This window comes from Pseudohalioglobus lutimaris (genome assembly GCF_002866825.1).
GTDB classification, from domain to species: Bacteria; Pseudomonadota; Gammaproteobacteria; order Pseudomonadales; family Halieaceae; genus Halioglobus; species Halioglobus lutimaris.
This window is the reverse complement of the sequence record NZ_PKUS01000001.1, coordinates 115,343-173,013: the sequence shown is the minus strand read 5'-3', so window position 1 is coordinate 173,013 and position 57,671 is coordinate 115,343. Positions and strand designations below refer to the sequence as shown.

Sequence of the window (57,671 nt, the reverse complement as noted above, 5' to 3'; positions counted from 1 at the left end):
TTGCCGCTGGAGATCTGCAGTGAAACGTTGACCAATTGACCGGCGATAACTGTCCCGCTGCCGGAAGAGTCAATGTCTGCACGCACCTCGAAAGTCTGCGAGTTACTGTCTGCTGCGGGAATAATCGTACGCACTGTTGATTGTTGTGTCGGTGGCGTCTCGCCCAGCAGTTGCCCGCCTTGTGCAGCGAAGGCGACCTGTTGGTTTACCTGCAGCCGACCCAGATAACTGACGGGCACCTGAAAACGTAATTCCAGTTGCTCCAGGTCAACCAGTCGCGCAATCGGCTCGCCCGGATTGACGTATTCGCCACCGCGTTTAAGGCGTTGAGCGATCACACCGGAAAAGGGTGCGACCAGGCGCGAGCGTCGCAGTTCGTCGTCGAGCTGGGCTATACGCGCCTGCAGGGAGCGTAACTCCAGCCGGGAAATATCCCGCTGCGACTCACTCTCGTCCACCAGCCGCTCGGACGCATTATTGGCTTCCATGAGTCGCTTCAGTCGCACCAGCTCTTTATCCAGATAGGCGCCATTAACCTGTTCACGCTGCGCCAGGTGCGAGAGCTCTGCCTTGCGTAGCAGAATGGGTTGTTGGTCCAGCTGGCCGATCACCTCGCCCTTTCTGACCAGGGTGCCCGGTTCCAGTACCCATTCCAGCTGTCCTGACAGCGTCAGGCTCAGACTGGCGTCATGGCGGCTATGTACCCTTCCGTTAAGTGGCAAACTGCGCTCAACCGCTTGCTCGCGCACCTGCTCTACCAGCACCGGAACAGGGCTCTGCTGGGCGAGTGCGGCGGATGTGAAGCAGGTGGCCAGTACCACTGAGCTGAAGAGTTGACGCGTAGCGTTCACACTTGCTCCTTGAACGGTTTTACTTTGCCGAAGCGTAGCAGGCTGGGTAGCAGTAACAAGGTAAACATTGCGCAAATGACCATGCCGCCGACGATCACGGTGGCGAGGCCGCGGTAAATCTCGGAGCCTACGCCGGGAATCAGCATTAGCGGCAACATACCGAAGATGCTGGTAAGTGTGCTCATGAAAATGGGCCGGGCGCGAAACAGGACCGCCTGGTGTACGGCCTCCGCGTCTGTCATGCCGCTTTTCTGTGCGCTGCGTGTCTGGTCTACCAGCAGGATGGCGTTGTTGACGACCAGCCCCAGCAGGATGATAAACCCGATCATGGTGAGCAGGTCCAGCGACTGATACGTCACCAGGTTGAGCAGCTTCAATGCCGCGAGCCCACCGGCGATGGCCATGGGCATCACCAACAGTACCAGGATCGCATCCCGTCCGGATTTGAACAGTGCCGCCATAATGAGGTAGAGAATCAAGATTGCCAGCAGGAAGTTAACGCCCACTGTACGCAAGGCTTCAGACAGGCGGTCGGCGCTGCCGCGGTAACCCAGTCGTGCCCCCTGTGGCAGCAGCGGTTTGACCTTCGGTTCCACCTCGTCGCGCAGGCGCTGCAAAGCCTCTTCCATGGTGACGTTGTCCGGCGGGATCAGGAAAATGGTGACGGTGCGCTGGCCGTCCACACGTTGCAGTTCAGCTGGGCCCACTCCCCGGCGTATTTCCGCCAGTTCGCCAATCGTCTGGATGCCGGCAAGCGGTGTCGCCAACGGCATGGCAGCCAGCTGCTCTGGCGAGTTCCAGGTCTCGCCACGCAGTATCAGGTCATAGCGGTTGTTGCCGTCGAAGTATTCACCCGCCCACAGTCCATCAGTATAGGTACGCACCACATCGCCCACCGCGCGTCGATCCAGCCCGGCCAGGCTCAGGCGCTGCTCACGGGGGTACACGCGCAGTTCCGCCTCGCCAGCGCTCAGGTCGGGGGCGGAAAATACCACGCCGTCTTCCCACAGTGCCTGGGTAAGCTCCATGGTGGCGGCGGCAACCGTTTTCAGCTGCTCCAGGTCCGAACCCTGCAGGTCAATGTTGATTGCATCCGGCCCGTCGTTATTGAGGTTGAGCATGGATGAATGGCTGACATAGGCCACGGTGTCGGTGAGCCCCGTGTACAGCTCGTTGCGCAACAGCTCGATCAGGGCGGGGATGTCTTCGGATTTTTCCGGATAAATGAAATTCATGGTGTCTGTAGCGCCCCAACTGGCGAGATTGTAGCCGCGAATATGTGGCTCCTTTTCGCCGTCGTAGTAGGGCTTCAGACGCGCGATAATATCGCTGATTAATTCCTGCTCCAGGGTGTCGAGATTCACTCCCGGCGGTGCCGCAAAATAGGTTTGCACGGAGTCGATGCGCGCTTTGGGGAGGAAATCGATCTTGGGCAGGAATATCCAGCTCAGCAACAGCGATCCGCCCAGGATGGCAACGATCCACGCTGAGCGGGCCGCGGGGTTGTCGGTTATGCGGATCACCAGGTCGGCAAGCTGGCGCCAGCGCTGCGCCAAACGATCCGGTCTTGGTTCGGCCGTCGACAGCTTCAGCCCGGCGGCCGGGAGAATCGTCATCGCGGTGATCAGTGAAAAGCTGACGGCCGTGGTGAGCGTAATCGCGAGGTCCTTGAACAGCTGGCCCTCAACCCCCACCATGAACAGAATGGGCAGGAAGATTGCCACGCTGGTCAGTGTGGATGAGAACAGTGCGCCACTGACTTCCCTGCATCCCTGTATGGTCGCATCGTAGGCGGCCATGCCCGAGGCGCGCAGGCGCACTATGTTTTCCTGCACGATGATCGCCGCATCCATGACCAGGCCGACGGCAAACGCAAGTCCCGCCAGGGAGATAACGTTCAGTGTCTTGCCGGTGAGCTTTAACACCACGAACGCTACCAGCAACGACAGCGGAATCGTGGCGGCGATCAGCAGCGTTGCGCGTACATTGCGCAGGAAGTACCACAACACGAGACTGGCAAGTACCAGGCCCAGTAACAAATTCTGCTGAACCAGAGCGATGGCCCGGCGTATATGCAGGGAGGCGTCGAAGCTCAACTCAATGGTCAGGCCCTCCGCCTCCAGCACCTCCTCGTTGATTTCCTTGATGGTGCTGTTGAGTGCATCCAACAGTTCCACGGTGTTGGCGTCATAGCTGGGTATCATGCTGATGTAGTAGGCGGGGAAGCCGTTGCGGAATGACAGGTTCACCCGCTTGCGCAGGCCGCGTTCGACGGTTGCCACATCTGTCAGCCGCACGGGTTCGCCATTCTGCCAGGCAACGACCAGGTCGCCCAGTTCCTCAATGGAGCGCTGACCGAGGTAGCGCACGGTATAGCGGCGGCGACCGACGTCGGCAAAACCACCGGATACATCCACTGCCCGTCGCAAGGTATCAGCCACTTCCGGAATCTGGATGTTGCGCGCGGCCAGCCGTTGGGTGTCGAGAGTGACGTGTATCTCTGGTTCGCGTTCGCTGGCGAGTCCAACCCTGGCGACGCCGGGCACCTGGGCCAGGCGCGGCTCGACCTCCCGGTCGATCAATTCCTGATAGGTCGCCACGTCACGGTTCTCATTGCCGGGCAGTGTATAGATCAATAGCGACGCCGCTTGACCGCGGCCGCTGCTGCCGCCGGAGCGAATCTGCGGCTCACCCGCATCTGCGGGCAGGTCCGCCGCCTGATTGAGCTGCGTAATTACATCAATCAGCGCTCTTTGCATGTCCCAGCCGACCCGGAAGTCGAGTCGGATCCGACCGCTGCCGCGGCGGATTTCACTGACCATGTTTTCCAGCCCTTCGATATTGCGCAGTACTTGTTCCTGCGGCTGCACGATGGACTCCTCGACTTCTTCGGGAGCGGCCGCGCGCCAGTCTGTCTCGATGGAGATGGCCGGTCTGTCGACATCAGGTAAAAGCTGTATGGGCAGACCGCGTACCGCAATCAGTCCAAAAATGATGATCAGAACCACTATCACCGCGATCGCCGCAGGATTGTTTATGGAGAGCCGGGTCATTCTATTATTTTTGCCCCTGTTGCTATCGGATGCTTAGATTCACGCGATCGTGGCGAGCAGTTTAGCCTATTTGCGGTTGCGCGTTTTGTACACGCACGACTTGCAGGGTCTTCTTTCGGGCGCCTCAGGATAATCTCCTGTCAACAGATACGGCGACTCGCCGGGTAGCGAGTTGCGGTCGGCCAGGCTGTCTGTGATCACTGCCCGGTGATCAGTGGGTGGTCTGCGGGCAATTGCCGTTTGATCCACAGCGCAAGCTTGTGCTCCATGTTGGGTACGCTGATATCCTGCTTGGCGAGCGGCTGGATCAGCTTGTCCTCCACCAGGGCGCGATAGATATACTCGACCTTGAGTTTGTGGGAGTCGGTCTCTTCGAACTCGCCATAGCCGCGTTTTTTGACATACACTCCGCCCACCGCGAGTGCCTTCTTTACCAACTCAGCTTCGGTTTTATTCTTTGCCATGTTCGCCTCCGGCGTTATTCAGTATGCGCGTATAAGCGGTCTGTTTCCTATGCCTGCGTGCGCAGTGCGTCACCCGTTCAACGGACCCGGCTGCAGACCCAATTTACTGCGCAGTACCCGCGCGCGTTTGTCCTCGCCATCGTGGCTCCAGCCTGGCGCCAACAGCAGGTAGCGGCAGCGATCAACCCAGTTTGTTGCTCTCTTGCAGTCTCGCCAGATTGACTGGTACTCGTGGGTCGCCACGTCTATTGGACGGTAAGAGGTAATATTGACGGTAAGTCCGTAAGTGGGCTTCTCCCCCGGCATCTCCCGGGAAAATGAACCAAACAGGCGATCCCAGATAATAAAAATCCCGCCGTGATTACAGTCAAGGTAGCGAATATTGGACGCATGGTGTACCCGGTGGTGTGAAGGAGTGTTAAACCAGTATTCGATGGGGGCCGGGAGCTTGTCCACCAGTTCACTGTGTATCCAGAACTGGTAGAAGAGGTTGATCGTCATCACGGTGAATATCATCAGCGGGTCGAACCCCAGCAATGGCAGTGGCACCCAGAAAAGGAATTTGTGCAAGCGCTCACCCACCCCCTGACGCAGTGCGGTGGCGAAATTCATTTTCAGCGCGGAGTGATGGGTAACATGGCCCGCCCAGAACAGCCGTATCTCGTGATTCATGCGGTGGAACCAGTAGTAGACGAAATCGTCCAGCACCAGCAGCAGGCACCAGGCCCACCACTGCCGCTGGACAATATCCTTCAGTGGGCTCATCTCGTGCAGGTAGTAAAAGAGTATGAAGGCGCCGAGTTTGGGTAGAAACTCGACTATCGGTGTGAACAGCAGCATCCAGAAAGAGGCCCTGGTGTCACGTGGTTCGTACAGGTCGAGGCTGTGCCGGCGGCTGTAACCATACTCAAGTGCCACCGACAGCAGAAAGATCGGTACGAAAAAGTACAGCAGCCTGTCATTGGAAAACTCGTTGAACAATTGCTGGAATGTCACGCCGGAGTTTCCGCTTGATTGTTGGATTGCATGGGCTACAGGTTAGTCAACCCTTGGCCGGGGCGCCAGACCCCTGTGCATGGAATTAAGCGACTCCGGTTCCAGGTGTGGAATGTATTCCCGGTGGGCGCAGGGGCCTGCCCGGTGAACTGCTCAGGCACCTGCGCTGCCTTTTGCCCCAGACCTTTGAACTGCCCGCACATGTGCTATGGTTCGTGGCCAGACCATGCCTAGCGGAAAACAATCATGAGTGCACCAGAACAGTCTCGCCAGATCCAGTCATTGATAAGCAAAGAGGGCCAACTGCAGCTGTCTATCGCCGCGGTGGAACTACCCAAGCCGGGTCCCGATGACATCATCGTGCGCATCGAGGCAGCCCCGATTAACCCCTCTGATCTGGCGCTGCTTACCGGCCCTGCTGACCTGGGCACAGCCGTGGCTGGGGGTACCGCGGAGTCACCGGTGGTGACCGCAGATATTCCTTCCAGGCTCATGGGTATGGTGGCTGGCCGGGTCGGTGAACCTATGGCCGTGGGCAACGAAGCAGCGGGGGTGGTCGTCGCCGCGGGCTCCTCTGATGCGGCCCAGAGTCTGTTAGGCAAAACCGTGGGCATAGCCGGCGGTGAAATGTTCGCCGAGTATCGCTGCGTGAATGCCATGATGGCGCTGCCCATGCCGGCTGCTGTGTCGCCCGCGCAAGCCGCCTCCAGCTTCGTCAACCCGATGACTGCGCTGGGCATGGTTGAGACCATGCGTGACGAGGGCTTCACTGCGCTGGTGCATACCGCTGCTGCCTCCAACCTGGGCCAGATGCTGAACAGGGTCTGCCTGGCCGATGGTATCGATCTGGTGAACATTGTGCGCAAGCCGGAACAGGAAGAGATTCTGCGTGAGATCGGGGCCAAATACGTGGTCAACTCCAGTTCGGACAGTTTTGCCGACGACCTGACCGCCGCAATCGAGGCCACCGGCGCCTACCTGGCCTTTGATGCTACCGGCGGTGGCAACATGGCCAACACTATCCTCACCTGCATGGAACGCGCTGCGACGAAAGGGATGGAGTACAACCGTTACGGTTCCGATACCATGAAGAAGGTCTATGTTTACGGTCGGCTGGACCTGTCACCCATACAGCTCACAGCCGCCTATGGGTTCTCGTTCAGTGTGAGTGGCTGGCTGCTGACACCCTTCCTGCAGCGTATAGGCATTCCACGCATGATAGAGCTGAGGCAGCGTGTGGCTGCGGAGATAAGCACCACGTTCGCCAGTCATTACACTGCGGAAATCTCCATGGAAGAGGCCCTTTCCCTGGATACCCTGCGTCTCTACAGTCAGCGCCAGACCGGCCAGAAGTACCTTATCAACCCGCATAAGCAGGCTTAGCTCAGTCTTCCCGACGCGGCTCAGCGAGAAAGACCGGAATCTTGCGACTGGTTTTAGCCTGATAGTCCTCGTAGGGCGGATAGGCGGCAACGCCGGCCGCCCAGAGGCGGGCTCGTTCCTCGTCATCTGCGACTTCGCGGGCTCGCATCGGGAATACGTCCGTCTTGTCTCGTATCTCGATGTCCGGATGTGCCCGCAAATTGTAGACCCACACCGGGTTGTTGGGTTGCCCGCCCATTGAGCCAATCAACACATAGTTGCCGTCCACGTTAACCCGCATCAGCGGGATTTTGCGAATGGCGCCAGTCTTGTTGCCGGTATGTGTAACCAGAATGCAGGGCATACCGGTATCCAGCAGTGTGTTGCCCTGCGTGCCGCCGCTACTTTCGTACAGCTCAACCTGTTCCCTTACCCAGTCGAGCGCGGGTGGAATGTAATCTGCCATCTTTGGTGCTCCTGTTCAGGTCTGATGCGTTCACCAACAGCATAGCCCACAGGGCTAAAAGCGCGATCCCTGCGCCCACTGCCCGGGGGCTACACCAGCTTGACCGCCATGTAGATCAGGCAGCCCAGCGAGCCCACCCACACCAGTGATCGCATATGATGAACGCCGAACAGGTAGCAGGGTATGTAGACAATACGCAGTACCAGCCAGCTCAGGGCTACCGTACTGAGGTCTACGCCCTGAATCATGGCCAGCAGGCACAGGGCCAGGTAGGCCGGCAGGCTCTCCTGCAGGTTGGCGCCGGCGCGGGTGACACGCTGCTGCAACTGCGATTGCGGAGGCGGGTTGTCGCGACTGGAGGCAAGGTAATCGGTGTGTTTGAGGAGCAGGCTGGCCGGCAACAACCAGAGTTGGAATAGCACCAGCACCAGTGCGGCAACGATAAGTAGCGACATAATGAGTCCCTGTTGATTATGAGTGAATGATCCACTATACATTACGGCCGCAGATGGCAGGCAAGGGCGGCGATTTTTACGGGCGTCCTGTGCGGTATAGCGTTCCATCGGTGCAAGGCATTGCTACCTGGGCGGCAGGGATGTAACCTCTCGCTAACTGTCACCTCACGTTCATAATCAACATTACATATCACCGGGATACGTAGCCAATGACATCTGCCCGCGCTGTGTGCGCCACATTGGGCCTCACTGCCCTGATGCTACTGGGCGGTTGTGGCGAAGGCCCCTGGAATAATCCGAATCCGCCCTCGCCAGAGGGACAACTGGTCTACCAGTCGGTGATGTCGCCTGCCCCCCCCAAGCATCTTGATCCCGCTATCTCCTACGCATCCGACGAGTCCCTGTTTATTTTTCAGATCTACGAGCCGCCCATGGGATATCACTTTCTCAAGCGGCCCTATGAACTGGAGCCGCAGGGGGTGGAAGACTTCCCTGTAGAGACTTACCTGGATGAATCGGGAAATGAAGTAACCGCCGACAGCGATCAGATTGCCTTTACCCGGTACACCCTCAAGGTGCGGGAAGACGCGCACTACCAGCCGCACCCGGCTTTCGCCACCAAGGAGAACGGAGAGCCACTCTATCTTTTCAGTACTGCAGAAGAGGGAGCGGGTTACAAACAGGTGCCGGACTTTCCTGAAACCGCCAGTCGCCCGGTACACGCCAATGATTATGCATACCAGATAAAGCGGCTGGCGGACCCCGCCCTGGGGTCGCCGATGCTGGGTTTCATGGCGCAGTATATTGTCGGCATGGCAGAGTTCACCGCCGGGTTGGAAGCGCTGGATCGCGACGGTTGGCTGAACCTGGACGACTATCCCATGGAAGGCCTTGAAGTTGTCGACGAGAGAACCTTGAGTATCACCATCAAGGGGCGGTACCCGCAGTTCGTCTACTGGCTGGCGATGCACTTCTTCGTTCCCGTGCCGCCCGAGGCCGACAGGTTTTATGCCAACCCCGGATTTCTTGATCGTAACCTGACCCTGGACTGGTGGCCGATTGGGTCCGGGCCTTTCATGATGGTCAAGAACGACCCCAACAGTGAGATCGTGCTGGAACGCAACCCCAACTATCGCGAGGATTACTTTCCCACGGAAGGCGAGCCAGGAGACCTTGAAGCAGGAAATCTGGTCGACGCAGGAAAGCGCGTTCCGTTTGTTGACCGGGCAGTCTATCGCCTGGAAAAAGAAGTGCTGCCGCTGTGGACCAAGTTCCTGCAGGGCTACTACGACCGTTCCGGAGAAACCCATGGCAACACCAATTCGGTCTATGACCAGGCATTCGTAGTCGGTCCGGATGGCGTGGAGATGTCCGCAGACGTGGCGGACCATGGGATTCGTATGGACCCCGACGTAAAGCCGGGCATTTATTATTACGGCTTCAATATGCGTGACCCGGTGGTAGGCGGCTACACCGAAGAGAAGCGCAAGTTGCGCCGGGCTCTGCAGATTGTGTTCAACGTTGAGGAATACCTCGCTATCTTCCGCAAGGGTAACGGAATTGTTGCTCACAACGTGATTCCACCGGGTATCGCCGGCCACCTTGAAGGGGAGGCCGGGATCAATCCGTATACCCACGTGTGGAAGGATGACCAGGCCGTGCGTCGATCTATCGATGAAGCCAAACAACTGTTAGTTGAGGCAGGTTATCCCAACGGGCGTGACGCCCGTACCGGCGAACCGCTGAAGATATTCATTGATGTACAGTCGCAGGCCGTGGGCAAGACCCAGATGAACTGGATGGATCGCTCCTTTAGCCAGATCGGTATACAGGTGGAGTTCAGGCCCGCCGACTGGAACCGCACCCGGGAGAAGCTGCTGACCGGGAACAGCCAGATTTATTCCTACGGCTGGCTGGCCGACTACCCTGACCCGGAGAACTTCCTTTTCCTGCTGTACAGCCCCGAGAGCCCCCTGGTCTGCAAATGCGATGGCACCAACAACTCCAATTTCGAGAACGCAGAGTACGACGAACTGTTTCGCAAGGTGCGGGTAACACCGCCGGGGCCGGAGCGGGATGTGATGGTTGCGCGTATGGTCGAGATCTTCCGCGAGGAAGCAGTCTGGCTCTATGCGTACTACCCGAAGGATATATATCTCGCCAACGCCTGGGTTACCAATACCAAGCGCCATGGCATTACCAAGGCCACGCTTAAATACATAAACCTGGACGCCGGGATGCGCGAGCAGAAACGCGCCGAGTGGAACCAGCCCGTCACCTGGCCACTCTATGCCGGGGCAATGATGCTGGTGGTGCTGATTCTGCCCGGGGTTATCGCCTACCGTCGACGCCAGAACGCGACGGCCCGCCGCAACCACAACGGATAAGCCCATGCTTGCCTATATCATCAGACGTTTGATCTACGCTATCCCTATCCTGGTGGGCGTGAACCTGCTGACCTTTACGCTGTTCTTTGTCGTCAACTCGCCTGACGATATGGCGGCCTCGCAGCTGGGTGACAAGTATGTGACGCCCGAGGCCATCCAGGCCTGGAAGGTCAAGAATGGCTACGACAAGCCGCTCTTTATCAACAGCGAGTCCGAGGGCCTCCAGAGTGTCACCGACACCATATTCTTCAACAAGTCACTGCGCCTGTTCGCATTCGATTTCGGTCGATCGGAAAGTGGCCGCGACATTACCACGGACGTCTCGACGCGTATGTGGCCCAGCCTGGCGGTGGCCCTGCCTTCCTTTGTGATTGGTATCTGGGTGAATATCTGTGTGGCGCTGATGGTGGTAATGTTCCACGCCACGCGACTGGACCGGTGGGCGGTGTTTCTTTTCGTGTCCCTGATGTCTATCTCCTACCTTTTCTACATCATAGGCGGGCAGTACCTTGTCGCGAAGACCTGGAAGCTGGTGCCGGTCTCCGGCTTTCATTCAGAAGGGGATGTCTGGCGTTTCCTTATACTGCCCGTACTGGTGGGTGTAATTGCAGGTATTGGTTCGGGGGCTCGCTGGTACCGCACGCTTTTCCTCGAGGAAGCCAACCAGGATTATGTGCGCACGGCGCGTGCCAAGGGCGCCAGTGAGATGAAGATTCTGTTCGGGCACATTCTGCCCAATGCGATGATCCCCATACTTACCGGCGTGGTGGTGCTCATTCCCTCCCTGTTCATGGGTAGTCTGTTGATAGAGTCCTTCTTCGGTATCCCAGGCCTTGGCAGCTATATGCTGGACGCCATCAAGTCCCAGGATTTTGCGATTGTGCGCAGCATGGTATTTATCGGCTCTATTTTGTATATCTTCGGCCTGATCCTGACTGACATTTCCTATACCTGGGCCGACCCCCGGGTTCGACTGAACTGAGGGTCGCGAGAGAATGAAGCCTGTCCTGCTTTGGTCCGATGCGCTCATCTTCCTGTTGGTGGTGGTGCTGGTTATATTCTTTTATCGCCTGCGCAGGGATCCGCAGACGCGCGAGCGCTGGGGAGACGTGTTTTCCTCGCGCCTGGGAATGGTCACCTTTACTGTCATCATGACTTACGTGGGTATCGCCCTGGCGGATTCCGTGCACTTCAGGAAGGCGCTGGAAAACCCGGAGGGATTGCAAACCGAGGAAGTCTTTTACGACAACAAGGTCACCAGTCTGCTGGACGTGATGCTGCGCGGCATGGGGGAGCGCTTCGAGCGTACCTACTCGGCGCCTTTTGCCCTCAACTCTTTCGAAAAGGAAAACATGAAAGACGCCAACGGCAACGCCGTGCGCGACTTTCCGCCGCTAATGCACGCCGGGCAACACCTCACGGACCCGTCCGGGCAGTTCGGTGACATTGTCAGCAAGAGCCTGCAGGCCCTGCTCTGGGGCTTATTGATTTCAGCGCTGTTGCTTGCACCGCAGTGGTTGCTGCTGCGCCACAGCCAATATCCGTGGCACGCCTCCTGGGTGGTGCAGGTCGGGGTGATCTGTTTCTTTACCTGGCTGGTGATGATCAGTGAGTACTATCACGTGCTGGGCACAGACCAGGGTGGGGCAGACGTGGCCTACCAGAGCATCAAGGGGGTGCGCACCGGTGTGCTGCTTGGCACCTTGTCCACGCTGATCATGCTGCCCATTGCCGTGACGTTGGGAGTCAGTGCTGGTTATTTCAAGGGCTGGGTAGACGACGTGGTGCAGTACCTCTACACCACCCTGAGCTCTATTCCAGGCATTTTGCTGATTGCTGCTTCGGTGCTGTTGTTCCAGGTATATATAGACCTCAACCCCGACTTCTTCTCCATCGGCATGGAAAAGGCAGATGCCCGGTTTATCGCGCTATGCTTTATCCTGGGGGTAACCAGTTGGTCCTCCCTGTGCAGGTTGATTCGTGCGGAGACCCTGAAAATCTCCCAGTTGGGTTACGTGCAGGCGGCCCACGCATTTGGTGTGAGCCATGTCAGGATTCTCAGTCGCCATATCCTGCCCAATGTTGTGCACATTATCCTCATCACGTTCGTGCTCGACTTTTCATCGCTGATTCTTGCTGAGGCGGTGCTGTCCTATATCGGCGTTGGCATCGATCCCTCCATGGGTAGCTGGGGCAACATGATTAACGGTGCCCGCTCCGAGCTGTCGCGGGAGCCGGTTATCTGGTGGACCCTGTCCGGTGCGTTATTCTTCATGTTCGTGCTGGTGCTGGCGGCCAATCTGTTCTCCGATCTGGTGCGCGATGCCTTTGATCCGCGAACGGCTTCGAGGAGGTCAGAGGCATGAGTGCAGCGAGAGATATTCGCATGCAGGTCGAAAACCTGCGAGTGGTGCTGGCGGATTCCGGCGACGAGATCCTCAAGGGTGTGTCGCTGGAGCTGGAGGCGGGCAAAATCTTCGCACTGGTGGGCGAATCCGGCAGCGGCAAATCGGTCACCTCCATGGCGGCAATGCGCTTGCTGCCTGATGCGTTGGAGATTACCGAAGGTGCCGTGCATGTCGGCGAGCAGGATTTGTTCAGTCTGTCCGAGTCACAGATGCAGACCGTGCGTGGTCGCAGGGTCGCGATGATTTTCCAGAATGCCATGACCGCGCTCAACCCGGTACAAACCGTGGGTAAGCAGGTTGCGGAAACGTTGAAGCTGCATACCACGCTGCGCGGGGACGCGCTGCGTCAACGCGTGGTGCAGTTGTTTGACGAGGTCGGCATTCCTGACCCCGCACAGCGATTTACGTTCTTCCCACACCAGCTATCCGGCGGGCAGCAGCAGCGGGTGATGATTGCCATGGCGCTCGCCTGTGAACCGGAGATACTGATTGCCGACGAGCCCACGACAGCACTGGATGTGACTATCCAGGAGCAGGTGCTGGAACTGATCCGCGAATTGACCCGGTCACGAAAACTGGCGGTGCTGCTGATCACTCACGATATGGGCGTGGTGCGCAATACCGCCGATGAGGTCGCGGTGATGTACCGCGGTGAAATTATCGAGCGTGCAGATGTGGAGACGTTCTTCCACAATCCCAAGCAGGCATATAGCCAGCGCCTGATTGATGCCCTGCCGGATCTCACTCATTTCCAGAGCGCTGCGGTAGAGGAGGCGCTGCTGCAGCTGGACGACGTGAAGGTGCACTTTCCTGTTCGCAAGGGCGTTCTGCAACGGGTTGTCGACGTCACTCGTGCAGTAGATGGCGTGTCACTGAAGATCGGGCGTGGCGAAACCTATGCGCTGGTGGGTGAATCCGGCAGCGGCAAGTCGACGCTGGGACGGGCTATTCTCAACCTGGAGCCTGTTGCTGGTGGCACAGTACGATTTAACGGTGAGCTTATACAGCAATTGGGGCGTAAGGAAATGCTCCCCTACCGCAAGCAGATACAGGTGATATTCCAGAACCCGTTCTCGTCCATGAACCCGCGCATGACCGTGGGTGAGATTATCGCCGAGGGCATGGTGAGCCTGGGGCTTGGACTGAGCCCACAACAGCGCCAGGCCAGAATCGGTGAGTTGCTGACCCGGGTACAACTGGGCCCGGAGTTTGCGACGCGCTATCCCCATGAGTTCTCGGGTGGCCAGCTACAGCGCATTGCCGTTGCCCGCGCACTGGCGGTGAACCCTGACTTGATCATTTGCGACGAACCCACCAGTGCCCTGGATGTGAGCATCCGTGCTGAAGTACTGGACCTGCTGCGCGAGCTACAGCAGGAGTTCGGTGTATCCTACCTGTTCATTACCCACGACCTGTCTATCATCCCCAGCATTGCCCATCACGTGGGCGTAATGCAGTACGGCAAGATAGTGGAGCAGGGCAGTGCGCAGCAGATCCTCACCCGGCCGCAGCACCCTTACACGCAGGCGTTGCTGAATTCTGTGCCGAGGATTGACCCCTAGCATCGATACCGACAATACAGCGAGCACCCGCACGGGGCCCCCATAGAGGGTTATGCTACCCGGTGTAATGCACAGATCTTGTTGCCGGCAGGGTCGCGCAAGTAGGCGAGGTACAGCGTGCCGGAAACGCCTGAACGCTCACCGGGTGGCTCCTCACATGCGGTTCCACCGCTGGCCAGGCCTGCCTCATGCCAGGCGTCGGCTTCTTCAGGGCTGTTTGCTGCGAAGCCTATGGTGCTGCCATTACCGTGGGTGGCCGGCTGCCCATCTATGGGTATGCTGATAGAAAAAATGCCGGTTGGCGTGAAATAGAAGCAGCGTCCCTTGTCATCCATTACACCCGGCTCGTATCCCAACGCCCCCAGTACTGCGTCGTAAAACGCTTTTGACTGTTCCATGTCGTTGGCGCCAATCATAATGTGGCTAAACATAATCTTTCCTGCCCGTGCGTGAGTAAGCCAAACAGTTTAGGTGAGAGGGTGGTGCATTGCCAGCATGAGGTATGACCAGCCGCACATTGAGCGGGTGTAGTGAGTAAGCGCGGTTACATTGCAGAGAATGCGGGAAATAAAAAGCTGACGATTCAGCTGTCTTCCCGCAGTGCCTTCAGCTCGGCTTTCACCTTTTCCAGGGATTGAGCCAGCGATGCCTGGCCGTCCGTGTCCGCTTCTTTTGTGGCGCTCAATTCACTGAGTTGCAGTTCCAGTTCTGCACTGAGTGCACCAAGGCGTTCTATCTCTCTCGCCTTGTCGAAAACAATTTCTTCTGCCTTGACCCTTGTCGCGTCGGCCTCAGCTTCCGCCATCGGCGCCGCACGCGAAGGGATCATGCGCACATCGTCCGCCTGGTTGATATGCCGGGTAATTGACGGGGACGCAATCTCAACATCGGCCGCGTGCAGGGTGTTCAGCAGCTGGCGATTCAGCTCTGAGCGTGCGGTGAGAGCGCTTTCAACATCGACCAGCAGGCCGCATACTTTATAGGTGATCGCAAAGTCCCCGAGTTCCATGACATGCACATAGGGGTCCATCAGGCCTGCCTTTTCGGCGGCCTCAAGCATCAGCGGCTCGACGGTGCTGTGACCCAGGTCGTAGCCCAGAGACACTTTCGTCCAGACGATCACGCCGGAGCTGCGCACGACGGTCACTGACTGGGAAATGAAGGTCGCATTGGGGATGGCGACCAGTTCGCGGTTTTCAGTTTGTATTTCGGTGTCGAAGATCCCGCGTTCAGAAACTTTTCCGTACAGATCGCCGACCCGTATGAAGTTGCCAACCCCGAATGGCTTGGTCACGCGCAGCATCACCGCCGCCATGAAATTGGTGACGAAAGGCGCAGCCGAAAGTGCCGCGACGCCTGACAGGACGATGCCCAGCAAACCCAGTATCTGGTTGCGGGTAGACTCCTGGATGGGTGCAACCACAATAAGCAGGATGACCGACAGGATAGTTAACACCAGCAGTACCAGCTGCCTGGGTAAACGGGCCTCGCTGCCCAGTTCCTTGTTTCGAGCCAGCAGAACATAATGCGCGACCCCCAGCCCGAGCAGGACCAGAGGCAGCACGATAAAAACGGGGAGGTAGGACCAGATCACAGTATTGGGCATTGTTTGTTGCTCCCTGACGGTGGATCGCTGCGAGTAGACGCGCGGTGGGCGAGACTCACTGACTGAATTCACTCATGGGTACGATAAGCAGGCGATCGCCTAAAAATGAGCCAAGGTACACCTTGTCGTCATGGGCGGTGGCAACGGTGGCTGCGCCCATCGGAGGACCCTGATGCTGGAAAATGATCCGCGTTTCCATGGTATCAGGGTTCAGTGCGACGACCTCAAAGGCCATGCCGCAGGTGCGAAGATGCTCCTTGGTGCAGGCCAGGTAAACAGCGGGCTCCATCTTGTGACTGGTCAGCCACAGTTCACCGCCTGGGCCCCAGGCGCTGTTGTCTACATGGGCGACTGCGGCTTTTGCGACCCGTTGTTCGGCCTGCAGATCGTATTTGTGAACCTCCTTGTTCATGTACTGATTGATGAAGATATAGCGTTCATCTGCGCTGATCTCGATACCATTGGTGAGTGCGCCATTGGTGCCCGGTAGCAGTTTCAGTCCGTTGCTGCGGCTCCAGCGCCAGACATCGCCTGAATCCAGGCCCACTATCCCGCGCATTTCCCCGAGAAAGTCATCGGGTCGGAACATCCGCGTGTAGATCACATCCCCGTTGGCGAGTCCTGCCACGTCATTGATCATGGTGTTGTCGGCGGGAAATACACAACCACGCCACGCGAGTGCGGGCTCTCCCAGCTGCGTCAGTTCCAGTGAAAACAGCTCTACTGCTTCGCGGCCCCCATGATTGACCACAAGGTAACGCCAGCTATTGTCTTCAAGTTGCACCAAATGTGTGCCATGTGGGCTCAATTCCCGGCCGGGGGGGCGGGTGCATGTCGGGTCGCCCAGCAATGCCGCCGGTGTGGGGCTATCATCTTCCAGGGGATAAACGGGTTTCCAGCTCTCGTCGCTCACCTTGAAGGCAACAATACGTCCCGGATATGCGCCCATGTTGCCCAGTTCGCTGAGCAGGAGATACTCTCCACCGGGGACGATGGCAATGTCTTCGGGGCTTTGCATGCCGCACACGGGGTGAAGTGCGCCCTTGTCTACACAGTCGGTAATAAGGGTACCTTCGGGTACGCTGCAGGCAGACAATCCAAGGCTGGCTGCGGCCATAACGCAGCAGGCGATTCGTTTGATCATTTCTGTACGGTGTCCATGTTATCGGCGACAACCTCGCGCCGCGTTGAAATTACCAGCTCACCTGGCTCCGGCGCACGCAGCTGCTGCCAGAATTCCCCATGTGTCCCCGGCCAGTTTTGCGTGACACGGCCTTTGCTGTTCTTGTACCAGCTGGATACCACCGGTGCACCCCAGGCCCGCTGACTGTTGAGTTCGTCGATTCGGGCGTTATAGGCATCGGTCAAATCCCTGCGGCACTCCAGGGTGCGGGCTCCTTGTTCGATTTGCAGCTTGATGCACCCGCTGATATAGCGCATTTGGCACTCGACGAAGAAAACGATGCTGGAGCCGACCACGATGTTGGTGTTGGGCCCGTACAGCGTATAAAAGTTGGGGAAGTCCGGAACCATGACCCCCTTATACGCATGGGCATCGCCATCCCAGCTACTGACCAGTTCGCGGCCCTCGCGACCATAGACTTGCAGCGTCGACAAAAACTGGTCGGCGGCAAAGCCGGTTCCATAAATAAGCACATCAATCTCGTGCAGGGTACCATCCGCGGTGACGATACCCTGTTCGACGATTCTGTCTATGGGGTCAGTGTGCACGCTGACCTCTTCGCGCTTCAATGCGGTGATATAGCTACCGTCATCAAGCACCGGGCGCTTGCCACCGGGAGGGTAGTCGGGAATCAGCTTTTCCAGTAAGTCGGCATCGTCACCGACCTGTTCCGCCAGTGACTCGATCAGTGCATCGCGCAGCATCTGGTTACTTGCGCTGACGGTATTGGCGGGGCCGTCCCAGCCCGGCTCCGTGAACAGAAAGGGCAGCTCACCGTCTATCGCCCTGGCCCTGAACAGGAAAAAACGATACCAGCGCGCATAGAAGGGCAGTTCGCGCAGCAGCCACAATTCCTCTTCGGTCATGGCTGCGTGGTACTCAGGTACTGGCAGCAGCCACGGCGCAGAGCGTTGGAAAACGTCGACGTTTGCGCAGGCCCCGGCGATTTCAGGCACGAACTGAACTGCGCTGCAGCCTGTGCCGATCACTGCCACCCGCTTACCGGCCAGGTCGTGTTGGTGTTCCCAGCGCGCAGAGTGAAAGCTGATACCCTGGAAGTTCCCGGCACCTGCGATATCCGGATATCTGGGGATATTCAGTTGTCCAACGGCGCTGATCACGGCATTGGCTGACAGCTTCTCGACCCCGTGCTCGCCGTCCACGGTGACTGTCCATTTACCACTCACTTCGTCATAGTCTGCGCGCTGTACGGGGCAATTCAGTCGTACGTGTTCACGCAGCTGGTACTTCGCGACGACCTGATTGAAGTACTTGAGCAGCTCACCCTGGCCCGAGAAGTGGTTTGGCCACTGCGTGTTCGGCTCGAAAATATAGTTGTAGAGATGGTTCGCGGAATCGACCTGGCACCCCGGGTAGGTGTTTTCGAACCAGGTACCGCCTATTTCTGGATTCTTTTCCAGGATAAGAAACGGAATTCCCTCCTGCTGCAGGCGTATTGCGGCAACGATTCCGGACATGCCTGAACCGATGATCACCACGCGAAAATCAGTAGCCATAGAGGTCGTGTCGATGTGCACCCTTCGTGCATCTTCGCCAAACAGGTTGAGCTCCTCGCGCAGCATGGGCATCAGGTCAGCCGGTATGTCTTCCCCGGTTATCCTGTGCATGGTTGTTTCAATGTCAGCTGCTGTCGGTTGCGCCAGCTCTGCGCCGTTGCGATATCGCTGTAGCGCCGCAAAGGCCAGTTCTCTTGCGATGGCCCTCTGCGCTTCGGTCAAACCGTCGGGGTCTTCGGCCATCAGTTCGAATCGGGGTTGGACCTGATCGAAGTGAGCTGTGTTGCCGGTCAGGTGGAGCATGGATGCCAGTAGAGCAGGTATAGCGGCCTGCTCGAGCGCGGCACACAATTGCTTGTCGTCGACTTCTGACAGGGTTTTATGCCAGTCGTAAGCCACATTTCCATCCTCTTATTAGCGTTTATCCAAACCAGTATGGTCTATAGACTGTATCCGGACAAATCCTCTATCTCCCCGTAAGGGAGCGCTAAACAAGTCCCCGCGGTTACGCTACTATTTGGCCAGAGCCCGAATAGGCAAGATCAGGTTCCCCCCCACCCAAGCCGAAAGGAAAAACAGCCAGTGGAAGCGCGTTGCCTCATCCTGGACCAGGACGTTGTTCATGCCCGAATGCTCGTTGATATCGCCGGCGAACTCGGTTTCGCCGCGACAGTCGGTGATCTTGATGAGGCTGGCAGCTACCAGTCCCTTACACAATACGATCTCGTCTTTGTGGATTTGCCCGAAGGCCGTGAAGATCAGGTGATGTCACTCATGGAGGCAGGGCTGGAAGAGGGTACCGAGGTCTTTGCGATGAGTGAGACAGACACCCCGGAGGCTGCCGACAACGCCATCCGTCGCGGCGCCAGCTACTTCTTCTGTAAGCCTGCCCAGACTGAAAATCTGCGTCACCTGCTCGAGGATATTGCTACCGAGGCCATATCGACAGCACCCTCCCAGGGTGATCAGGATGCCGCCTCGATCGACCAGTTCGGGATGTTGCGTGGCAGTTGCCGCGCCATGCGCAAGTTATACAGGCAGATCCGCAAGGTGGCACAGACGGACGTCAGCGTGATCGTGGTGGGAGAGAGTGGGACGGGCAAGGAACTGGTCTCACACACCATGCATCTGCTCTCTTCACGCCGGGATGGTCCCTACATGGCATTTAATTGCGCCGCGATGCCTGAGAGTCTGGCTGAAAGTGAGTTGTTTGGGCACGAGAAGGGCGCTTTCAGCGGGGCGACCCACAGGCACCTGGGGCATTTTGAGCGTGCTTCGGGGGGCACCCTGCTGCTTGACGAGATCACCGAGATGGATATCGACCTGCAGGCAAAGCTGTTGCGCGTTCTGGAGACGCGCAAACTAAGGCGTTTGGGATCTGAGCAGGACATCGAGGTCGATGTGCGGGTGGTTTCCGCCTGCAACCGTCCGCCTGATCAGGCGGTGCAGGACGGTCTGCTGCGGGAGGATCTCTATTATCGGCTCGCGCAATTTCCACTACGCCTGCCGCCCTTGCGTCGACGCGGTGAGGATGTCTTCGGGCTTGCCCAGTTCTTCCTGCGCGAATTGAATCAGCGGCACAACACCGGGCTAACGCTTTCCGATGATATAAAGGACACGCTGGCGAGTTACGCGTGGCCCGGGAATGTGAGGGAGCTCAAGAGCCTTGTTGAGCGCGCTTACATCATGTCTGAATCGCTGATCGATGCGGAGTTTATTCAGGCTATAGGCGAGCAGGCGAATGCCGCAGAAGCCGGCGATCAGGAGGGGGTGAGAGTGTCTATCGGTACCAGCATCGCCGAAATGGAGCGCAAGTTAATCCTTGCGACGCTGCGGCATACCGGAGACGATCGTAGTGCGGCGGCAGATATGCTTGGCATCAGTGTAAAGACGCTTTACAACCGTTTGAAAGATTATGCTGAAACCAGCTGATGTTTCAATTGTAGCCGGCATCCCCCAGTAGCCGAAAAGCGCCGCTGGGTTCATCAATCCCGACTCTGCACCAGGCGATCCTGATATTCTGGCCCGGGGTGGTGAGCTCAATGTACTTCACCTCTCCGCTTCGCAGGTCTATCCCGCAACATTCCACATCGCCTAGCTGCCGGCCTCGCAGGCCCAGCAGCTTGCGCTTCTGCGGAAAGCGCGCCCTCGTTATTGACGTCACTACAGGTTGCTGTTTCTTCATCAAATACATTGCCCTTGCTGCCTACAACAGACCGGCTGCACGTCATTAGTGCATATGAGATGGAGCCCGGTCTGGCTTGAGTCGACGCAATTTGTGTGCCAGCGACGACTGGCGACAACCCCGGGTATTCCTGCTGGATCGAGACCTCAGCTTGGCAAAGTTTACCGGTTGATCTGTAAATTATGCCGAAGCGTTGGAAGAAGTATCTGTGAAGCCCGTCTCTGTGTGCGATTTCGGAGCTGGCACAGTGATTGCAGTATCCCTTGTGAGGCGGGAATTCCGCTCCGCGCTGAAAAGCGCGTCATATACCAAACTGTATCAGGAGTAATGATATGAAAAACGAGCAAGACAACCACGATAGCTACGCATTGATCATGGGTGCGCTCGATGTTTTCAACGCCGCGATGGACAAGTATCGCGAGAAGCCGGTCATCAAGAATATTGTTTCATTGGTGGACGAGCAGGCAGAAGGTCGCAAGCTCGGAGTAGCCGTTTACGCCGATGACCCGGACAGCCCTTTTGATTACTTCACCCTGCGTCTGCACAACAAGCGCCTTGAGTTTGATTCGCGCGGTAAGGACGCGCCGGATGTCGACTGGAAGGTATCCACCGATTATCTGGAGTCGATTAACGCCGATCCGGAGAAATACATCGATAACCCGTTGAAACTTGATTTCGACTGGCTGAAGAACCGACTGCAGGATGCCGCCTGAGCAAGCGGTGATGAACTTTATGCCTGTTGAAACCAGCCACAATGCCAGCGCCGTTCTAGCGGCGCTGGCTTTCCTGTTGCTAACTGCGTTCTCGTCAATTGAGGTGGTTGCGCAGACGGGTTCCGCGTCTACCGATGCCGTATCCACAGCCGGGGAAAGCCTGGACGAGCTGGTTCAACTGCTCGAGGATCCGGAGAGGAGGTCGGTCTTTCTGGAGAGAGTCAGGACTTTGGAAAGTGCGAACATTACTACGTCTGAGGAGGATGGGTCACTGGAGATAAGCACGGCCATCAACCTGGACCAGAGGGTTGGGCTGTTTCTCAAGAATTATCTTTCCCTGATCGACCAGTCAGATATGCGAGCGAGCAATGTGGGCAAGATCGCGGCAATCAGCGTGATCACCCTGTTGCTTATGATGTTGGCGTGGGTCAACACCTTGCTTTCGCGATACATCGACCGAAAGCTGGGTGCGTTTCGCAGTACTGCACAGCTCAGTGGCGCAAGGTTCGGCACCATGTTCACCTGGCAGCGCACCGCAGGGTGTATCATTTGTTTCTTCGCCTGGTTGTACGCGCTTGTTATCGTCGTCTTCGACCAGACGCTTGCCTCGCCCTATGTCGAAGCGCTCACCACCGGGGCGCAGACAGCATTTGCCGTTCTGTTCGTGGCCCTGCTTTTTCTGGTGATATGGGAAGTGACGAACGCTGCCATGGAGTCACTGGTAAAGCGTAAAAGTGAGCTCGATAACGGTCGTGTTAAAACGCTGCTTCCGGTGGCGCGCAATGTGTTTACGTTCGTGCTTATCCTGCTTTCAACGCTGGTCATCCTGTCAGAGCTGGGTATTGATGTAGTGCCACTGCTGGCGGGTGCTGGCGTGGTGGGTATCGCCATCGGGTTTGGGGCGCAGACGCTGGTGAAGGATTTTCTGACCGGGTTCACCATCATTATCGAGGACCTGCTGCAGATCGGTGACGTTGTCGGCGTCGCAGGAAGACAGGGGCGGGTGACGCACATCTCTATGCGCAAGATTGAGCTCAGGTCGCTGGACGGAACGGTCCACACGGTGCCATTCAGTGCGATCGATATCGTCGACAATCTGACCAAGGATTTCAGCTACTATATGTTGGAAGTCGGAGTAGCGTATCGGGAGAATACGGACGAGGTCGTACAGTGTCTCCTCGAGATCGATGAGGAGCTGCGCAACCAGCCGGACTTCGGCGAATCAATTCTTGAACCCCTGGAAGTGCTTGGCGTTGACCAGCTCGCAGACAGCGCCGTTATCATCAAGGCAAGAACAAAGACCAGCCCACGCGAAAAGTGGCGTATAGGCAGAGAGTTCAATCGCCGGATTAAGCTTGCTTTTGACGAGCGCGACATCGAGATTCCTTTCCCGCACCAGACGCTCTACTTTGGTGTGGACAAGGATGGTAAAGCGCCGCCACTGGTTATAGAAAGTGAGAAGGACGACCTGCCGGCAGGCAATGAGCAAAAATCCAATCAAGACAAGAAGGAGAGCAAAGCATGAATATTGAAGTGACAGGTATTGTCGGCTTCCTGGTTCTTATTCTCGATATCTGGGCTATTCTGAATATCGTCAATGCGGGCGCCAGCATGGGTAGCAAGCTCGTCTGGATTCTGGTCATACTGCTGCTGCCGGTGATCGGAGTGATTCTATGGCTGTTGTTCGGGCCGCGCGCCGGGAGGGCCTGATGGCGGGTGTGACCACTTGAAGGGTACGGGCACGCCGGCTTTGCACCCGGCGTATTCACGATGAAGAATTATGCTGATGATATCGGACGGTTAGCGTGACGAATAACAGCGCCATGCACTTCGCGGTGAGGCCCGGCGTGATAATGCGCCTGCTCTCCGACATGTATGGCGTAGTGGCAGTGCTTACCGCTATTCCCACGGTCTTTGCCCTGGCCTGCAACAGCGAGGCGTTGACAGGCTATCTGGTCGTACTGGGTTTGCTCGGCGTGGTCTGGGCAGCAGGGCGGTTATTTCCGCGGCCTGTGCGCGTGCAGAAGAACGAATCCCTGTCGATGGTGGCTCTGCTGTTTATATCAGTATCATTGCTCTACAGCATTCCCATCATGGCCTATGGTATCCCCTTTGCCGACGCCTGGTTTGAGGCGGTGTCAGGCGTCACCACCACCGGGCTATCAACACTTGAACTGGATCAACCATCTCCTGCATTCTTGTTCGCCCGGGGCTGGATGCAGTGGGTCGGTGGATTGGGTGTGGTGGTGCTTGCGCTGGCCCTTTTTATCGCACCGGGCCAGACCGCGAGAAGTCTCGGCTTCAGTAACCAGGAAATGGATGATGTGGTGGGCGGTACCCGGGCGCACGCTCGACGGGTCACGGTCGTCTATGTGCTGATTACGGCTGTGGGCGTACTGGCTTTGCTGCTAACGGGCTCAGCGCCACTGGATGCAGTTGTACATACCATGGCCGCAATCTCCACAGGTGGATTTGCCAACTACGGGGATAGCCTTGCCTCGCTGCCATCAGTACAAATCTGGACTATCAATATGCTGTGTATAGCCGGTGCCGTCTCCTTTCATGTCTATTACCGGTCGCTGTTATTGTCTGGTCGCGGTGGCTTCGCCGACAACCAGCTATATTCATTACTGCTGGCGATAGGTCTGGCGTGTATGGTGGGTTTCGGGCTGGTGTGGCAGGGTGGCCTGGATATCGGTTTCACTGAGCTGGCGACCCTGGTGGTCTCCGCACAGACGACGGCGGGCTTCAGTGCCGGGGATATCAGTGTCTTGTCACCGAGCCTGCTGCTGTTGCTTGTTGTATGTATGGCGATAGGGGGTGGTGTCGGCTCTACTTCGGGCGGTATCAAGCTGGGCCGGGTACAGGTCATGTTCCGGCTTGCCCGGTCAACCCTGGGTCGAACCGGCCTCTCTGATCACGTCTTTACCGGAGAGGGCAAGAACGGGGGTGCCGGTCGCGAGCAGGAAGCGTTGGCGCTGTTGTTGCTGTTTCTCTTTTCGATCAGCTTATCCTGGCTGGTGTTTTTGTCATATGGCTACCCTGTCATGCCGTCGCTTTTCGAAGTTGTTTCAGCGGCGACAACATCGGGACTTTCCAGTGGACTAACCCAGGCGGGCATGCCGCTGGCACTCAAGGTCTTGCTTTGCTGTCTGATGCTGCTTGGCAGGCTGGAATTTATTGCCCTGCTGGTGCTGTTGTCGCCACGCAGCTGGCTGGGACGCAGGCGAAGAATACGTAGGGAGTGATTATGAGAGCAGTATTGATTGGTGCCAGCAGGCTGGCCATGGCAACCGTTACCGAAATGCTCGAGGCTGGGCACGAGGTTGTTGTCATTGACAAGGATGAACGCGTTATTGAGGACCTGGAAGCTGATTTTGACTGCAGCTTCTATTGTGGCGACGGCGCCAAGCCAAGTGTGCTGGAGGACGTGGACCCGTCAAATACAGATTTATTGCTTTGCCTCTCAGACGACGACACCTCAAACGTGCTGGCGGCGGTGGTAGCGAAGTCACTGGAGTTTGATCGCGTGGTACTGCGCCTGGATGACCCTGACCTGTTAAGCATCTGTGAACAGCTGGGCCTGGAAAATGTGATCGTGCCCGACAAACGCATCGCCTGCGAGTTGCTCTCTTTCTTTGAGGGAGAACGAGACAAGCCTGAATAGTTTCGCTGCTGTCAACTCGCCCGGCATTGCCTGTGATGAGTAACCATTGAGCATGCGCAGCACTGCAAAGCGGAAATTACACCACTCACCCCGTTCGCCAGCAGAGTCCAAGTCCTGTATAAGGGCCCCATGAAAACGCCTAAACGTATACAGCCACTGGTAGAAGACGGCCTCGTCGACGAGGTCGTTCGCCAGCTGATGAGCGGCAAGGAAGCGACTGTCTATGCGGTGCGCTGTGGTAGTGATATCCGCTGCGCCAAGGTTTATAAGGAAGCAGCCAAACGCAGTTTCAAACAGGCTGTGGAGTATCAGGAAGGACGAAAAGTACGCAACAGCCGACGCCAGCGTGCCATGGAAAAGCGTTCGAAATACGGGCGCAAACAACAGGAAGAGGCCTGGCAGAACGCCGAGGTTGATGCCCTTTACAAGCTGGACCGCGCCGGCGTTCGCGTGCCCACGCCCTACGGCTGTTTTGATGGGGTGCTGCTGATGGAGCTGGTGCTGGACGGCAACGGTGAAGTTGCACCGCGACTGAACGACGTGCATCTCACTCAGGAACAGGCGCTTGAAGACCACGCGGTGATGATGGATTACGTGGTGAAAATGCTGTGCGCGGGCCTGATACACGGTGACCTTTCCGAGTTTAATGTACTGGTGGACGAGTACGGCCCGGTGATTATTGATTTACCGCAGGCCGTGGATGCCGCTGCCAATAACCACGCCGAGGCCATGCTCACACGCGATGTGGAAAACATGACTGAGTATTACGGCCAGTATGCACCCGAACTGCTGGGTCGAAACTACGCCGGCGAGTTGTGGTCGTTGTATGAGGCCGGTGACCTTACCCCCGATACTGTACTCAGTGGCGGTTTTGAAGCAGAAGAAATCAGTGCAGATGTCGATGGACTGATGCTGGAGATCAAGGCGGTGATGAAGGAGGAGCAGGAACGTCAGGAAAGGCTGCGTGAGCTGGAGGCGGGCGACGAATGAGCACAAGATCCTTCGACAGCCTCAAACTGGCACCTGCTCAATTGCAGAATCTGGCCGATCTCGGCTACAGGGAGATGACGGACATCCAAGCGGCTGCCCTGCCTGCGGCAATGGCTGGCGAAGACCTTATCGCCCAGGCCAAGACTGGCAGCGGAAAAACTGCCACGTTCGCTCTACCGCTGTTGAGCAAACTCAATCCGCGTGATTTTGGTACCCAGGCACTGGTGTTGTGTCCAACACGTGAACTTGCGGCGCAGGTAGCGTCTGAGATGCGCCGCCTGGCCCGCTATCAGCAGAATATCAAGGTGGTGGTGTTATGCGGCGGGCAATCCATAGGCCCGCAGATTGGCTCGCTTGAACACGGGGCACATATCGTGGTGGGTACCCCGGGACGGATCAAGGATCATTTACGTAAGGAAACGCTTTCCCTCGGGCGGGTGAGCACGCTGGTGCTCGACGAGGCTGACCGTATGTTGGAGATGGGCTTTATAGATGATATCAGTGCCATTATCGACCACACCCCGCAGACGCGCCAGACGCTGCTTTTCTCAGCAACCTACCCGGATGACATCAACGCGTTGAGCCAGAGGTTTCAGAAATCACCGCGCGAAATCTCCGTGACAGCGTTCGTTGATGACAGCCTGCTGGAGCAACAGTTCTTTATATGCCAGCGTAACGAGAAGTTATCCGGGCTGGAAAAATTGCTGCATCGTATTCGACCCGACTCTGCCATTGTGTTTTGCAACACCAAGGAAAGCACGCGCGAGGTCTGTGAGCGACTGCTTGAGTCAGGTATTGATGCCCTGTCTCTCAACGGCGATCTTGAGCAGCGTGACCGGGACCAGGTGCTGGTACAGTTTCGGCAGCAGAGTTGCAGGGTGCTGGTGGCAACGGATGTGGCCGCCAGGGGTTTGGACATTGATGGCCTGCCTGCTGTGTTTAACTATGACACCCCACGGGATGTAGAGACCTACGTGCATCGCATCGGCCGCACTGGCCGTGCCGGTCAGCCGGGTTTGGCGGTCACGCTTCTGGCGGAAAACGAGCGACACAGGCTGGATGCCATCTCCGCCTATCAGGGCAAGGAACTTGCCTTTGAGGTGCTGGCTGCAGTGCCTACTGCGAAGCAGCACATGCCCAGGGCGGCATATGCAACCCTGGCCATCGCCGGAGGGCGCAAGGACAAAGTGCGTCCCGGGGACATTCTCGGCGCTTTAACCGGTGAAGCGGGTATTGACGGCAAGGCGGTAGGCCGCATTGATATTATGGATCATGTTGCCTATGTCGCCGTGGACAATGATCTTGCCGGCCAGGCATTGAACCGACTGACGAATGGCAAGATAAAAGGACGGAAGTTCAAGGTAAGAAAGCTCAAGGGTCAGCCCAGGGCCAGGTCACGAGGGAGTACAGGGCGACGATAGCGGGTGGGTCGAGATCGGCCAGGACTTGCGAGTAACTGTTTTGCTAATTAGCCACGCCAATGCTGGTACCCGGCGGCGGATCTATAACGAAGTATTCGTTTGGATACGGCTTCGGCACCCTGCGAAGGATCATACCTGCCAAGCACGTTGCCAGAGCATGGCGACGCAGCCTTTGTAGGATGTTGGTTTGTGGGGCTTCCTCCGTCCTGGCTTTCTCCCCCGGACCGGAGAGGAGAAAGCGACAGGCAGCCCTGGAAACCCTGACAAGGTCTATGTTTCTGTTTGGTTCAACGCTGTTGGTTTTTTCTGCCTTACTGGAGGCCGTGTTAGCCTCCCGTATGGCCGCGGGGGCACCTGCATCAAGCAGGGCGGCTGGATCAAGCGTGCCGGGTTGTTTTCCCGGCGGCCTGCTTGCTGATCGCTATGTGGATGCCAGGTATTCCTGACCTGTAAGCGTTCACCTGCAAGCACATGGTCCCGCCCCGGTGTGCCAGATTCAGGCTGCTTGTTCTTCCGCTTCCGCTTCCGTTTCAAGGTCCGTTTTAAGCTCTGACAGCTGCGCTTCCAGGTCGCTTACCTTGCGCTGAGCTTCTGCCTTTTCGCCCTTGATCTTGGCCAGGGACTTCTGCAACAGGCTGTTGGCTTTGGTTTGTTCCGCCAGCTTCTTCTTGTTGGCGTCCAGGTTTTTCTTCATTCTGGCGGGGTCAAACTGCTTCAGCTTTTGCAGCTCAGAGCGCTCTTCAGCCAGGTCTTTCTGCAGTCCTTTGACTCGCTTCTTCAGTTCGGCAACTTTCTCTTCGAGGTTGCCTGCGCGGTTGTTCAACTCGCGGTTCTGCTGTTCCACTTTCTGGTTTGCTTCTGTCTTGCGAGACAGCTCAGTGATAGTTTCCAGCTGCTTCTCGACAGTTACTTTGTAGTTGTCGATCGCCGTTTGCAGTTCTGCCTGCTTTGCTTCCTGGCTCTCTATGAGTGCGGCTTTTTCATCAATCTGGTTCTGGTACTCGGCCCTGAGGTTCTCTTCCAGCTCTATGATCTTTTCCAGTTTGTTTACGCTTAGCATAAGATTTCTCCTAAGTGAGTCGGGCGCTTCGGTGAGTCCCGATTGGTTTATCTGATATTGAGTTTGTCGACGGCTGCAGTGCGAGGGTGTTCCTCATTTCAGTCTGCGAGCCGTGGATTCACCCTGGGTTCATCTGTTTCTGAAGGCTCAGGCCGCTCAACGGTTACCGCTGGCTGAGTGCGCCCTGGAGTTTCCGGACCGGCTTCTTCCGCCAGCGCGGCCATTTCCTGCGCGCCCCTGGTTCCTGCCCCTGCCCTCACGGCCGCCCTGGTTGCTCCTGCCTCCGCGTCCGTTCTGGATGGGCTCGGCCTTGATGCTGGGGTCAACGTCGTAGCCTGGCAGGTTTATCTTTTCGATATCTGTGCCCAACAGCCTCTCTATATCCTTCAACAGCTTCAACTCGTCTACGCAGACCAGGGAAATTGCGTGACCTTCCTGTCCCGCACGCGCTGTGCGACCAATGCGGTGCACGTAGTCCTCAGCGACATTGGGTAGTTCAAAGTTCACCACGTGCGGCAGTTTGTCGATATCGATGCCGCGAGCCGCGATATCGGTGGCAACCAGTACCCGTACCCGACCGCCTTTGAAGTCAGCCAGTGCCCGGGTGCGGGCCCCTTGTGATTTGTTGCCATGAATTGCAGCGGCAGTGATGCCGTCTTTGCCAAGTTGCTCGGAAAGCTTGTTGGCCACGTGCTTGGTTCGGGTAAACACCAGTACCTGCTGCCAGTTCTCTTCGCCAATTTTTTGCGACAACAACTCACGCTTGCGCTTCTTGTCGACCGGATAGACGATTTGGCTGACCAGTTCAGCGGCAGTGTTCTGCGGTGTGACCTGTATTTCAGTGGGTTTGTTCAGGAACTCCGCCGCGAGTGACTTGATCTCTCTCGAAAACGTTGCGGAGAACAACAGGGTCTGGCGTTGGTCGGGAATGATATTCAGTATCTTGCGGATATCCCGGATGAATCCCATATCCAGCATTCTGTCGGCCTCATCAAGAATGAGGATCTCGATTCTGGAGAGGTCGATGCTGCGCTGTTGTACGTGGTCCAGCAGGCGCCCGGGTGTGGCCACTACGATGTCCACACCTTTAACCAGTTTCTGCTTCTGGGGATTGATGCTGACGCCGCCAAATATCACCGCCGAGCGAAAAGGAAGAAAACGGCCGTAGTCACGCACGCTTTCATGAACCTGGGCAGCCAACTCGCGTGTTGGGGTTAGCACCAGAACCCGGGGGTGACGCCTGTGGCCTTCGCCCTGGCTCTCCTGCAACCGCTGCAGAACCGGTAGGGTGAACCCCGCTGTTTTGCCGGTGCCGGTCTGGGCGCCGGCTAATACGTCTTTGCCTTCCAGTACTAGAGGAATAGCCTGCTCCTGGATCGGAGTCGCTTCATCGTAGCCCTGTTTTTCGACAGCACGCAGCAATTCAGCCGATAGGCCGAGATTTTTGAATAACATTTTTTGCTCCTGAATCTCTCTAAGAGAGCGCCTGACCAGAACGCGGTACAACAATGTGAGAGCGCGCTTGGTTCGGTCCAGGACTGATATACCTGAGGTGATCAACGCCCGCCGTTTGCGGGGCTGATGTAAGGTGCAGACCGAAGTGCACCGGAACGGGGCGCACTATACCAGACGCGTCGCTAAAATAAAGTGCTTTGGTATTTTCATTGCTTATTGGTGCCAATACCCACAAAAACGAATGCTCCTGTAGCGCCACGTCCCGTGTCTGTGCGTCTATCGTATTGTCATCGACAAGCAGGACCAGGTCGACGCGGTGTTGTTTCAGGCATTTTTTTCGTCTGGCTCTGTTTCCTCCAACGCCTGCCCCGTCGTAGCGATGGTAAACGCAGCCTGATCGGGCGATACTGCGGCGCCCCGTCGCCAGTGAATCCTGTTTTGCCAGTTGCCGTCGAATCAGCGTAACCTGTTGGCGGTACCATCAACTCTGGAATGCACGCGCCATGAACGCCAGTCGGTCGATTCGACTCAATAAATTTATCAGTGATTCAGGCTACTGCTCGCGCCGCGAAGCAGACAAGCTAATTGACACTAACCAGGTCAAGGTTAACGGCCGGCGCCCTGAGCTGGGCACGCGAGTAGAGGCCGGTGACGTGGTGGAAGTTTGCGGTCAGCAGATTCAGGGCAGTTTTGAAAACAAGGCAGACCGCGTCTACATCGCCTATAACAAGCCTGTGGGCATTACCTGCACCACCGAGCAAAGTGTCAAGGGCAATATTGTCGACGCGATTGATCACGACCAGCGCATCTTTCCCATAGGCAGGCTGGACAAGCCATCTGAAGGCTTGATTCTGCTGACCAGTGACGGTGATATCGTCAACAAGATACTGCGTGCGGAGAATGCGCATGAGAAGGAGTACCTGGTTGCAGTAAACAAGGCGATCGCGCCCGGATTTATTGAAAAGATGTCTCGTGGCGTACCCATACTCGATACGGTGACCAAACCTTGTAAGGTCCGGGCTGTGGGAAGGTCAACATTCAGGATTACTCTGACCCAGGGCCTTAACCGGCAGATTCGCCGCATGTGTGAATACCTCGGCTATGAGGTCAAACAGTTGGTCAGGCTGCGCATCATGAATGTGGAATTGGGAAAGTTGAAACCCGGGCAGTGGCGCAACCTGACTCGACAGGAAATGGAACAGATCAATGCCGCAATCGCCGAATCCAGAAGTGAATCTGGCGGCGACAAGCCGCGTGCAGCGAAGAAGAAACGCAGGCCAGCAGCGCCCAACCCGCGAGCCTCTCAGGTGAAGAAGCCAGGCAAGAAATCGCGCAGGCCCACAGGGCAACCTGGGCGGGGAAGTGACGGTGCGTCCGGCAAGCGGAATTCGTCGCGAAAGCCGGGCAGACCCTCATCGAAAAAGTCATCTCCTGGTTCCAGGGGACGCAAGTAGCTGCTGTTGTTGAATAAATGGTAACTCAGTCTCCACAACACCGTTTTGATGTCATCGTGCTTGGGGCAGGCGCATCCGGGCTGATGTGTGCCGCGATAGCGGCTCGCCGGGGTCTCTCTGTGCTGGTTCTGGAAAAGTCGAACAAGGTCGGGAAAAAGATTCTGATGTCGGGCGGTGGCCGTTGCAACTTCACCAACCACTTCGTGGACGCGGACAATTTTATCTCGGCTAATCCACACTTTTGCAAATCAGCGTTGACGCAGTACTCACAGTGGGACTTTATCTCCCTGGTAGAGCGTTACGAGATTGATTATGAGGAGCGCAAGCACAGCCAGCTATTTTGCGTGGGTTCTGCCCGGGAAATCCTGGACATGTTGCTTGCCGAATGTGCTGCCGGGGGTGTTGTTATCGAAGATCACTGCAACGTTGAGTCCATTGGTGCTCTGCCGCCAGCAGCGTCTTCTGCGCAGAATGCAGCTCGTTATGAGTTGACTCTGCGGGAGGACGGGAAGAGGCGGCTGTGCTGCCACTCCCTGGTGGTGGCAACCGGGGCGCTTTCCATTCCCACGCTGGGTGGCAGCGACTACGGCTACGAAATAGCCCGACAGTTTTCTATACCACTGACGGAACGCAGGGCCGGACTGGTGCCCTTCATGTTCAGTGACTCACTGAAGGCGGTTTGTGAGCGCCTCTCGGGCCTGGCGCTTGAGGTTGACCTTTCCTGCAACAGTCACTCCTTTGTCGAGAACATCCTGTTTACCCACCGCGGCATCAGCGGTCCTGCGGCATTGCAGATATCCAACTACTGGTACCCCGGGGGTGAGCTCGTTATAAATCTCCTGCCCTACCGGGAGGCCGCAAGCTGGTTGCTACAGGAAAAGCAGGAAGCCGGTAGAGCTTTGCTGAGGAGCCGCTTACAGCAGGTGTTGCCAAAGCCACTGGTACTTGAATTGCAGGCGTTGTGGTGGGCGGAGCTTGCTGACAAGCCCCTGGCCGAGCTCAGTGACCAGCGCCTGGTGCAGATAGGGGAGCTGCTGAATTGCTGGCGGGTTAAACCGTCGGCGACTGAAGGCTACCGAACAGCCGAGGTAACGCTGGGAGGCGTCAGTACAGATGCCCTAAGCTCCAAAACCATGGAGGCCCGCCATCAGCCCGGATTGTTCTTCGTCGGCGAGGTCGTCGACGTCAGCGGTCACCTGGGGGGCTTTAATTTCCAATGGGCCTGGTCGTCGGGATATGTTGCCGGCATGAACGTCTGACATTTCCGTTTCTTCTGTGTCCTCCCTGGCCAGGTTGATCCCGGGATCGCCCGGCACGGCTGGAGTCAGCGTGTCCGCGACAGATTTACGCGCGCACGTTCCTCTATACTCATGCTATGGATGACATTTCCGACAATACAGCCCTCATGCAGCTCTCGCGCGACAGGCGTTTGGCTGCGCGTGTAGTGGCGGGCGATGAGCGCGCATTGCGACAGTTTGTTGATGAGTATTTTCCGCGTCTTTATCGCTATGCTCATCATCGCTTGCGGAATCCAGCAGATGTAGATGACGTGGTCCAGGTCGTATTGGCCCAGGCCGCCCGCAGACTGGAAACCTACAGAGGTGAGGCGACACTGCTGACATGGCTGATAAGGATATGTCGTCATGAAATTTCACGGCAGTTGCACCGCGACACGCGGGACTCAGACCTGATGGTTCCGTTCCTGAATGACGATCTTCTGCGCTCCGTTGTTGAGTCTATCGAGGTGGAAGGCGGCAGCACGCCAGAGGCAGATAGCAGGCGCCTGGAGTTGATAGGCCTGATCCAGACTGCCCTGGATCAGTTGCCCGAGCGCTACGCCAGCGCATTGGAGATGAAGTACATAGAGGGGCTTAACTCAATAGAAATCGCAGAGCTCATGCAGATCAGTGACGAGGCTACGCAGTCCTTGCTGGCGCGGGCCAGGCGCGCGTTCAAGGAAGTATGTGGTGAAGCCTTACATACAGCATTGCAGGTTTAACTATGAATGAATCAGAGCGTAAAGACGAGGAAGATAGTGATATCTCGCTTCTACTGAAACTGGCCGGGCCGCGTGAAAAGCTCCCGCAGGAGCTGAAACAGAATTGGGAGTCTGTTTTCCGGCAGGAGCTGAAAGCAGCAGCGAAGTCACGTCAATCGCGCAGGAGAAAATGGATCGCAGGGGTGGCAGCCACGGTTGCCTTTTGTGCGCTGCTGCTTAACTTCATACCGCATTCGCCAGCGCCGGAACCTGTGACAATGGTCAGGGTGAGTAGCCTGTCAGGCTCCGCCGCAATGACCGGGGTGGACGGTAAAACGACGGAGCTGGAAAAAGGTATGCATATCGCCACTGGCAGCCTGATTGAAACCGGCAGCGACAGCCGCGTTGGCCTCAACTACGGCGGCTACAGTTTACGCATCGATATAAACAGCCGCGTAACACTGCATGCTTCTGCGGTCCATCTTGTGTCTGGCCAGGTGTACGCAAGCGACGCAGTTCAACGAATCGGGCTGACGCAGCTCAACATAACGACACCGCAGGGTTCGGTAAGGGACATAGGCACGCAATTCACGGTCAGGGTGAGTGCTGAGGGTACCGTGGCCACCGTTCGCCAGGGAATCATCCTGGTTGATACAGGAGCCAGCGAATTCCAGATAGAAGCACAGCGAGGTTCTGCTGCCAGGCTCTGGGTCAACAATATGGGCGAGGTGCAATCAACACAGGTGTCAGCAACCGGCGAAAACTGGCGGTGGATTTACGCGCTGGTGGAGCCTTTTGAGCTCGAGGGAAAGAGCATATACGATTTTTTGCAGTGGTCGGTGAGCGAAACTGGAGGCGAACTGGTATTCAGTCGCGCCTCCGACGAGCTCTATGCGCGCCGGGTTTTACTCCATGGCTCGGCAACCGGCCTTGATCCGGAACGGGCGCTACTGACGGTGTTGGAAGCGACCGACCTGAAAGCGCAGCGACAGGGCGACACCCTGCTTGTTTCATCGCGGCGCTGAGGCTCAAAAAGACAATGTGATACCGACGGAGGGAACACGACCCAGCAAGGTCTCGCCGTCGGGACTCAGGTCATAACCTCCTTCTACTTCCTCAATATCAAAGTCGATTCCCGCCTGGTTTTTTCTGTCGGTCAGATTCACGATATCGGCGTACACTTCTACTCTACAGCGTGGGAAGATCCAGTGTTTGCGGATATTGATGTCCAGCGAAAAGTAGTCGTCCAGCTCGGTATTATTCAGAACACTACTCACCGCTACGGTTTCATCTTCCGCTACGAAACTGGGCATCAGGGTTGAGCGCCAGCCGGAATGCCAGGTCGCGCCCAGGGCAATACTGAAGGTTTCCTTCTGCCATACGATTCCCGTATTGATTGTGTGCTGCTGTGACCAGCGACGATCGACCCACTTGCCGTCAATCTGGTCCCGGGCGTCCATGAAGCTGTACCGAAAGTACGCGCTCAGTGCTTCTGCGAGAGAAACCTTTAAATCCATATCGGCCCCTTTCGCTACCGCCCTGTCAGGAAGCAGGCCAACCCTGTCAGGCTCCATTTCTGGCAACAGCACGAAAGGATTGAAGATGTTCTCAAAGCGTCCCTTAAGGTCTTCGTAGCGCTTGTAATAGAGCTCGCCTGACAGCTCCAGTTTCTCGCTTCGCCACTCTATTCCCGCCACTACCTGGTCGGAATGCTGTGGTTTGAAGAAGGTGGTAAGGCCATCGATGACCTGGATTTCCTGTATGCCTTCCTGCTGGTGAAAGCGCCCAAGGCTCAGGCGAAGTTGAGTAGCGTCATTCCATTGGTAGCTTACGCCCAGGCGAGGGGAGAGCTGTTGTTCTGTGCCCAGCTCTATGTAGTAGTCCTGTACGTCCCAGCGCAGGCTGGGCTGCAGGGTGAGGCGTTGGCTGATCTGCCAGTCGACTTGTGCATAGCCGCCTCCGGACCAGCCGCTGGTATCTAATGTAATGTCTCGCGAGACGTCTTCTTCTGTGCCCAGTATCCCGGCCAATTCTCCCCTGTCGATGTACGCCCGGTGACGGTAGTCTCCCTTGTTGTACTCAAGCTGCCAGCCAAACTCCCAGAATTTGTTGTCATCGTTAAACGACCAGTCATTGCGCAGGGCGAGTCGGTTAACTTTCTGCCGATGATCCAGAAAGCCGCCCTTGCCCGGATCTTCCTCATCTATCTCGAAGCTTGCCTGGTCTTTGTCTCTTTCGAAATCCAGCCACGACAGGGTAAAACGAGATGCTGTTCTGGAGTTGAAAACCCAGGAGCCGCCCACCCAGGCGTACCAGGTGTCAATAAGCGAGGTGGCTCGTTCCTCTTCATCATCGAACTTGATGTCGTCCTGCGCCAGGGCCAGGCCCGATGTCAGTTCCAGGCTGTCGCTCATATCGAAATTGACCCTGGCGGAAAAGTCGCGATACCGGGGGTCGCCGGAGCGGGTCTCGATGTAGTCGGTAAGGTCCGTCAGGTCGCCCTGGCGAAGCGAGAGCAACCAACTGGCCGGCCTCTCCTTGCCGAACTCTCCCCGGGTGTGAATAAAGTTGGAAAAAGACGAGATACCGATGTCAGTATTGTAATCATCCTCATGCCATTGATTACGGATGTCCATGACTCCGCTCATTCTGTATCCGTAGCGAGAGGGGAAACCACCCGTGTAGACGTTTAAAGACTCAATGGTGTGGTAGTCGATGGAACTGTATGGGCTGTGATAGTCAGCCAGATGGAATGGCTCCATTAGTTCTATCCCATCCTGCATAACCAGTAACTCATCCTGCAGCCCGCCGCGTATCCGGGGTTTGGCAGATACACCCAACGACGAGACGCCGGGCAGCCGCAGTGTCGCTCTCATCGCATCCGAGCCCAGCGTCGGTACCAGGGCGAGTTCCTCCGCCGACAGCTGCACTACAGAGCTGCCAACGCCGATATGGGGCAGGCGATGCAGGCTCCCGGTTACGATAACTGTTTCCAGCAGAGGCGTCGCTTCTTCCGTTTTCGCAACTGGCTTGTCTGCAAGCCGGCTAATCACCCAGATGCCGTCAACCGCCTCGACCCCCAGTCCGTGGTCCTGTAACGCCTGGCCGAGGCTTTCAATGCTGAAGTCCTCAACCGTCACCATCTGGTCCTCTCTTACTAGTGCAGAGCTATACACGACCTGTTGTTGGCGCGACTGGATTTTGTCAATCAGGTCGAGCAACGACATTTCATGAGCCTGGGCCCAGGCGGTTGAGGCAAGTAACAGGCACCATAAGCTTAAGTGTGCACGGCAGTTCATCTTCGGACTGTAGAAGCCTGGGATAGCGGTGTCAAAGACATAAGCCTTACGGGGGTCACTGGCTTAGAGGGTCGTCTGCCAGAAAAACTGTCGTGATGTCTGTAAATTTAATCGTCGCGAATGACGACAGCTTTTTCCATGAGGCGCGCTCTATAAAGGAGAACAACACGGAGGAAGCCATTATGTTCAAGCCTGAATTCAAATTAACTCTTCTCAGTGCAGCAATCAGCACATTCATACCACTGAACCTGGCCGACGCAGCAACCGGCTGCGAGAACAGTGCCAGGTTAATGATGAGGTCCTGCGTGGCCGAGGTCCGCGAAGAGCTCACTGCCACGCTTGCCGCCTGTCAGAGTGAATCCAATAACGCAATTCGAAAGGCATGCCGTTCTGCGGCGCAGGAGGAAGTGGCCGAGGCTCGCGATACCTGTCAGGAGCAGAGAGCCGCGCGCCGTGATGCATGTGATGAACTGAATGAAGACCGTTACGACGACCCTCTGGTTGACGGGAGCATCAAGTTTGTGGATCCGGACGATATTGGTGACACCTGGCCGAATAACCCCTATGTGATTTTGCAGGCGGGGCATACGCATGTTCTGGCAGCTGAAGATGAGATTGTGGTGGTGTATGCGACCGAGGAAATCAGGGAGATACAGGGTGTACCCTGCCGGGTGGTTGCCGATGTCGTAGTCGAGGAGGAGTATGACGACGAGGAAGGCGAGTGGGACTACACGCCTATTGAAGTTACCGATGACTGGTTTGCGCAGGATGAGAACAGCAATGTCTACTATTGCGGTGAAGTTGCGCAGAATTTTGAGGACGGTGTACTGCGAGACCTGGATGGTTCTTTCGAGTCAGGTCTGGATCGTGCCAAAGGTGGTCTGTTGACCCTGGCCATGCCATCGCCTGGCGACATTCACCGGCAGGAGTACTTCCTGGGCGAGGCTGAGGACATTGTGCAATACCTGGACTTGAGCGCTTCTCCTTCAGAAGAAGAGGGCGGTGAGAATGAAGCCTACCCTTGCCAGGGAAATTGTTTGAAAACCTTTGACTTCGCACCGCTGGAACCCGAGAGCACAGAGTACAAGTACTATCTCCCGGGCACCGGCTTTGTGCTGGCGGTCTCCCTGGAAGACGGTGAGGTCGATGAAGAAGGCCGGGAGTCTCTGGTATGCGCCGGTCCTTCGCTCGAAGTGCTGTTTGATGATGCGTGCGGGATCGAGGATCCGGAAGAGTTAATGGAGGACCTGTGTGAATTCCATAACGAATTCTGTGAGGATGATGAAGACGGTCAGTAGCATGTGGTGACGTGAAATCTGGTCACAAGAGGGCACCTGGAAGTTTAGAGCGGTCGACTTTCAGGTGCCCGGGGTTGGTCCGAATGGTGGACTTGAGAGGTGGGCGTGTTTATGCTGATGCGTCACCGTTGCCAACAGGCTCAGGCCCATGACTTCATCAGCGTTCACACCCAATTATCGCGCTTAGGTTCTGTTTCTACTCTGGCTTACCTACATACTCAACTTCGTTGACCGGCAATTGATGACTATTCTGCTGGAGCCGATCAAGCTTGAGTTTGGCGCCAGTGATACCGCCATGGGTTTTCTCAGTGGTTTCGCTTTTGCCCTTTTCTACGCCAGCCTGGGCGTACCCGTGGCGCGCCTTGCAGACCGTTGGTCACGACGTAATGTCATTGCTATTTCTGTGGGCTTGTGGAGTGCTATGACCGCGGTTTGTGGCCTGGCGGGTAGTTTCTGGCAACTGGCCCTGGCCAGAGTGGGCGTCGGTATTGGCGAGGCCGGCGGCACACCGCCATCGCACAGCCTGATTGCGGACTATTTCCCGCTGCAGAATCGCGCTACCGCACTGAGTATTCACGCTACGGCGACGCAGTTTGGTATTCTTATCGGAATGCTCGGTGGAGCGGTTGTGGCTGCTCAGTACGGTTGGCGTATGGCATTTATTCTCTTCGGCATACCCGGGGTTATTGTTGCGCTGCTGGTTGCCTTTACGGTGAAGGAACCCGTCCGAGAAAGCCCGTTGAACAATAGCAGTATGCTCGCTGACATCAAGCACATCTGGGCTTTGCCTGGATTTTCGCTGATCGCCACTGCCGGCGCGACCACAGCACTGGCAGCCTACGGCCTTGGCACCTGGTCTCCTAGTTTCCTGATACGTACGCACGGTTTGAGCCTGGTTGAAACCGGGTTGTTGCTCGGTGGTGCCGGCGCGCTAAGCGGAATTATAGGCGCCGTGACCGGCGGTATTCTTTGTGACCGGTTGAGCAAGCGTGACAAACGCTGGCAGCTGTGGCTGCCTGCCGGTGGCGCTTTTGCTACCGCGCCGCTGATGCTGGCTTTTCTGCTCTGGCCGGAGTCCCAGCAGTTTACGGTGGGCGACTACAGGGTGCCCGTTGCCATTATCTTCACCCTGCTTGGCGGCGTGGTGGCAGCCTTCTGGCTGGGTCCGACTTATGCCGCCATACAGACGCTCTCGCCGGGAAACATGCGGGCACAGGCGGCGGCAATTTTCCTGTTTATGTTTAATCTGGTCGGTATGGGCCTGGGGCCGTTGGTCATTGGTGTGCTGAGTGATGTGTTGGAGCCTGGCTTCGGCGTTGACAGTCTGCGCTATGCCATGGCGATCAGTTTGTCGCTGGTGCTGCTGGGAGGTGTTCTGTTCTTGCGAGCCGCGCCCAGGTATGTCACGGCGAGTTCTGCTGCGTGAGCAACTGCAGACCGGGCTGATAAGTTCACTGTTCGCCACTGAAACGCAGCGCATTTGCAGCGAGTTCCAAAACAGGTTGCCGAGCTGGCCCGGTGCGCGGTATCAGCAGGGTTCCACTTGAACAGTGGGCCCCCGGCCCATTGAGCCGTTGCATGTCCGCTAGCTTTCGCTTGGCGATAATCCGGGCGATGTGACTTCCAGGTTCAGCCGCATAACCACCTCGCCTTCCACTATCTCGCCCGTTTCAACAAAACCCAGGCGCCGGTAAAATTCCGCTGGTCCTTGTTCGTGGTCTATATAGCTCAACAGCAACTCACGCGCATTCGGTTGCTGCTTCACGTGTTCAACCAGTAATTCAATTGCCCGTGCCCCGAATCCACTGCGCTGAAACTGCGGAGCGATCATGAAGCGCCAGAGGTAGTACTCGGGCTTCTCCGCGTCCGCTTCCAGCATGATGAAGCCCACCGGCGCCTTGCCCGAGTAAACGGCCCGGTACCAGGCTTTGTGATTAAACAACGCCTGCGCCAACGAGTAGGCGTTGGGTGCGACAAATGTATTCTGGGGGTAAGTAACCACTTCACTCAGCAGGCAGATTCCGGTTACGGTATCTTCTGTGATCTCGCGCAGGCTGACGTCAGTGTAGGGCCCCAGTCGCGAGGTCAGCTGTGTGTACAGATTTTCCAGCACCGCAGAGAACTCCGCTTGTAGTGCCGGGTGCTCTGCAATGCCCTTGCGGACAATGTGCAGCCCGGTCTGCCACCAGTGGCTGTCGTGTTCTTCGGGGGCGGTCAACTCACGGAGCAGGGTTCGTTCCCCGAAATCGATCTGGTAAAGCAGCGCGGGCGGATAGAGCGGTCGTAAGGCGGTTGCAGCTGCAATAAATTGTTCCACATCCTTGGTCAGCCCCGGGGGGAATTCAGCCTTGCGAAATCGATCTATGAGTTTTTCATTGCTCATCACTACTGTTCCTGTGGAAAAATTTTTATAGCCGCTAATCAGGCCAGCCAGTGGGTTATCATTGATGTCTGGGTGAGCACAGCGAGGGTACACGATGTCACCGACTGTAAACAGAATAGACCACGTCCATGTGTATGTTGCTGATTGGGCCGAGTCCGAAAGCTGGTACCAGCGTGTGCTGGGGTTCTCGCGCGATGAGGGCCTGGCCGTTTGGGCGGTAGACGGCGGCCCCCTTACTTTGAAGAACGATGATGGAACAGTGCACCTTGCACTGTTTGAGTCGGCGGATCCCCGGCCGGCCTCTACGGTTGCATTCGGCGCAACGGGTGATGAGTTCCTGGCCTGGCTGGAGCATTTGAAAGCACAGGCTGTGGACGTGCGTCTGGCGGACCACAGCCTGGCGTGGTCAATGTACTTTGTGGACCCTGACGGAAACTGCCACGAGATAACCACTTACGATCATGCCGTGGTGGCCCGTTCCAACCCTTCGTAGTGTGTAGCTGATTATTTGCTGCGCACTAAGACGCCGTAGTCTCAAGGAGAAGACAACGATGATTTCCCGTTATAGCCCGGAGGCGGAGTTCCATACCTCGGAACAGTGTCACATTCTGGAGTTGCACAACTCGCCTCTGGACGAGGGTTGTTCCATCGCCCGCGCCAGGGTGGAGCCTGGCGTAACCACACAGTTACACGCGCTGCATGGCACCGCAGAGCGCTACGTGATTCTCACCGGTGAAGGGCAGGTATCACTTGGCGGGCGTGAAACGCTCACGGTGGGTGAACTGGATGTTGTGACCATTGCTGCAGGCGAAAGTCAGTGCATCACCAATATCGGTGAACAGGACCTGGTGTTTCTTTGTGTCTGTACCCCGCGGTTCAGGCAGGAAAATTATGTGAACCTGGAACCCTGAATTCGCGTGCCGTTTGCCATGGATAGTCGTTAGTGGAAAAGCAGCAACTCATCGTTCATGCGGGAAGCCATAAGACCGGCTCTTCCGCGATCCAGCGCTACCTGTTCGATAACTGGCAGCGTATGGATGGTGTCGCTTACCTGAACAGGGGTAAACCAAACGCCTCCCCGTGGATGCTGCAGGCTTTCAAGCACGATATTGCGGAGCTCCCTGCCTTTCGCAGCCGGCAGCTGGATGCCGCGGATAGTGCCGATATGCGCAAGCGCGCCAGGTCGGTTCTGGCTGAGCAGGCGGGCCAGAGCAGCGCACCGCTGTCTATTCTTTCTGCCGAAGCGATCGGTGCGTTCAATCTGCCAGAGCTGCAGGCGCTGCGGGATTTCGTATCGCCCTTTTTCAGCCAGATCACGCTCCATCAATATTTCCGACCAATCAAGGCGCGCATGGAAAGTGCATTCCAGGAGAAACTGAAGCACGGTGCCACGACGCTGGAGGATAAGTTCCCGCTCGCCTACTGCCATACACTAGATTTGCAGGACAGCGTCTTTGGCAAGGAAAATGTTCATGCCTACAAGTATGACAGCGCGTGCTTCCCACAAAGGGACGTGGTCGCGCACTTTCTGGATAAGCTGGGACTAAAGGCCGCACAGGGCAGTGTTTCGACTCCGGTCAATGCCGGGCTCTCGCTGCCGGCCATTCAGTTGCTATATGCCTACCGCAAGTTTAATCCTGTCCTGGCCAGGGGAGATCGCGCCCTGGTGAGAAAGCTGACGGAACTGCGCGGTGAACCTTTGCGGTTTAACAGTGCGTTGTATCAGAAGCTGGTGGTATTAACGCAGGAGGAAATTGAGCGCTTTAAAGAACGAGCGGGATTCTCTCTCGCTGAGGAAACTGATGCAGATGATGACATTGGCATCCGTGATGAAGAGGATCTGTTGGCGATTCCACAGCGTTCCATTGAATGGCTGCATGAACAGCTTGGCCCCCGCCTGGCCGTCGGGAAGACTGACTTACAGGCCGTCGCTTCCATGGTCTCTTTACTGGCTGAGCAGCAGAACCGGCGAGGGTAGCGCCAACGGGCCAGGATGGCGCGCTGTCTCGTAGTGATCTGTATTCGCAGAGGAAGGGCTCGAACTCCGGAGCCGTGGTCGTTCTCTCTCCCACGACCTGTTGGGTGACAAGACCTGAAAACGCAGGCGGGGGTTTGTCAGGTCAGCCGGCAGGATACTGGTCGAGGGAGGGCTTGAGTGTCTCTTCGAGTTTGCCCAGGAACGGTCTGAAGTTCATCCATTGCTCGATACCGCTTTGGTATATGGGCTGCCGAACCTGTTCCGAGCTCGCTGTGCGTACAGCACGCTCTGTGTTGTGGAAGTCGAGACAGGCCTGCTCAAACGGTAGTCCGCAATACTCGAGAATTCGTCTCACCTGCCCTTCCAGGTCTGTCACCACGTTTTCGTAGTGCACGCGCAGCACGGCATCAGGTGCAACCTCATCCCAATGGCTCATAAGTTCAACATAGTCGTTGTAGTACCGGCCAAAATCGACAAGGTCATAGCTGAACTCCTGCCCTTCTGCGAACAGTTGCTTGAACCCACTAAAACAGCAGGCCATGGGGTGCCTGCGCGCATCAATGATCCTTGCGTTGGGCAATATGAGTTTGATAAGTCCGATATGACGGAAGTTGTTAGGCATTTTATCGATGAAGAACGGTGCTACTTGCCGGTGGATGCTCGTTTCATCAATATACTGCTGGCCCAGTGAGAGGAGTTCCTCGTCGTTGAGGTCCTGCAGTAGTTCCGGGTAGGGCCTGCCGCTATTGTTCATGCCCTGACGCCGAAGTTTCTGCGCCGTTGAAAGGATGTTGGGGAGTTCCATCGTGCCCTCGACCTTGCTATGCGAAGACAGTATTTGCTCCAGTAAAGTTGATCCGGCTCTGGGTAAGCCGACGATGAAGATTGGGTCCGGCGCCAAACAGCCAGCGTGCGCCCGGCTGTCGAGAAGCGCACGAGTGAAATACGAGCGCTGTGCCTTGAGCTCTTCCGACATCTTGTCGGGATCATAGTTACTCTGCTGACGCTGCAGGCGGTTTCCCCGTGCATAGAAGGCAAATGAACGGGCGTAATCGTGCTGATCCTCGAGCGCCTTGCCGAGTGCGAATGCCAGGTGTACCTGGCTTGCCGGGGCCAGTTCCTCGCGTTGTTCCAGGGCCAGCATCGCCGCGACTTCATCTTCGGTGAAGCGGTAGGTTTTCAGGTTGGAAAGCGCGTAGTAGGCCTCGCCGTACCAGTGGTTGCTGGCAATCGCTGCCCGATAGCTTGCAATGGCCTCGCGTTGCTGGCCGCAGGTTTTCATGGCGTGGCCGCGCGATGTCAGGGTGATTGCATCGCCCGGCAGCCGTTCCAGTACCAGGTCGAACAAATCCAGCGCGCCCTCATAGTCTCCCATTTGCATTTTTTCGATAGCGTACAAGGACATCAGCTGGGGGTTTTCTGGCTGTCTCCGGTAGAGCGTTGCCGCCGCCTCCAGGGCCTGCGTGAACTTATGCCGCTTGCGCAGCACACCGACCAGATCCACCTTTACCTGAGTGTTGTCAGGGGCGAAGTCCGCCGCGCTCTCCAGCAGGTACTCAGCGTCTTCCAGGGCGCCGAACTGTACAGCCAACTCAGCCAGCAGCCGCATTCCCTCCACGTGAGTCGGGTTGGCCTGCAGGAACCTGCGGCATAGCGTGTCAGCCTTTAACAGCTTGCCTTGAGACATCAGGTCCGTCACCGCGACCAGCGCTTTGGGTAAAGCCTGCAGGCGTTGCACCTGGGCGAGCGCTTGCTGCGCAGCAGCCGGCCGGTTCATCGCCATTAGTATCTGCTGCTGATTGCGCCAGCTCGCCAGCAAAACCGGGTTCAACTGGGTGGCGTTGGCGAACGCCGCCAGCGCCTGCTCCGGGCGTTTTTGAGCCATATGCAGGTGACCCTGCTCCTGATACCCCCGTCCCCTGTCATGCGGCAGAGGCATGAGCCTGCTCAGGCATGCCTGTGCCTGATCGTATTGCGCTGTGTAGCGGTAGCATACTGCCGCCATATAGAGCGCTTCGGCGTCGTCCGGGTTAGTTGCGAGTAGTGCGTTGATATCCTGCAGGGCGGCGGTAAAGTCGCCGGACGCAATTTTCTTCTGGATATCGGCAGGCTGGGGATCAGCCGAGGTGGCCGTCATGGGAAACCCTGGGGCAGAATAAAGAATGTCCCGGCAGTTTAACGCCGGGACACGGGTGTGGCGAGTAGCCCATCAGAAGTCGTAAGTGAAGCGCAGCCCCAGCGTACGGGGTCTGGTCACGGTCACTCTGGCTCTGTTGAATATGGCGTTGCCCGAGATCTCCGCTCTTTCATCGGTCAGGTTCTCCGCGTACAGCTCGGCGGTCCAGTCAGCCGCGCTAACACCGGCGCTGGCGCCCCACAGGTACCAACTGTCCAGCGTGATGCTATTGTCCGCCACGATATCGGTGTTGACCTCATCCGAGTAGCTGACATAAGACATCACGTGACCCAGGTTGCCGCCGGAGAGGTCCCATTCATACCTGGCATTGAGCGTGGCCTGCAGCTCTGGCGCAAACGCCAGTTCGTCGCCCTCCTTAACGAAGCTGGAGACGAAGCTTTCGGTGATTTCTGTGTCGAGGATGGAGAATCCGCCGGACAGAATTAGGCCGGGCACAGAACGCGGTGCCCAGGTGATGTCACCCTCTATCCCGGTAACCTCTGCATCCGCAGCGTTGTCGGAGAAAAACAGGTTGGTAATGCTGGGGTCGAAGATACCAATCTGCATGTCCTCGATCTCCACGAAGAAGATGTCCCCGTTGAAGCGCAGCGAGGCGTCGAGAAGATCAAGCTTCCAACCCAGCTCGTAGTTGGTAACATTGTCGGTATCCATTGCAAAGGGCACGGTGTAACTGCCATCTTGCGATACCGAACCGCCTGGACGGTTGAGGAAGCCGGGGCGATAGCCTTCCGACCAGGTAACGTAGTAGAGGCTGTCCGCAGTAGGTGTCCAGGTGAGACTGACTTTACCAATCACGCCATCAGTTTCGGCTTTGTCATTCTCGCCACTGAAAATTTCGTCGAGGTTGTTGCCTGCGTTGTTGTCTTCGTCTGCGCCCAGGTTGCCAAAGGAGCCCGACGCGCTGCCCAGCAGGTCAACTTCGATGTCGTACCAGCGCGCGCCCAGGGTGGCGGTGAATTGATCGGTCAGATCGAAATTAAGCTCACCAAAAACACCCTTTTGTTCATCAGTGCGCTTCACATCGTTACGGAAGATAACACCCGGATCCCACTGGCCTCTATCCTGGACCGTCGCGCCTTCGGCGGAGAAGTTGGGGCCGAAGCCAATGCTTTCACCATCAAAGGCGACCACCTGGGTCGACCCAGGATAGGTGAACTGGTTGTCCTCAAGTATTTCCATATCGCTGTAGAAGGCGCCAACGATGGCGCGAACGCGACCGCTCTGGTCGGTAGAAATCCGGAATTCGTGGGTTTGCACTTCCGTATCCACAGCACTCTTTACAAACAGGTTGGGTGCCTGGCAGGTGCCACCGGGTCCTGCGTCACCGGGATATGAAACCGAGGCGTCGCAGATATAGTAGGGAATGTACTGGCCGACGAAGAGGTAATCGGTGTAGTCGATATTGGACTGGGCTTCACGCTCCGTGTACGCACCTGTGTAGATCACGTCCAGTGTCCCCAGGCGCCCGTTCACGGTCCAGTTGTAGTTTTCGAAATCGTCGTCGAGCTCATCTCGCTCGTAGCGGGCGATTTCCAGGTCGTCGAGTTCCGGGTCCTGGAAGAAGACGCCATCAGTATCGATGTTCTGCTTTGCGGCGCCGACCAACAGGCTCCAATCATCGTTGATGTCCCAGAGCCCGCTCAGGCGCGCGCCGGTGTAGCTTGCCTCGTTGAAGTTTTCCTTGGTTTCCCGGCCGTTCTCAGCGCTCAGGAAACTAACATTGGAGAAGTCCTCGCTACCCTGAAATCCACCGGGCTGGAAGCGGGCGCTCTCCCGCGTGGTCAGGGTGCCAGCCACGTTGTCGATATAGCCTCCCTGCTTATCGGTGTAGCCAACAGCGCGCAGGGTGAAGTTGTCTGAAATGGGGACGTTGACCATGCCTTCCAGGTTGTAGCTGGGGTCACCTTCCTTTGTATATGCCGCGCCTACTTTGACGTTTCCAGCGAAGCCGCTGGGGTCCGGCTTGTTGGTAATAAGGCGTACCGTACCGGCCTGTGAACTGGCGCCGAACAGAGTGCCCTGCGGGCCTTTGAGAACTTCAACACGGTTGAGGTCGGCGGCATATACGTCCAGGTTTCGTCCGGGTTGCGTGAGGGGCTGCTCGTCCAGGTAGAAGGCAACGTTGGGTGCAAGTCCGGCGACGCCGGAAGTGGTCGTGTTCGGTGTGGTGGAGGCGACACCCCGGATGTAAATAGTGTTGACGCCAGGGCCGCCACCACCGGCCGTGACGCCCGGTAAGTGGATAAGATAATCAGAGAAGTCCTTGATGCCCAGTTGCTCAAGGGAGTCTTGCCCGAGTGCAGTGATCGCGATAGGGATATCCTGAGTGCTGGCGGACTTTTTCGTGGCGGTAACGATTACTTCTTCCAGTTGAGCGTGAGCGATGTTCGTTACAGATGAAGCAGCGAGGATGGCCCCGCACATAGCATTCTTTTTAAACATGGAGTTTCCGAATTTGAAGTGGGCGCTCTTTTCAGGCTTTTATTATTTGAGCAGAAATTATTACGGTACAAATAAATAGGGTAACGCTTCTGTACGTTCAATCTCAAGTTGGATGGTAATAAGGCCGTATTTATCTGAATATCGCGTCATTTTGGGGTATTTTAGACTCGTTAGGCCCCAGAAATAGAGTGTGTATTAATTTGTAGGCTATGTATTTGGCGCGCCAGCAATCTCAATCTGCGTATAATGCTTGGCATTCTAATTAAGTGACGCTTCGCGCGTCGTGGGGCAGATGGCGACTAAATACCGTTCGGACTACACCATAGGGGAAGACAATATCCAGGTTATGGGCATGGATATCCATAACCCGGTGTTCTTCGTCAGCGCCAGTTTCATTGTTGCCTTTGTCCTCTTTACCATCCAGTTTCCTGTGGAGACTAACCAGGCACTTGCGGCTGGCCGAAGTTGGTGTTTGGCAACTTTTGACAGTTTTATGATGATGTCGGTCAGCGCCATATTGCTGTTCTGCCTCGCGCTTACGGTGCTGCCCGTCTCCAGGGTCAGGTTGGGCGGGGTGGATGCGAGGCCTGAGTTCAGCCGCCTCAGCTGGTTTTCGATGCTGTTTGCCGCAGGTATGGGAATTGGCCTGATGTTCTGGGGGGTGGCTGAGCCGATGACCTATTTCACCGGGATTTCCGGGACACCTCTTGGGGTTCAGCCGGGGACACCGGAGGCGGCCGAAATGGCGATGGCTGCAACCCTCTACCATTGGGGGCTTCACGCCTGGGCCATCTACGCCGTTATCGCGCTGGCGCTGGCCTTTTTCAGCTACAACTGCAAACTCCCGCTCACTTTGCGCTCCGCCTTCTACCCCCTGCTAGGCGAGCGCTGCTGGGGGTGGCAGGGGCATGCTATCGACACCTTCGCCGTGCTGGCGACAATATTTGGTCTGGCAACGTCCCTTGGCCTGGGGGCGTCGCAGGTCAATGCCGGCTTGACCATGCTGTTCGGCGTAGAGGAGGGCCTGAACACCAAGGTGGCTATTATTATCTTCGTCACTTTTATTGCCACGCTTTCAGTGGTTCGCGGGCTCGATGGCGGCGTCAAAATCCTGAGTAATTTCAATATGCTGCTGGCGCTGGCCCTGCTGGTTTTCATCATCCTTGTTGGCAGTAGTGTCAGCGTTGTCGACGCGGTAGCAAGTACAGCAGGGAATTATCTTGGCAATATTGTTCCCCTGAGCAATTGGGCAGGCCGTGAAGATGAGCAGTGGATGCAGGATTGGACGGTATTTTACTGGGCATGGTGGGTGAGTTGGTCGCCGTTCGTGGGGCTTTTCATCGCTCGCGTCTCCAAGGGGAGAACCGTCCGCGAATTCATCATTGCCGTGCTGCTGGTCCCTACCCTGGTGACGCTGGTATGGATGAGTGTATTTGGCATGAATGGCCTGCATCAGGCGCAGAATGAAATTGGCAGCCTGGCCGATGGCATGATCTCAATGAGCCTGGCAACCTTCCAGATGCTTGAAGCGTTGCCTTACAGTGGCCTGACAACGCTGGTGGGAGTAGTGTTGGTGTTGGTGTTTTTTATTACTTCTTCTGACTCCGGTTCTCTGGTTATCGACGGTATCACTGCAGGCGGCAAGCATGACGCGCCCGTTTCCCAGCGCATTTTCTGGGCGACAATGGAAGGCCTGCTGGCGGCTGCGCTGCTATACGGTGGTGGGAAGCAGGCGCTGTCGGCTCTGCAGGCCGGGACGGTAATCGCCGGTATACCCTTCACTCTGATTCTGCTACTTGTGTGTGTCAGTCTGTACAAGGGGCTCAGTGCCAACTTGCACGAATTAAGAGTGTCATGATTTACCCTGCGACCAAAATCGCTAAAATGTCTGCCTGACTGGACTCTCAGGACCGGAGATTATCGTGGATCGTCTAGAGCAAGTATTGATGTCGCTGCGCAGGGTTATTCGGGCCACGGACATGCACTCCAAACACCTCGCCAAGATTTCCGGGCTCACCGCGCCGCAGATACTATTACTGCAGGCTATCCGTAAATTGGAAGGCGCCACCGTCGGGCAGTTAGCCAGGGAAGTCAGCCTGAGCCAGGCGACGGTGTGCTCTATTCTGGACCGGCTGGAGAGGAAGGGATACCTGGAACGCGAGCGCTCCAAGGTGGACAAACGTAAAGTGCACGTGCAACTCACTGATAGCGGCATCGAGATTCTCAGGGATGCACCGCTACCTCTGCAAGAGCACTTCTCCAGTCAGTTCAATGACCTGCAGGAGTGGGAGCAGAGCATGATCATCGCTTCGCTGCAGCGAGTGGCCTGCATGATGGATGCCGAAGATATTGATGCATCCCCGGTGCTCGACGTTGGTGCGCTGGATCGATCTCTTGAGGTCCCGCCGATTCCCTCTTGAAATTCGCCTCATCGTTCAAGGATAAATAGCCAAGGAATACCCGCCATGCCTCATTGTTTTTCATTTATTGTCCCCGCGGTAATCGCCCTGGCGATTAGCCTCGCACCCAATGCCCACGCCGAACAGGTGGACGCCGGAAAACTATCCGAGATGGTCAGGGTGCTGGCTTCCGATGAGTTTGAAGGTCGCGCACCCGGGGGGCCTGGCGAGGAGAAGACCATTGCCTATCTGGTGAAGCAATTTGCAGCGCTGGGGCTTGAGCCCGGCGGGGAGCGGGGTGGCTGGACTCAGGCCGTACCGCTGGTACACACCCGAATCGCAAACGACCCCGATATTCGTTTTACCGTGGGTAAGCAGGATCACCTGCTGCGGCAGGCTGTTGATATAGCCATTGAAACCAGCCGTCCGGTGGACACTATTTCGATAAACTCTGCGCCTCTGGTATTCGTGGGGTTTGGCGCCACTGCTCCCGAGCGTGGGTGGGACGATTACGGCGATATCGATCTGCAGGGTAAGGTTGCGGTCTTTCTGGTCAATGATCCGGATTTTGCTGCCGTAGAGGGCGAAGCCGTCGCGGGGGTCTTTGGTAACAGGCGTATGACCTACTACGGGCGCTGGGCCTACAAGTTTGAAGAGGCAAAGCGGCGCGGAGCCCTTGGCGCGCTAGTCATCCATGAGGATGAAGCTGCCGGCTACGGGTGGACTGTAGCGGCATCGGCACCCGGTGAAAATTTTTCCATCGTACGCAGTCCGGACTCTGCGCAGCCGCTCAGTCTCAAGGGCTGGCTGCACAACGATGCGGCGGAACGTCTATTTGCCGGTGCCGGGCTCAATCTGGATGAGCACCGGGTGCTCGCTCGCAGGCCGGATTTCCAGGCATTTGAACTCAAGGGCGTGACCTTCAGTGCCCAATTGCTGGTCGATACAAACTATATCGAAAGTAACAATGTGCTGGCACTGCTGCCAGGCACAAAGCATAAAGACGAAACACTGATGGTTGCTTCCCACTGGGATGCCTATGGTCATGGCGAGCCAGACGCACAGAATCGCACGATTCGCCCCGGCGCCAACGATGATGCGTTGGGTACGGCGGGCGTGTTGGAGTTGGCGAGGGTATTGAAGGCGGAAGCGCCGCTGGAGCGCAGCGTGGTGTTCGCCGTCTGGACGGCTGAGGAGAGCGGCCTGCTGGGTTCTGCAGCCTATGCCGCCAACCCGGTTTATCCGTTGGAGAAAACCGTTGCCAATTTCACCCTGGATATACTGCAGACCGCCGGCCCCGCCAGGGATGTGATACTTGTGGGCGAAGGCCAGAGCGATCTTGAAGGGGATCTGGAGCGTGCCGCCGCCGCGCAGAATCGGGTGGTCACACCTGAGAACCTGCCGGAGAACGGTTTGTTTTTTCGCGCCGATCACTTTTCTATGGCGCGGGAAGGCGTACCCGTTCTGTTGATCATGGGTATTGCAGGTGGCGCAGACCTTGTTGAGGGTGGCCGCGCCGCGGGGGATGCCTGGATCGCTGACTATATTGGCAACTGTTACCACCAGACCTGTGATGCCTGGGATCCCGATTGGGACCTGCGTGGCGCGGTGCAGGACATAGAGCTTTTCCACAGCATCGTCCGCGATCTCGGCAGCTCACGTCGATGGCCGCAATGGAAAACGACTTCAGAGTTCCATGCTGTGCGTGCAGCAAGCGATGCGGCGCGAGCGCCAGGCCCTTAAGACTGCAGGCCCGCTTCACCGGCAGGTTATTTTTACTTTCCTATGGCTTGGGGTCGATTTTGCGTAACAGCTCATTGACCCGTTTACGCGTATCAAACAATGACGCCGTAGAAGCCTGGTTCTTCACAAAATCCTTGTAGGGAACGGGCGGGAAACCGCCGTAAAAACCAGGCTTGGTTATGTTCTTGCTGATAACCGAAACCGGGCCCATGGTGACATTGTCACATACACTGATATGCCCATTGGCGCTGACACGCCCCGCGAATTTACAATTGTCGCCGAATGTAGAGCTGCCGGCGACCATAAACCCGGCGGTGATTAAACAATTTTTACCAACAATCGTGTTGTGGGCGAAATGGCACTGGTTGTCGATCTTTGTGCCATCGCCTATCAGTGTGTCGTCGAAGGTCCCGCGGTCTATGCTGACCCCGCAGCCTACTTCCACCCGGTTTCCGAGAATAACTCGTCCAAAATGGGGCTTGGCATGGTGTTCGCCATTCCTGTCTGTGCCATATCCATACCCATCCGTGCCAACCGAGCTTTGCGGTTCAATGCGGCAATCGTCTCCGATGTGTACGGAGTGACCGACAAAAACGTTTGCTTTAATAACGCAACGCTTGCCAATCGTTATGTTGCCTTCCAGAGTGGAGTTGGCGCCAATAATGCTGCCTTCGTCAATAGCGACGTCCGGACCGATTACGGCGTTGGGCTGGACGATTACGCTCTCATGCAGCCTGGCACTGGGGTGAATCTGGGCCGAGGGATGAACGCGATGCTGTGCAAATGGCTCCCGGCCCCAACTCGGAAGAAAATACTCTGTGTTCAATATTGCCATCGCTGCCTGCAGGTCATCGCTGGTAAGAACAGCGCTGCGACCCGGGTTAAGTCTCTTTGCCTCGCTGCTCAATTCCGGAGGTATGACAAGTATTGCAACTTCGGCGCTCAGGCAGGCTTCGAGATACTGTTGTTCCGGGCAGAAGCACAGACCGCCGTGCAGGGGGGCAGCGCTTGAGCACGGCCCGATGGCAACGGCGAGTTTGTCTCCGGAAGACCATTCCACCAGCCCGGTGAACGATTCAAGAATACCTTCGACTCCTACACTGCCCATTTTTCTACCCCTGCCAGGTTGATTCAGTAGCTTGCGTACAGACAACCAGGAAAAATTATTATCGATATAGTATTCAACTCGCGACCCTACCGCTAATGATGTCAGGCAGGCGACTATCGCGAGACTTACTTTCCGTACATTGACAGCCTAACAGAATTCATCATATAGCAAGTGCTCGATCTACGAGACGAAGACTTCACGCGTCCTCGTTGCCTACAGTTTTCCCCTGGGCAAGTCTTCCTGCCCTTGCATCGCCTGGTGTCGCTCATTCACACTCTGGGTGGTTTCACCGTCAGTGATCGACCATGCCCAGAGCTGCTGTTTGCCCGTTTGCTCAGTGAGCGGTGAAATGCTCAACGTCAGCTCGCGCGCCGGGTCAACCTGGAAAGGCTGTGGGAGAGGAAACAGGATTTGATCCCAGTGGGTGGGCAGATCGTCAGGGCCGGTGCCAAAAGCGACTCCGGGGCTGAGTTTGGTGCTGAACCATCCGCAAAGGGCATACACCAGTCCCTTTTTATCGGGCCGTAGAGTGCCCGTAAACACTCGTGGTGTGTTTGTTTTAGCTACGGTATGCATGTTCAGAGTGCCTAGGTCGGCCGTGGCCTCCAGCAGGCTTTCAGGGTCCAGGGTTACCAGGTCGGATTGCTCGAAAGGCACCTGGGCAATGGGTGAGAAGTTGAAGCCGTAGGGTTTCTCCCGTAAGAAGGCCAGGTCCTCCAGCACTTCTTCGTCGCAAACCAGGCCGGCATGGAGTGTCACCTCAGCGGGAATCATAATCCCGTCCTTGGCCAGGTAACGATCCCGAACTGTCAGCAGGGGTTCCAACATGGCCTCATAGAACAGACAGTGGCCCATCCACTCCGAGACAATCACATCTACTTTTTCATCGAGTTGCAATGACTGCTCGTCATCATGGTAGAAGTCGATATTGTCCAGGCCATTGGCTTGCGCTATCTCCCTGGCCGTTTTTATAAAGGGTGAACGGTCCACAGCGACCACCTTCCCGGCACCCGAGCGAGCGGCAAACATCGACAAAATGCCCGTACCGCAACCAAAATCCAATACCGCATGTTCGGGCAGCACCAACTCGGCAACTGCCTGTTCATACGCTTCAGTCCGCACGACATCCTGCAGCATGACTTTGTGCATGGCGACGTCGCGGTAGGACATACGCTGCCATCCGGGATCCTGGTCGGTTTCTTTGTCGCTGCTCATCTATTTCTCCAGGGGGAATGGGGTTCGCGCTGGGCAGGGAGGGTTATGGTTGCCCTGTGTCGTTCAAGATCAACTATGGCGCCCCCCTCGTTGCTCAAGGACGGCTTACTGGCTGGCTTTTTTCTGATCTCTACGGCCGCGTTTGGTCAGTGCTACGCCATCCGCGTCTACCGTGCTTTTTGGCCGCTCTCCCTTGGCGAGTTTAGATGCGCGGCTTATCGCAATGAGTTCAAGCGTCTCAAGGTCTCTCAATTTGGTCGCATTCTTTTCGAGCGTGACCAGTTCTTCAAAACTGTAAACGTCGCCTCTCAATTTCTCTAGTCTGTTCATCTTGCCCTCGCCTTGCTGACATGCCGATAGGAGGTGGATCATAGTGCATTCTGCAGTCCGGCGCCCCTGTTCAGTGACGTAATACCGACCCGCGCGCTCCACTGCCTAGGTACCGGGCGTAGACAACAGGTAGCCTGTTCCGGCCCCGAGAGCCATCATGACGAAGCCGCCCAGCGACGCGGCCTGAGCTGGTACCAGAGCCGGAATGTCATTCGTTCGCTGCAACAATCGCCAGGCGGAAAAGCTTGCTAGTGGCAGCCCGACAAGGCCCCAGAGGTAGCCTGTCGCACCGGGAAACGCGAGGCTGGCAAATGCCAGCCAACAGTAGGCGGAGGCTAGCAGGACGACGTAAGCGTTGGCGGCACGATCTGTTCCCAGCCTGACCACCAGATGACGCTTCCCCGCAGCCTTGTCGGCGCGGGAGTCAGGGAACTCATTGATCCACAGGAAACCTGCGACATGTAATCCCAGCGCACATGAAACGTGGACTAGTGGCGCAGACAGGGTGCTGGTTTGCACAAAATAAGTACCGCAAACGACTAATGGCCCATAGGCCAGCGCCACTGCCGCTTCGCCCAGGCCGCGGTAGGCCAGGCGAACGGGGGCGGCGTGGTAGAACCATGCGAGCGCCATACCGGCCAGGCCGAAAAACAATATCCGGTAGTCGATTAAGAAAACCAATACCAGGCCGATTGATACGGCGGCGAGGAAGAAAAGCCTGGATATACCCGCGGTCTGCTCTCGGGTCAGCAGACCATCGACCAGTACCCGTTTCCCTCCCGAAAATGGCGTTCTTTCAGTCTCATTGATGGCCAGGTCTGTCCCACTGTCATAGTCGACAATTTCCCCCGAAGCGTTTTTGGCAACTTCAACACAGAAAACGCCAAGTATGGTCAGTGCCAGCCATCCCCAGTGCAAGTTGCTGTACGCTGCTGCAGAACAGGCTCCTAGCCAGAGGCCAGCGAAAGATGCCAGTGATATCTTGGGGTCGGCCAGGCGCCAGAAACCCTGCCAGAATAAAGTAGCGCTCACTGGGCCTCCATATAGGGTCAAGCGTCGCGGACCCATATGTTACCAGCGTAGTCCAATTCGGAAAGACGTATTTCTGCAGGCCTGGTGGCGAGGGCGTCCAGGCTTCAGGTATGCAGCCGGTGAGCGGCCAACCAGACTCCGCTGTATCTTGAAAGCTATAGCGCTTTAATACAGAGGGAAATGGGTACTGCCAGCAGGGCCATCAGCGCTCCCGGCAGTATGTGCCACATCAGGATATGTCCCGGGGCATACATGCAGGCAATTTGCATGTAGAGCGCAGGAATCATTCCCGCAGCCAATCCTGCTATGGCAGCACTTTGCAGAGGCTTGAGCGGAAACAGGCGATTCTGCCAGTATATAGCCGCCAGTGCGGGAGGTAAGGCCAGGATAAGTGTCTCAAGGTAGCAATGCGGGCGCTTGCCCAGCATGCTTGGCTCCAATGAGGGGCTGAAAAACCCCAGAGGATAGTTCAGTAACCAGAGCAGGGTGACTCCTAAAGTGAACAACAGCCAGTGGCGAGGTAACGCTGCTGGCACGGCTGAACGAAGTCCGGCCTGTGCAAGAATGGCAATTGCCGCCACACCGAGTAGCGTCTCCAGCAGAAATCGCGGATGTGCCAGTAACTGATCCAATACACCGGGGCGTATAGGGCCGAGTAGGGAAGACGTGGTAACGACGTAGGCTGTGCTCAGGCAAAACCAGAGCAGAATACCCAGTCCCAGTCCGCGCCCCACAGGCCTGACCGGTTGAAGGTCGTCTGTCAGCTTGTCAATAAGGCTGCTTCCTTCTTTCACAGCGCCTCTGCCTCCATTAGTTTGCGCAAACTTGATACGGCCCGGTGCACACGAACCTTCATGGCACTTTCGGAAATTGCAAGTCGGGAGGCCGCCTCCGCAGTGGTAAAGCCCAGAATCTTGGTCAGTTTAATCGCCTCCCGGTGTCTTGGCGACAGGGCGCTAATCAGTCTGCCCGCGGTCATACCGGATTCCAGCGGCGTATCTCCTGCGATGTGATCTTCAACCGTGCAATGACCGGCATGTAGCTCAGTGCGCACTGCCTGGCGACGGATGGCGTCAATAGACTTGTGACGAATGATCGCGAACAACCAGGGCCTGAATTTCCGGCGGGGGTCATAGGTGTGTCTCGCTTCATGCACAGCGATCAGCACTTCCTGGGCACAATCGTCAATAAAGTCATAACCGCCCAGGCGTGACACCAGGTAGTTATTCACCATGTCGGAGAGTTCAGACAACAGTTGCCGGTAATCCGTTTCATTCCCCGATTGCGCGCTGATCATCAGCAGTGACCAGCGCGTCTCGTCAGCGGAATAATCGCGCTCTTGGATTTCAGGCATACGTTCCAGGCAGGCGGCCACCCGAGGGGATGTTTCGCTTCCAGACTTAGTTCATACGTCTGACAGTGATACGTGCCACCGGGTTCCGCCAATCGTATTGAGCGGGCGAAAGCGTGTCGCCGCCCAGCTCATGGAAGCCATTGCTTATATGAACAAAGCCCTCATCGCCTTCGCCCGGTGCGCCAACATAGCCAACGCCGCCGCAGGTCGGGCCTGGGATGTTTGCACAATTCTGATCGTTTGCCTCGGTGCCTGAATCATAGGCCGGGACCATGAACTCCAGCGTTCCCGCCGACGGAAGTCTTGCTCGATTGAGCGCCATGAACGTATCGTTGGTCGGGATCATCATGGCCGCGACAGACAGGAAACGACGCCCTGATTCGGCGCTCACTGTAGTGGTCGTGGTCTGCCCCGGCGCCAGTAAACCATCAATGGTTTTTACTTCATCGACGGCGGGCGCTAATCTCTCGGTTAACGGCCCTGTGTCCCCTCCTTCTGCGAGAATCTCCAGGGTCTCACGCGCTTTGTTGCCAAGCCTGAACAAGCGCACGTTGCCGGGGTGTGTGACCACCAGTTGAGGTGTGAAAGACTGTGCGAGGGTTATGTTGGTTATTGATACTTCGTACTGCACATTTTCCTGGGATATCGCTTGTGTAGCGAAGAGGGTGAGTGCAATAGCGAACAAACGTGTTTTGAGCATGGTTTGCTTCCTGCTGTTGTGGGTTTGATACCCAATTCGCAGTGAGTCGTAAAAAGGTTACATGCATGAGAAAATAAACTTTAAGCAAGTTGCCGGCATTGCAGTTGGTTTGTGGTAAGCGAAACACGCCGGTTTCCACCGTCTTTTGTAACTGCGTTACTCTGCTACCCCGCAACGCGCTATCTTGCCACTACCTTATGCCACATCAATCAGCTTTCAACAGTGAGCGCTACCGCAGATACTTTCCAGCGGCGATTTGTTCGACCCTGGGTGGGTGGACGGTGCGGTTCCTGTTGGGATGGAGCGCCTGGGAATTGACGCAATCTGCGACCTGGGTCGGCGTGGTCGCAGGCCTGATGCTGGCGCCTGCACTGGTACTTTCTCCAATGTTCGGGATCGTCGCCGACCGGATCAATCCGCGCAATGGATTACTGCTAACGGTAGCGGCCCAGGGTGTACTTGCCGTTGCGGCCAGCGTCGCCCTCTGGCTTGAGATCTTTACTTTACCCGTCCTGTTGTTGTTTTCTGTTGCGCTAGGTGTCGCGACCTCGGCGCAAACGCCTATACGCCTGGCTCTTGTCCCCGTGCTGGTGCCGCGGGAGGCCCTGCCCAGCGCTATCGGCTACTCAGCCGTCACTTTCAATACCTCGCGCATACTGGGTCCTGCACTGGGTGCCTGGCTACTGCTGGTGGCATCGCCGATGGTGGCGTTTCTGGCCGCCGCATTCCTCATGCTGGGTGCGCTGCCGTTCCTGTTTTACATTCAGGGTATTTCCATGCAGCGGGTAGACAAGCCCGAAGCGCGATTCTTCCAGCAGTTGGCGGATGGGTGGCACTACACCCGCCATCACTTCAGCATACGCCTGACCCTTGGCTTCACCCTGGTGAACGCCATGCTGGGGCGCACGGTTATAGAGCTGTTGCCTGCTCTCTCGGGGCAATTGCTGGCAGGGGACTCTG

Annotated in this window: 50 protein-coding genes (2 of these 50 running past the window's edge); 26 read left to right on the top strand and 24 right to left on the bottom strand. The window is 56.7% G+C overall.

The window, feature by feature from the left end:
- The 4 genes from C0039_RS00685 to C0039_RS00670 form a co-directional block, all read right to left on the bottom strand.
- Nucleotides 1-851: the 5' portion of an efflux RND transporter periplasmic adaptor subunit gene (locus tag C0039_RS00685; RefSeq protein ID WP_075999542.1), read on the bottom strand. Its footprint begins 226 nt before the window's first position; only the first 851 of its 1,077 coding nucleotides appear in the window; it begins with the start codon at nucleotides 849-851; its stop codon lies beyond the left edge, outside the window.
- Nucleotides 848-3,904, bottom strand: coding sequence for an efflux RND transporter permease subunit (locus C0039_RS00680; protein WP_075999541.1), 3,057 nt, complete (start codon nucleotides 3,902-3,904; stop codon nucleotides 848-850). The genes C0039_RS00685 and C0039_RS00680 overlap by 4 nt, the downstream gene beginning before the upstream one ends.
- Nucleotides 3,905-4,101: 197 nt before the next feature.
- Nucleotides 4,102-4,368: a DUF5062 family protein gene (locus C0039_RS00675; RefSeq protein ID WP_075999540.1), complete on the bottom strand. Its 267-nt coding sequence runs from the start codon at nucleotides 4,366-4,368 to the stop codon at nucleotides 4,102-4,104.
- A 69-nt stretch (nucleotides 4,369-4,437) separates the two neighbouring features.
- Nucleotides 4,438-5,364: a sterol desaturase family protein gene (locus tag C0039_RS00670; RefSeq protein ID WP_101516980.1), complete on the bottom strand. Its 927-nt coding sequence runs from the start codon at nucleotides 5,362-5,364 to the stop codon at nucleotides 4,438-4,440.
- Nucleotides 5,365-5,610: 246 nt separating this feature from the next.
- On the opposite strand from C0039_RS00670, the gene C0039_RS00665 reads away from it, so the two are divergent.
- A complete protein-coding gene (locus C0039_RS00665) occupies nucleotides 5,611-6,747 on the top strand; it encodes a zinc-binding dehydrogenase (protein ID WP_101516979.1) in 1,137 nt (378 codons plus the stop codon).
- A 1-nt stretch (nucleotide 6,748) separates the two neighbouring features.
- Here C0039_RS00665 and C0039_RS00660 read toward each other — a convergent pair whose 3' ends face one another.
- Both C0039_RS00660 and C0039_RS00655 read right to left on the bottom strand, forming a co-directional pair.
- On the bottom strand, nucleotides 6,749-7,192 hold the full coding sequence (locus tag C0039_RS00660) for a nitroreductase family deazaflavin-dependent oxidoreductase (RefSeq protein WP_075999537.1): 444 nt from the start codon (nucleotides 7,190-7,192) through the stop codon (nucleotides 6,749-6,751).
- A gap of 89 nt (nucleotides 7,193-7,281) precedes the next feature.
- Entirely contained in the window at nucleotides 7,282-7,647 is a 366-nt protein-coding gene (locus C0039_RS00655; protein ID WP_075999536.1) for an MAPEG family protein, read from the bottom strand.
- Nucleotides 7,648-7,856: 209 nt separating this feature from the next.
- Between C0039_RS00655 and C0039_RS00650 the strand changes: the two genes are divergently transcribed.
- The 4 genes from C0039_RS00650 to C0039_RS00635 are packed head-to-tail and all read left to right on the top strand — an operon-like array spanning nucleotide 7,857 to nucleotide 14,004.
- The gene (locus C0039_RS00650) at nucleotides 7,857-10,034 is read left to right on the top strand and encodes an ABC transporter substrate-binding protein (protein WP_075999535.1); all 2,178 of its coding nucleotides are present in this window, start codon (nucleotides 7,857-7,859) and stop codon (nucleotides 10,032-10,034) included.
- A gap of 4 nt (nucleotides 10,035-10,038) precedes the next feature.
- Nucleotides 10,039-11,016 carry an ABC transporter permease gene (locus tag C0039_RS00645; protein ID WP_101516978.1) on the top strand — a complete coding sequence of 326 codons (978 nt, stop codon included), beginning with the start codon at nucleotides 10,039-10,041 and terminating at the stop codon, nucleotides 11,014-11,016.
- A 13-nt stretch (nucleotides 11,017-11,029) separates the two neighbouring features.
- Complete coding sequence (locus C0039_RS00640; RefSeq protein ID WP_101516977.1) at nucleotides 11,030-12,400, top strand: ABC transporter permease; 1,371 nt, start codon at nucleotides 11,030-11,032, stop codon at nucleotides 12,398-12,400.
- Nucleotides 12,397-14,004 carry an ABC transporter ATP-binding protein gene (locus C0039_RS00635; RefSeq protein WP_075999532.1) on the top strand — a complete coding sequence of 536 codons (1,608 nt, stop codon included), beginning with the start codon at nucleotides 12,397-12,399 and terminating at the stop codon, nucleotides 14,002-14,004. Before C0039_RS00640 ends, C0039_RS00635 begins: the two co-directional genes overlap by 4 nt.
- Before the next feature lie 50 nt (nucleotides 14,005-14,054).
- On the opposite strand, the gene C0039_RS00630 is transcribed toward C0039_RS00635, so the two are convergent.
- The 4 genes from C0039_RS00630 to C0039_RS00615 form a co-directional block, all read right to left on the bottom strand.
- Nucleotides 14,055-14,435 (bottom strand): VOC family protein, encoded by a 381-nt coding sequence (locus C0039_RS00630; RefSeq protein ID WP_075999531.1) that lies wholly within the window; start codon nucleotides 14,433-14,435, stop codon nucleotides 14,055-14,057.
- Nucleotides 14,436-14,587: 152 nt separating this feature from the next.
- A complete protein-coding gene (locus C0039_RS00625; protein WP_101516976.1) occupies nucleotides 14,588-15,610 on the bottom strand; it encodes a mechanosensitive ion channel family protein in 1,023 nt (340 codons plus the stop codon).
- A 55-nt stretch (nucleotides 15,611-15,665) separates the two neighbouring features.
- The gene (locus tag C0039_RS00620) at nucleotides 15,666-16,754 is read right to left on the bottom strand and encodes an SMP-30/gluconolactonase/LRE family protein (protein WP_101516975.1); all 1,089 of its coding nucleotides are present in this window, start codon (nucleotides 16,752-16,754) and stop codon (nucleotides 15,666-15,668) included.
- Nucleotides 16,751-18,709, bottom strand: a complete 1,959-nt coding sequence (locus C0039_RS00615) for a flavin-containing monooxygenase (RefSeq protein WP_101516974.1) — start codon at nucleotides 18,707-18,709, stop codon at nucleotides 16,751-16,753. Before C0039_RS00615 ends, C0039_RS00620 begins: the two co-directional genes overlap by 4 nt.
- 183 nt (nucleotides 18,710-18,892) lie before the next feature.
- On the opposite strand from C0039_RS00615, the gene C0039_RS00610 reads away from it, so the two are divergent.
- Nucleotides 18,893-20,242 (top strand): sigma-54-dependent transcriptional regulator, encoded by a 1,350-nt coding sequence (locus C0039_RS00610; protein WP_243391523.1) that lies wholly within the window; start codon nucleotides 18,893-18,895, stop codon nucleotides 20,240-20,242.
- A gap of 4 nt (nucleotides 20,243-20,246) precedes the next feature.
- On the opposite strand, the gene C0039_RS00605 is transcribed toward C0039_RS00610, so the two are convergent.
- Entirely contained in the window at nucleotides 20,247-20,495 is a 249-nt protein-coding gene (locus C0039_RS00605; protein ID WP_133125915.1) for a hypothetical protein, read from the bottom strand.
- Nucleotides 20,496-20,827: 332 nt separating this feature from the next.
- Between C0039_RS00605 and C0039_RS00600 the strand changes: the two genes are divergently transcribed.
- The 7 genes from C0039_RS00600 (at nucleotide 20,828) to dbpA (ending at nucleotide 27,286) form a co-directional block, all read left to right on the top strand.
- Complete coding sequence (locus tag C0039_RS00600; RefSeq protein ID WP_075999526.1) at nucleotides 20,828-21,208, top strand: hypothetical protein; 381 nt, start codon at nucleotides 20,828-20,830, stop codon at nucleotides 21,206-21,208.
- A 19-nt stretch (nucleotides 21,209-21,227) separates the two neighbouring features.
- A complete protein-coding gene (locus C0039_RS00595) occupies nucleotides 21,228-22,733 on the top strand; it encodes a mechanosensitive ion channel family protein (RefSeq protein WP_207796341.1) in 1,506 nt (501 codons plus the stop codon).
- Nucleotides 22,730-22,918, top strand: a complete 189-nt coding sequence (locus tag C0039_RS00590) for a PLDc N-terminal domain-containing protein (RefSeq protein ID WP_075999524.1) — start codon at nucleotides 22,730-22,732, stop codon at nucleotides 22,916-22,918. The genes C0039_RS00595 and C0039_RS00590 overlap by 4 nt, the downstream gene beginning before the upstream one ends.
- Nucleotides 22,919-23,013: 95 nt before the next feature.
- Entirely contained in the window at nucleotides 23,014-24,456 is a 1,443-nt protein-coding gene (locus tag C0039_RS00585) for a TrkH family potassium uptake protein (RefSeq protein ID WP_133125914.1), read from the top strand.
- 2 nt (nucleotides 24,457-24,458) lie between these two features.
- The gene (locus C0039_RS00580; RefSeq protein ID WP_075999523.1) at nucleotides 24,459-24,875 is read left to right on the top strand and encodes an NAD-binding protein; all 417 of its coding nucleotides are present in this window, start codon (nucleotides 24,459-24,461) and stop codon (nucleotides 24,873-24,875) included.
- A gap of 129 nt (nucleotides 24,876-25,004) precedes the next feature.
- The gene (locus C0039_RS00575; RefSeq protein ID WP_075999522.1) at nucleotides 25,005-25,865 is read left to right on the top strand and encodes a PA4780 family RIO1-like protein kinase; all 861 of its coding nucleotides are present in this window, start codon (nucleotides 25,005-25,007) and stop codon (nucleotides 25,863-25,865) included.
- Entirely contained in the window at nucleotides 25,862-27,286 is a 1,425-nt protein-coding gene (gene dbpA, locus C0039_RS00570) for an ATP-dependent RNA helicase DbpA (protein WP_101516973.1), read from the top strand. Before C0039_RS00575 ends, dbpA begins: the two co-directional genes overlap by 4 nt.
- Before the next feature lie 496 nt (nucleotides 27,287-27,782).
- On the opposite strand, the gene C0039_RS00565 is transcribed toward dbpA, so the two are convergent.
- Nucleotides 27,783-28,346: a hypothetical protein gene (locus C0039_RS00565; RefSeq protein ID WP_101516972.1), complete on the bottom strand. Its 564-nt coding sequence runs from the start codon at nucleotides 28,344-28,346 to the stop codon at nucleotides 27,783-27,785.
- A 156-nt stretch (nucleotides 28,347-28,502) separates the two neighbouring features.
- Nucleotides 28,503-29,801 carry a DEAD/DEAH box helicase gene (locus C0039_RS00560; protein ID WP_101516971.1) on the bottom strand — a complete coding sequence of 433 codons (1,299 nt, stop codon included), beginning with the start codon at nucleotides 29,799-29,801 and terminating at the stop codon, nucleotides 28,503-28,505.
- A gap of 503 nt (nucleotides 29,802-30,304) precedes the next feature.
- Between C0039_RS00560 and rluF the strand changes: the two genes are divergently transcribed.
- From rluF to C0039_RS00540, 4 genes are all read left to right on the top strand, one after another.
- Complete coding sequence (gene rluF / locus C0039_RS00555; RefSeq protein WP_101516970.1) at nucleotides 30,305-31,255, top strand: 23S rRNA pseudouridine(2604) synthase RluF; 951 nt, start codon at nucleotides 30,305-30,307, stop codon at nucleotides 31,253-31,255.
- Nucleotides 31,256-31,272: 17 nt separating this feature from the next.
- Nucleotides 31,273-32,514: a BaiN/RdsA family NAD(P)/FAD-dependent oxidoreductase gene (locus C0039_RS00550; protein ID WP_101516969.1), complete on the top strand. Its 1,242-nt coding sequence runs from the start codon at nucleotides 31,273-31,275 to the stop codon at nucleotides 32,512-32,514.
- A gap of 116 nt (nucleotides 32,515-32,630) precedes the next feature.
- The gene (locus C0039_RS00545) at nucleotides 32,631-33,254 is read left to right on the top strand and encodes an RNA polymerase sigma factor (protein WP_101516968.1); all 624 of its coding nucleotides are present in this window, start codon (nucleotides 32,631-32,633) and stop codon (nucleotides 33,252-33,254) included.
- A 2-nt stretch (nucleotides 33,255-33,256) separates the two neighbouring features.
- Nucleotides 33,257-34,258, top strand: coding sequence for a FecR domain-containing protein (locus tag C0039_RS00540; RefSeq protein ID WP_101516967.1), 1,002 nt, complete (start codon nucleotides 33,257-33,259; stop codon nucleotides 34,256-34,258).
- Between the two features lie 3 nt (nucleotides 34,259-34,261).
- On the opposite strand, the gene C0039_RS00535 is transcribed toward C0039_RS00540, so the two are convergent.
- Nucleotides 34,262-36,454 (bottom strand): TonB-dependent receptor plug domain-containing protein, encoded by a 2,193-nt coding sequence (locus tag C0039_RS00535; RefSeq protein ID WP_207796340.1) that lies wholly within the window; start codon nucleotides 36,452-36,454, stop codon nucleotides 34,262-34,264.
- A 173-nt stretch (nucleotides 36,455-36,627) separates the two neighbouring features.
- Between C0039_RS00535 and C0039_RS00530 the strand changes: the two genes are divergently transcribed.
- Together C0039_RS00530 and C0039_RS00525 are read left to right on the top strand one after the other, a co-directional pair.
- Nucleotides 36,628-37,830: a hypothetical protein gene (locus C0039_RS00530; RefSeq protein ID WP_101516965.1), complete on the top strand. Its 1,203-nt coding sequence runs from the start codon at nucleotides 36,628-36,630 to the stop codon at nucleotides 37,828-37,830.
- A 190-nt stretch (nucleotides 37,831-38,020) separates the two neighbouring features.
- Nucleotides 38,021-39,256: a spinster family MFS transporter gene (locus tag C0039_RS00525; RefSeq protein ID WP_279304896.1), complete on the top strand. Its 1,236-nt coding sequence runs from the start codon at nucleotides 38,021-38,023 to the stop codon at nucleotides 39,254-39,256.
- Between the two features lie 159 nt (nucleotides 39,257-39,415).
- Here the strand turns inward: C0039_RS00525 and C0039_RS00520 are convergent, their stop codons facing one another.
- On the bottom strand, nucleotides 39,416-40,213 hold the full coding sequence (locus C0039_RS00520; RefSeq protein ID WP_101516963.1) for a GNAT family N-acetyltransferase: 798 nt from the start codon (nucleotides 40,211-40,213) through the stop codon (nucleotides 39,416-39,418).
- Nucleotides 40,214-40,307: 94 nt separating this feature from the next.
- Here C0039_RS00520 and C0039_RS00515 point away from each other — a divergent pair, with 94 nt between their 5' ends.
- The 3 genes from C0039_RS00515 to C0039_RS00505 are packed head-to-tail and all read left to right on the top strand — an operon-like array spanning nucleotide 40,308 to nucleotide 42,191.
- Nucleotides 40,308-40,706, top strand: coding sequence for a VOC family protein (locus tag C0039_RS00515; protein ID WP_101516962.1), 399 nt, complete (start codon nucleotides 40,308-40,310; stop codon nucleotides 40,704-40,706).
- A gap of 58 nt (nucleotides 40,707-40,764) precedes the next feature.
- Nucleotides 40,765-41,124: a cupin domain-containing protein gene (locus tag C0039_RS00510; RefSeq protein ID WP_075999512.1), complete on the top strand. Its 360-nt coding sequence runs from the start codon at nucleotides 40,765-40,767 to the stop codon at nucleotides 41,122-41,124.
- A gap of 32 nt (nucleotides 41,125-41,156) precedes the next feature.
- Entirely contained in the window at nucleotides 41,157-42,191 is a 1,035-nt protein-coding gene (locus C0039_RS00505) for a hypothetical protein (RefSeq protein ID WP_101516961.1), read from the top strand.
- Nucleotides 42,192-42,333: 142 nt separating this feature from the next.
- On the opposite strand, the gene C0039_RS00500 is transcribed toward C0039_RS00505, so the two are convergent.
- Nucleotides 42,334-44,328, bottom strand: coding sequence for a tetratricopeptide repeat-containing sulfotransferase family protein (locus C0039_RS00500; RefSeq protein WP_101516960.1), 1,995 nt, complete (start codon nucleotides 44,326-44,328; stop codon nucleotides 42,334-42,336).
- 72 nt (nucleotides 44,329-44,400) lie between these two features.
- Nucleotides 44,401-46,830: a TonB-dependent receptor gene (locus C0039_RS00495; RefSeq protein WP_101516959.1), complete on the bottom strand. Its 2,430-nt coding sequence runs from the start codon at nucleotides 46,828-46,830 to the stop codon at nucleotides 44,401-44,403.
- A 292-nt stretch (nucleotides 46,831-47,122) separates the two neighbouring features.
- On the opposite strand from C0039_RS00495, the gene C0039_RS00490 reads away from it, so the two are divergent.
- The 3 genes from C0039_RS00490 to C0039_RS00480 all read left to right on the top strand — a co-directional run bounded on the left by C0039_RS00490 (nucleotide 47,123) and on the right by C0039_RS00480 (nucleotide 50,972).
- On the top strand, nucleotides 47,123-48,688 hold the full coding sequence (locus C0039_RS00490) for a BCCT family transporter (RefSeq protein ID WP_101516958.1): 1,566 nt from the start codon (nucleotides 47,123-47,125) through the stop codon (nucleotides 48,686-48,688).
- A 64-nt stretch (nucleotides 48,689-48,752) separates the two neighbouring features.
- A complete protein-coding gene (locus C0039_RS00485; protein ID WP_243391522.1) occupies nucleotides 48,753-49,250 on the top strand; it encodes a MarR family winged helix-turn-helix transcriptional regulator in 498 nt (165 codons plus the stop codon).
- 45 nt (nucleotides 49,251-49,295) lie between these two features.
- Nucleotides 49,296-50,972 (top strand): M28 family metallopeptidase, encoded by a 1,677-nt coding sequence (locus tag C0039_RS00480; protein WP_101516956.1) that lies wholly within the window; start codon nucleotides 49,296-49,298, stop codon nucleotides 50,970-50,972.
- 40 nt (nucleotides 50,973-51,012) lie between these two features.
- Here C0039_RS00480 and lpxD read toward each other — a convergent pair whose 3' ends face one another.
- From lpxD to C0039_RS00445, 7 genes are all read right to left on the bottom strand, one after another.
- Complete coding sequence (lpxD, locus tag C0039_RS00475) at nucleotides 51,013-52,080, bottom strand: UDP-3-O-(3-hydroxymyristoyl)glucosamine N-acyltransferase (protein WP_101516955.1); 1,068 nt, start codon at nucleotides 52,078-52,080, stop codon at nucleotides 51,013-51,015.
- A gap of 213 nt (nucleotides 52,081-52,293) precedes the next feature.
- Nucleotides 52,294-53,295, bottom strand: coding sequence for a class I SAM-dependent methyltransferase (locus C0039_RS00470; RefSeq protein WP_101516954.1), 1,002 nt, complete (start codon nucleotides 53,293-53,295; stop codon nucleotides 52,294-52,296).
- 105 nt (nucleotides 53,296-53,400) lie between these two features.
- Entirely contained in the window at nucleotides 53,401-53,625 is a 225-nt protein-coding gene (locus tag C0039_RS00465) for a hypothetical protein (RefSeq protein ID WP_076002167.1), read from the bottom strand.
- 105 nt (nucleotides 53,626-53,730) lie between these two features.
- On the bottom strand, nucleotides 53,731-54,657 hold the full coding sequence (locus C0039_RS00460; protein WP_165786997.1) for a prenyltransferase: 927 nt from the start codon (nucleotides 54,655-54,657) through the stop codon (nucleotides 53,731-53,733).
- A 155-nt stretch (nucleotides 54,658-54,812) separates the two neighbouring features.
- On the bottom strand, nucleotides 54,813-55,451 hold the full coding sequence (locus C0039_RS00455; RefSeq protein ID WP_075999503.1) for an NrsF family protein: 639 nt from the start codon (nucleotides 55,449-55,451) through the stop codon (nucleotides 54,813-54,815).
- Nucleotides 55,448-56,011 carry an RNA polymerase sigma factor gene (locus tag C0039_RS00450; RefSeq protein ID WP_133125913.1) on the bottom strand — a complete coding sequence of 188 codons (564 nt, stop codon included), beginning with the start codon at nucleotides 56,009-56,011 and terminating at the stop codon, nucleotides 55,448-55,450. The genes C0039_RS00455 and C0039_RS00450 overlap by 4 nt, the downstream gene beginning before the upstream one ends.
- A gap of 46 nt (nucleotides 56,012-56,057) precedes the next feature.
- Nucleotides 56,058-56,711, bottom strand: coding sequence for a spondin domain-containing protein (locus C0039_RS00445; RefSeq protein ID WP_101516951.1), 654 nt, complete (start codon nucleotides 56,709-56,711; stop codon nucleotides 56,058-56,060).
- Nucleotides 56,712-56,908: 197 nt separating this feature from the next.
- Here C0039_RS00445 and C0039_RS00440 point away from each other — a divergent pair, with 197 nt between their 5' ends.
- Nucleotides 56,909-57,671, top strand: partial view of an MFS transporter gene (locus C0039_RS00440; RefSeq protein WP_101516950.1) — the 5' portion only. The gene runs 464 nt beyond the window's last position; the window shows 763 of its 1,227 coding nt (coding positions 1-763); it begins with the start codon at nucleotides 56,909-56,911; its stop codon lies off the right edge, out of view.

Coding starts and splice junctions, on each gene's coding strand:
- C0039_RS00465 (WP_076002167.1), bottom strand. CDS start 53,625: ATGAACAGACTAGAGAAATTGAGAGGCGACGTTTACAGTTTTGAAGAA.
- C0039_RS00500 (WP_101516960.1), bottom strand. CDS start 44,328: ATGACGGCCACCTCGGCTGATCCCCAGCCTGCCGATATCCAGAAGAAA.
- C0039_RS00490 (WP_101516958.1), top strand. CDS start 47,123: ATGGCGACTAAATACCGTTCGGACTACACCATAGGGGAAGACAATATC.
- C0039_RS00660 (WP_075999537.1), bottom strand. CDS start 7,192: ATGGCAGATTACATTCCACCCGCGCTCGACTGGGTAAGGGAACAGGTT.
- C0039_RS00470 (WP_101516954.1), bottom strand. CDS start 53,295: ATGAGCAGCGACAAAGAAACCGACCAGGATCCCGGATGGCAGCGTATG.
- C0039_RS00680 (WP_075999541.1), bottom strand. CDS start 3,904: ATGACCCGGCTCTCCATAAACAATCCTGCGGCGATCGCGGTGATAGTG.
- C0039_RS00545 (WP_101516968.1), top strand. CDS start 32,631: ATGGATGACATTTCCGACAATACAGCCCTCATGCAGCTCTCGCGCGAC.
- C0039_RS00530 (WP_101516965.1), top strand. CDS start 36,628: ATGTCTGTAAATTTAATCGTCGCGAATGACGACAGCTTTTTCCATGAG.
- C0039_RS00480 (WP_101516956.1), top strand. CDS start 49,296: ATGCCTCATTGTTTTTCATTTATTGTCCCCGCGGTAATCGCCCTGGCG.
- C0039_RS00645 (WP_101516978.1), top strand. CDS start 10,039: ATGCTTGCCTATATCATCAGACGTTTGATCTACGCTATCCCTATCCTG.
- C0039_RS00550 (WP_101516969.1), top strand. CDS start 31,273: ATGGTAACTCAGTCTCCACAACACCGTTTTGATGTCATCGTGCTTGGG.
- C0039_RS00565 (WP_101516972.1), bottom strand. CDS start 28,346: ATGCTAAGCGTAAACAAACTGGAAAAGATCATAGAGCTGGAAGAGAAC.
- C0039_RS00450 (WP_133125913.1), bottom strand. CDS start 56,011: ATGCCTGAAATCCAAGAGCGCGATTATTCCGCTGACGAGACGCGCTGG.
- C0039_RS00625 (WP_101516976.1), bottom strand. CDS start 15,610: ATGCCCAATACTGTGATCTGGTCCTACCTCCCCGTTTTTATCGTGCTG.
- C0039_RS00650 (WP_075999535.1), top strand. CDS start 7,857: ATGACATCTGCCCGCGCTGTGTGCGCCACATTGGGCCTCACTGCCCTG.
- lpxD (WP_101516955.1), bottom strand. CDS start 52,080: ATGGGCAGTGTAGGAGTCGAAGGTATTCTTGAATCGTTCACCGGGCTG.
- C0039_RS00595 (WP_207796341.1), top strand. CDS start 21,228: ATGCCTGTTGAAACCAGCCACAATGCCAGCGCCGTTCTAGCGGCGCTG.
- C0039_RS00640 (WP_101516977.1), top strand. CDS start 11,030: ATGAAGCCTGTCCTGCTTTGGTCCGATGCGCTCATCTTCCTGTTGGTG.
- C0039_RS00520 (WP_101516963.1), bottom strand. CDS start 40,213: ATGAGCAATGAAAAACTCATAGATCGATTTCGCAAGGCTGAATTCCCC.
- C0039_RS00630 (WP_075999531.1), bottom strand. CDS start 14,435: ATGTTTAGCCACATTATGATTGGCGCCAACGACATGGAACAGTCAAAA.
- dbpA (WP_101516973.1), top strand. CDS start 25,862: ATGAGCACAAGATCCTTCGACAGCCTCAAACTGGCACCTGCTCAATTG.
- C0039_RS00575 (WP_075999522.1), top strand. CDS start 25,005: ATGAAAACGCCTAAACGTATACAGCCACTGGTAGAAGACGGCCTCGTC.
- C0039_RS00665 (WP_101516979.1), top strand. CDS start 5,611: ATGAGTGCACCAGAACAGTCTCGCCAGATCCAGTCATTGATAAGCAAA.
- C0039_RS00515 (WP_101516962.1), top strand. CDS start 40,308: ATGTCACCGACTGTAAACAGAATAGACCACGTCCATGTGTATGTTGCT.
- rluF (WP_101516970.1), top strand. CDS start 30,305: ATGAACGCCAGTCGGTCGATTCGACTCAATAAATTTATCAGTGATTCA.
- C0039_RS00590 (WP_075999524.1), top strand. CDS start 22,730: ATGAATATTGAAGTGACAGGTATTGTCGGCTTCCTGGTTCTTATTCTC.
- C0039_RS00655 (WP_075999536.1), bottom strand. CDS start 7,647: ATGTCGCTACTTATCGTTGCCGCACTGGTGCTGGTGCTATTCCAACTC.
- C0039_RS00445 (WP_101516951.1), bottom strand. CDS start 56,711: ATGCTCAAAACACGTTTGTTCGCTATTGCACTCACCCTCTTCGCTACA.
- C0039_RS00540 (WP_101516967.1), top strand. CDS start 33,257: ATGAATGAATCAGAGCGTAAAGACGAGGAAGATAGTGATATCTCGCTT.
- C0039_RS00605 (WP_133125915.1), bottom strand. CDS start 20,495: ATGAAGAAACAGCAACCTGTAGTGACGTCAATAACGAGGGCGCGCTTT.
- C0039_RS00675 (WP_075999540.1), bottom strand. CDS start 4,368: ATGGCAAAGAATAAAACCGAAGCTGAGTTGGTAAAGAAGGCACTCGCG.
- C0039_RS00600 (WP_075999526.1), top strand. CDS start 20,828: ATGAAAAACGAGCAAGACAACCACGATAGCTACGCATTGATCATGGGT.
- C0039_RS00620 (WP_101516975.1), bottom strand. CDS start 16,754: ATGATCAAACGAATCGCCTGCTGCGTTATGGCCGCAGCCAGCCTTGGA.
- C0039_RS00495 (WP_101516959.1), bottom strand. CDS start 46,830: ATGTTTAAAAAGAATGCTATGTGCGGGGCCATCCTCGCTGCTTCATCT.
- C0039_RS00560 (WP_101516971.1), bottom strand. CDS start 29,801: ATGTTATTCAAAAATCTCGGCCTATCGGCTGAATTGCTGCGTGCTGTC.
- C0039_RS00580 (WP_075999523.1), top strand. CDS start 24,459: ATGAGAGCAGTATTGATTGGTGCCAGCAGGCTGGCCATGGCAACCGTT.
- C0039_RS00510 (WP_075999512.1), top strand. CDS start 40,765: ATGATTTCCCGTTATAGCCCGGAGGCGGAGTTCCATACCTCGGAACAG.
- C0039_RS00635 (WP_075999532.1), top strand. CDS start 12,397: ATGAGTGCAGCGAGAGATATTCGCATGCAGGTCGAAAACCTGCGAGTG.